The sequence below is a fragment of the Rhodopseudomonas rhenobacensis genome (assembly GCF_014203125.1).
GTDB classification, from domain to species: domain Bacteria; phylum Pseudomonadota; class Alphaproteobacteria; order Rhizobiales; family Xanthobacteraceae; genus Rhodopseudomonas_A; species Rhodopseudomonas_A rhenobacensis.
On the sequence record NZ_JACHIH010000006.1, the window covers coordinates 1 to 57,671 of the forward strand.

General features: G+C 66.1%; 46 protein-coding genes and 1 pseudogene (1 of these 47 running past the window's edge). 26 read left to right on the top strand and 21 right to left on the bottom strand.

Translation table 11 applies throughout. The features are described 5' to 3' along the window. Positions 1-190: 190 nt before the first annotated feature. Positions 191-997 carry an IclR family transcriptional regulator gene (locus HNR60_RS07065; protein WP_347339317.1) on the bottom strand — a complete coding sequence of 269 codons (807 nt, stop codon included), beginning with the start codon at positions 995-997 and terminating at the stop codon, positions 191-193. 198 nt (positions 998-1,195) lie between these two features. Between HNR60_RS07065 and HNR60_RS07070 the strand changes: the two genes are divergently transcribed. The 3 genes from HNR60_RS07070 to ilvD all read left to right on the top strand — a co-directional run bounded on the left by HNR60_RS07070 (position 1,196) and on the right by ilvD (position 5,305). Then, a complete protein-coding gene (locus tag HNR60_RS07070; protein ID WP_184255815.1) occupies positions 1,196-2,104 on the top strand; it encodes a dihydrodipicolinate synthase family protein in 909 nt (302 codons plus the stop codon). 165 nt (positions 2,105-2,269) lie between these two features. After that, positions 2,270-3,556 carry an MFS transporter gene (locus HNR60_RS07075; protein ID WP_184255817.1) on the top strand — a complete coding sequence of 429 codons (1,287 nt, stop codon included), beginning with the start codon at positions 2,270-2,272 and terminating at the stop codon, positions 3,554-3,556. A 27-nt stretch (positions 3,557-3,583) separates the two neighbouring features. Next, positions 3,584-5,305 carry a dihydroxy-acid dehydratase gene (ilvD, locus tag HNR60_RS07080; RefSeq protein WP_184255819.1) on the top strand — a complete coding sequence of 574 codons (1,722 nt, stop codon included), beginning with the start codon at positions 3,584-3,586 and terminating at the stop codon, positions 5,303-5,305. A 259-nt stretch (positions 5,306-5,564) separates the two neighbouring features. Here ilvD and HNR60_RS07085 read toward each other — a convergent pair whose 3' ends face one another. Together HNR60_RS07085 and HNR60_RS07090 are read right to left on the bottom strand one after the other, a co-directional pair. Next, on the bottom strand, positions 5,565-6,224 hold the full coding sequence (locus tag HNR60_RS07085) for a hypothetical protein (RefSeq protein WP_184255821.1): 660 nt from the start codon (positions 6,222-6,224) through the stop codon (positions 5,565-5,567). A 56-nt stretch (positions 6,225-6,280) separates the two neighbouring features. After that, complete coding sequence (locus HNR60_RS07090) at positions 6,281-7,069, bottom strand: P-loop NTPase family protein (RefSeq protein WP_184255823.1); 789 nt, start codon at positions 7,067-7,069, stop codon at positions 6,281-6,283. A gap of 550 nt (positions 7,070-7,619) precedes the next feature. Here HNR60_RS07090 and HNR60_RS07095 point away from each other — a divergent pair. Continuing rightward, the gene (locus HNR60_RS07095; RefSeq protein WP_246432854.1) at positions 7,620-10,481 is read left to right on the top strand and encodes an autotransporter family protein; all 2,862 of its coding nucleotides are present in this window, start codon (positions 7,620-7,622) and stop codon (positions 10,479-10,481) included. A 59-nt stretch (positions 10,482-10,540) separates the two neighbouring features. On the opposite strand, the gene HNR60_RS07100 is transcribed toward HNR60_RS07095, so the two are convergent. From HNR60_RS07100 to HNR60_RS07130, 7 genes are all read right to left on the bottom strand, one after another. Then, a complete protein-coding gene (locus HNR60_RS07100; protein WP_184255827.1) occupies positions 10,541-11,506 on the bottom strand; it encodes a small ribosomal subunit Rsm22 family protein in 966 nt (321 codons plus the stop codon). A gap of 62 nt (positions 11,507-11,568) precedes the next feature. Beyond that, the gene (gene smc, locus HNR60_RS07105) at positions 11,569-15,033 is read right to left on the bottom strand and encodes a chromosome segregation protein SMC (protein WP_184255835.1); all 3,465 of its coding nucleotides are present in this window, start codon (positions 15,031-15,033) and stop codon (positions 11,569-11,571) included. A 321-nt stretch (positions 15,034-15,354) separates the two neighbouring features. Beyond that, entirely contained in the window at positions 15,355-15,891 is a 537-nt protein-coding gene (locus HNR60_RS07110; protein WP_184255837.1) for an REP-associated tyrosine transposase, read from the bottom strand. Between the two features lie 962 nt (positions 15,892-16,853). Further along, positions 16,854-17,519 (bottom strand): thioredoxin domain-containing protein, encoded by a 666-nt coding sequence (locus HNR60_RS07115; protein WP_184255839.1) that lies wholly within the window; start codon positions 17,517-17,519, stop codon positions 16,854-16,856. 109 nt (positions 17,520-17,628) lie between these two features. Further along, on the bottom strand, positions 17,629-18,108 hold the full coding sequence (locus HNR60_RS07120) for a DUF721 domain-containing protein (RefSeq protein ID WP_184255841.1): 480 nt from the start codon (positions 18,106-18,108) through the stop codon (positions 17,629-17,631). A gap of 41 nt (positions 18,109-18,149) precedes the next feature. After that, complete coding sequence (locus HNR60_RS07125; protein ID WP_184255843.1) at positions 18,150-18,470, bottom strand: HigA family addiction module antitoxin; 321 nt, start codon at positions 18,468-18,470, stop codon at positions 18,150-18,152. Beyond that, positions 18,442-18,726 (bottom strand): type II toxin-antitoxin system RelE/ParE family toxin, encoded by a 285-nt coding sequence (locus HNR60_RS07130; protein ID WP_184255845.1) that lies wholly within the window; start codon positions 18,724-18,726, stop codon positions 18,442-18,444. The genes HNR60_RS07125 and HNR60_RS07130 overlap by 29 nt, the downstream gene beginning before the upstream one ends. Before the next feature lie 70 nt (positions 18,727-18,796). On the opposite strand from HNR60_RS07130, the gene mutY reads away from it, so the two are divergent. Next, positions 18,797-19,912 (top strand): A/G-specific adenine glycosylase, encoded by a 1,116-nt coding sequence (gene mutY, locus HNR60_RS07135; RefSeq protein ID WP_184255847.1) that lies wholly within the window; start codon positions 18,797-18,799, stop codon positions 19,910-19,912. Here the strand turns inward: mutY and HNR60_RS07140 are convergent. Beyond that, the gene (locus HNR60_RS07140; protein ID WP_184255849.1) at positions 19,902-20,228 is read right to left on the bottom strand and encodes a thiamine pyrophosphate-dependent enzyme; all 327 of its coding nucleotides are present in this window, start codon (positions 20,226-20,228) and stop codon (positions 19,902-19,904) included. The two genes, mutY and HNR60_RS07140, sit on opposite strands and share 11 nt — an antisense overlap. A 163-nt stretch (positions 20,229-20,391) precedes the next feature. After that, positions 20,392-21,525 (bottom strand): site-specific DNA-methyltransferase, encoded by a 1,134-nt coding sequence (locus HNR60_RS07145; RefSeq protein WP_184255851.1) that lies wholly within the window; start codon positions 21,523-21,525, stop codon positions 20,392-20,394. A 254-nt stretch (positions 21,526-21,779) separates the two neighbouring features. Between HNR60_RS07145 and ypfJ the strand changes: the two genes are divergently transcribed. The 5 genes from ypfJ to HNR60_RS07170 all read left to right on the top strand — a co-directional run bounded on the left by ypfJ (position 21,780) and on the right by HNR60_RS07170 (position 29,423). Further along, on the top strand, positions 21,780-22,706 hold the full coding sequence (gene ypfJ, locus HNR60_RS07150; RefSeq protein WP_184255853.1) for a KPN_02809 family neutral zinc metallopeptidase: 927 nt from the start codon (positions 21,780-21,782) through the stop codon (positions 22,704-22,706). A 411-nt stretch (positions 22,707-23,117) separates the two neighbouring features. Continuing rightward, a complete protein-coding gene (locus tag HNR60_RS07155) occupies positions 23,118-24,218 on the top strand; it encodes a hypothetical protein (RefSeq protein ID WP_184255855.1) in 1,101 nt (366 codons plus the stop codon). A 256-nt stretch (positions 24,219-24,474) separates the two neighbouring features. Then, positions 24,475-24,630, top strand: coding sequence for a DUF3096 domain-containing protein (locus HNR60_RS07160; RefSeq protein WP_184255857.1), 156 nt, complete (start codon positions 24,475-24,477; stop codon positions 24,628-24,630). Between the two features lie 90 nt (positions 24,631-24,720). Beyond that, on the top strand, positions 24,721-27,636 hold the full coding sequence (ppdK, locus tag HNR60_RS07165; protein WP_184255859.1) for a pyruvate, phosphate dikinase: 2,916 nt from the start codon (positions 24,721-24,723) through the stop codon (positions 27,634-27,636). 359 nt (positions 27,637-27,995) lie between these two features. Beyond that, on the top strand, positions 27,996-29,423 hold the full coding sequence (locus HNR60_RS07170; RefSeq protein ID WP_184255861.1) for a cell wall hydrolase: 1,428 nt from the start codon (positions 27,996-27,998) through the stop codon (positions 29,421-29,423). Positions 29,424-29,625: 202 nt separating this feature from the next. Here HNR60_RS07170 and HNR60_RS07175 read toward each other — a convergent pair. Both HNR60_RS07175 and HNR60_RS07180 read right to left on the bottom strand, forming a co-directional pair. Beyond that, positions 29,626-30,150, bottom strand: a pseudogene (locus tag HNR60_RS07175) (GNAT family N-acetyltransferase); the annotation flags it as partial. Positions 30,151-30,215: 65 nt separating this feature from the next. Then, positions 30,216-30,779 carry a glycosyltransferase family protein gene (locus HNR60_RS07180; protein ID WP_184255863.1) on the bottom strand — a complete coding sequence of 188 codons (564 nt, stop codon included), beginning with the start codon at positions 30,777-30,779 and terminating at the stop codon, positions 30,216-30,218. Positions 30,780-30,948: 169 nt separating this feature from the next. On the opposite strand from HNR60_RS07180, the gene HNR60_RS07185 reads away from it, so the two are divergent. The 3 genes from HNR60_RS07185 to HNR60_RS07195 all read left to right on the top strand — a co-directional run bounded on the left by HNR60_RS07185 (position 30,949) and on the right by HNR60_RS07195 (position 34,778). Next, positions 30,949-32,109: a PA0069 family radical SAM protein gene (locus HNR60_RS07185; RefSeq protein ID WP_184255865.1), complete on the top strand. Its 1,161-nt coding sequence runs from the start codon at positions 30,949-30,951 to the stop codon at positions 32,107-32,109. 289 nt (positions 32,110-32,398) lie between these two features. Beyond that, complete coding sequence (gene rnhB / locus HNR60_RS07190; RefSeq protein WP_246432852.1) at positions 32,399-33,139, top strand: ribonuclease HII; 741 nt, start codon at positions 32,399-32,401, stop codon at positions 33,137-33,139. A 127-nt stretch (positions 33,140-33,266) separates the two neighbouring features. Continuing rightward, on the top strand, positions 33,267-34,778 hold the full coding sequence (locus HNR60_RS07195) for a glycosyltransferase family 39 protein (protein WP_184255869.1): 1,512 nt from the start codon (positions 33,267-33,269) through the stop codon (positions 34,776-34,778). A gap of 156 nt (positions 34,779-34,934) precedes the next feature. Here the strand turns inward: HNR60_RS07195 and HNR60_RS07200 are convergent, their stop codons facing one another. Further along, positions 34,935-35,783, bottom strand: coding sequence for a uracil-DNA glycosylase (locus HNR60_RS07200; RefSeq protein ID WP_184255871.1), 849 nt, complete (start codon positions 35,781-35,783; stop codon positions 34,935-34,937). 272 nt (positions 35,784-36,055) lie between these two features. Between HNR60_RS07200 and HNR60_RS07205 the strand changes: the two genes are divergently transcribed. From HNR60_RS07205 to HNR60_RS07220, 4 genes are all read left to right on the top strand, one after another. Then, positions 36,056-37,714, top strand: coding sequence for an electron transfer flavoprotein-ubiquinone oxidoreductase (locus HNR60_RS07205; RefSeq protein WP_184255873.1), 1,659 nt, complete (start codon positions 36,056-36,058; stop codon positions 37,712-37,714). 214 nt (positions 37,715-37,928) lie between these two features. Next, positions 37,929-39,710, top strand: coding sequence for a tetratricopeptide repeat protein (locus HNR60_RS07210; protein WP_184255874.1), 1,782 nt, complete (start codon positions 37,929-37,931; stop codon positions 39,708-39,710). Continuing rightward, entirely contained in the window at positions 39,694-40,614 is a 921-nt protein-coding gene (locus tag HNR60_RS07215; protein ID WP_184255875.1) for a 4-(cytidine 5'-diphospho)-2-C-methyl-D-erythritol kinase, read from the top strand. The genes HNR60_RS07210 and HNR60_RS07215 overlap by 17 nt, the downstream gene beginning before the upstream one ends. A gap of 506 nt (positions 40,615-41,120) precedes the next feature. Further along, complete coding sequence (locus HNR60_RS07220; protein ID WP_184255876.1) at positions 41,121-41,402, top strand: hypothetical protein; 282 nt, start codon at positions 41,121-41,123, stop codon at positions 41,400-41,402. Between the two features lie 78 nt (positions 41,403-41,480). Here the strand turns inward: HNR60_RS07220 and HNR60_RS07225 are convergent, their stop codons facing one another. Further along, positions 41,481-42,491, bottom strand: coding sequence for a polyprenyl synthetase family protein (locus HNR60_RS07225; RefSeq protein ID WP_184255877.1), 1,011 nt, complete (start codon positions 42,489-42,491; stop codon positions 41,481-41,483). A 201-nt stretch (positions 42,492-42,692) separates the two neighbouring features. Between HNR60_RS07225 and HNR60_RS07230 the strand changes: the two genes are divergently transcribed. The 7 genes from HNR60_RS07230 (at position 42,693) to glyS (ending at position 50,471) form a co-directional block, all read left to right on the top strand. After that, the gene (locus tag HNR60_RS07230) at positions 42,693-42,920 is read left to right on the top strand and encodes a putative signal transducing protein (RefSeq protein ID WP_184255878.1); all 228 of its coding nucleotides are present in this window, start codon (positions 42,693-42,695) and stop codon (positions 42,918-42,920) included. Beyond that, complete coding sequence (locus tag HNR60_RS07235) at positions 42,913-43,674, top strand: tRNA1(Val) (adenine(37)-N6)-methyltransferase (protein WP_184255879.1); 762 nt, start codon at positions 42,913-42,915, stop codon at positions 43,672-43,674. The genes HNR60_RS07230 and HNR60_RS07235 overlap by 8 nt, the downstream gene beginning before the upstream one ends. Before the next feature lie 245 nt (positions 43,675-43,919). Then, positions 43,920-44,822, top strand: coding sequence for a S49 family peptidase (locus HNR60_RS07240; protein WP_184255880.1), 903 nt, complete (start codon positions 43,920-43,922; stop codon positions 44,820-44,822). A gap of 100 nt (positions 44,823-44,922) precedes the next feature. Next, complete coding sequence (locus HNR60_RS07245; RefSeq protein WP_184255881.1) at positions 44,923-45,117, top strand: hypothetical protein; 195 nt, start codon at positions 44,923-44,925, stop codon at positions 45,115-45,117. A 550-nt stretch (positions 45,118-45,667) separates the two neighbouring features. After that, a complete protein-coding gene (locus HNR60_RS07250; protein ID WP_184255882.1) occupies positions 45,668-46,630 on the top strand; it encodes a glycine--tRNA ligase subunit alpha in 963 nt (320 codons plus the stop codon). An 81-nt stretch (positions 46,631-46,711) separates the two neighbouring features. Continuing rightward, the gene (locus HNR60_RS07255; protein WP_184255883.1) at positions 46,712-47,884 is read left to right on the top strand and encodes a Fic family protein; all 1,173 of its coding nucleotides are present in this window, start codon (positions 46,712-46,714) and stop codon (positions 47,882-47,884) included. After that, complete coding sequence (gene glyS / locus HNR60_RS07260) at positions 47,877-50,471, top strand: glycine--tRNA ligase subunit beta (RefSeq protein ID WP_184255884.1); 2,595 nt, start codon at positions 47,877-47,879, stop codon at positions 50,469-50,471. Before HNR60_RS07255 ends, glyS begins: the two co-directional genes overlap by 8 nt. A gap of 99 nt (positions 50,472-50,570) precedes the next feature. On the opposite strand, the gene nadC is transcribed toward glyS, so the two are convergent. The 3 genes from nadC to nadA all read right to left on the bottom strand — a co-directional run bounded on the left by nadC (position 50,571) and on the right by nadA (position 54,315). Then, on the bottom strand, positions 50,571-51,449 hold the full coding sequence (gene nadC / locus HNR60_RS07265) for a carboxylating nicotinate-nucleotide diphosphorylase (protein ID WP_184255885.1): 879 nt from the start codon (positions 51,447-51,449) through the stop codon (positions 50,571-50,573). A gap of 16 nt (positions 51,450-51,465) precedes the next feature. After that, complete coding sequence (locus HNR60_RS07270; protein ID WP_184255886.1) at positions 51,466-53,076, bottom strand: L-aspartate oxidase; 1,611 nt, start codon at positions 53,074-53,076, stop codon at positions 51,466-51,468. 126 nt (positions 53,077-53,202) lie between these two features. Continuing rightward, complete coding sequence (gene nadA / locus HNR60_RS07275; RefSeq protein ID WP_184255887.1) at positions 53,203-54,315, bottom strand: quinolinate synthase NadA; 1,113 nt, start codon at positions 54,313-54,315, stop codon at positions 53,203-53,205. Between the two features lie 346 nt (positions 54,316-54,661). Here nadA and acuI point away from each other — a divergent pair, with 346 nt between their 5' ends. Then, positions 54,662-55,648 (top strand): acrylyl-CoA reductase (NADPH), encoded by a 987-nt coding sequence (gene acuI / locus HNR60_RS07280; RefSeq protein ID WP_184255888.1) that lies wholly within the window; start codon positions 54,662-54,664, stop codon positions 55,646-55,648. A 114-nt stretch (positions 55,649-55,762) separates the two neighbouring features. Further along, positions 55,763-56,350 carry a hypothetical protein gene (locus HNR60_RS07285; RefSeq protein ID WP_184255890.1) on the top strand — a complete coding sequence of 196 codons (588 nt, stop codon included), beginning with the start codon at positions 55,763-55,765 and terminating at the stop codon, positions 56,348-56,350. Between the two features lie 20 nt (positions 56,351-56,370). Here the strand turns inward: HNR60_RS07285 and HNR60_RS07290 are convergent, their stop codons facing one another. After that, positions 56,371-57,348: an NUDIX hydrolase gene (locus HNR60_RS07290; RefSeq protein WP_184255892.1), complete on the bottom strand. Its 978-nt coding sequence runs from the start codon at positions 57,346-57,348 to the stop codon at positions 56,371-56,373. Positions 57,349-57,364: 16 nt separating this feature from the next. Beyond that, positions 57,365-57,671 carry the 3' portion of a tyrosine phosphatase family protein gene (locus tag HNR60_RS07295; RefSeq protein ID WP_184255894.1) on the bottom strand. It continues 200 nt past the right edge of the window, so 307 of the gene's 507 nt are visible here — the last part of the coding sequence; its start codon lies off the right edge, out of view; it ends in the stop codon at positions 57,365-57,367.

The window sequence follows — 57,671 nt, forward strand, 5'->3', positions numbered from 1 at the left end:
GGCGTGGCAAAAACTCGTCGCACAACCCCACACAATCACATCAATCGGGATGCGAGACTGGGCACATGTCGGTCAATCTCAATGACCGTTGGTATGAGGTGCCCGGCGAAGCGCAGCGAAGTCGGGCGTCTCGAAGGATGGGCGGCAAGCGCGCCGGCCGCAGATTTCCAGCTTCAACCGATGCGGCGGCTCACACCCGTTCGACCTGGCCGTAGCCGAGATTGGCGGAGATTTCCGTCGCGGTGGCGCAGACCTTTTCGGCGAGCTCCGGGAAGCGATCCTGCTCGATATCCAGCACGGTGCCGACCGCGCTGATCGCCGCGATGATGCGGCCCTTCATGTCGAACACCGGGGCGGCGACGCAGCGAATGCTCGGCGCGTCCTCCTCGTCGTCGAACGCCCAGCCGCGGGCGCGCACCGATTTCAGCAGCGTCCGGAATTTCACCGGGTCGGTGATGGTCGACGGCGTCCGCGCCTCCCAGGTGGCGGTGCGCAGCTTGTCGTCGATCTCGGCGTCCGATAGCCAGGCCAGCAGCACCTTGCCGAGCGACGAGGAATGCATCGACAGCCGCTTGCCGATCCAGGTGTTGACCCGGATTTCGCGCTGACCCTCGACTTTCATCAGATAGATCGCCTCGGTGCCTTCCATGACGCCGAGGTGGCAGGTCAGTTCGACCTCCTGGGCCAGCCGCTTCAACGCCGGCAGTGCCGACTGTTCGATCTTGCGCTGGCTGGCGGCGATGGTGCCGAGTTCGAACAGCCGCAGCCCGAGCACGTAGCCGCGGTCGGCCTGCAATTGCAGCGCGCCGACCTTGCACAGCGTGCTGACCAGGTGATGGCAACTGCTGTTGGGAAGGCCAAGCCGGGTTCGGATCGCCGCGAAGCCGAGGCCCGGCTGCTCGGCGATCAGATCGAGGATCGCAAAGCCCTTGGTCAGCGCCGGCGCCGCTGATCGCTCCTCGGGCGCCTCGTTTGTCCGGCAATTCTCACTTTCCACGATCACCCTCCGTCGTCATCGGCCGTCGATCTTCGTTCGACCGCCGTCGTAGCTGTGTCCGCGGCCCGCTGCACGCAGCGGGAAACTCGACCAACTGCGTAGTTGTACGGAACTTGACGGTTCCAGCACACCGGCATAATAGCTATTCCACACACGGAAATCAAGTTCCATATACGGAATTATCTCGGAGACCCTCAAATGACCCTTTCCCTTCACGGCGTGATCCCGCCAGTCCCCACCATTCTGCATGACGACGGCACGTTCGATTCGGTTGGCATGGGGCGGGTGATCGATCGGCTGCTCGAGAGCGACGTCAACGGCTTCCTGTTCCTCGGCTCGGCCGGCGAGTTCGCCCATCTGACCACGGTGCAGCGCAAGGAGATCGCCGAGTTCTGCATCGCGCGGGTCGCCGGTCGCAAGCCGGTGATCGTCGGCACCGCCGCCTGCGGCACCCTCGAGGCGATCGAGCTCGGCCAGCACGCCGCCGCCGCCGGCGCCGATGCGGTGATCGTGGTCAATCCCTATTACGCGCGGCTGACCGAGGAGCGGATCTATCTGCACTACCGGCAGATCGCCGAGGCGGTGCCGGTGCCGGTGCTGTTGTACAATTTCCCGGGGCTGACCGGCGAGGATCTGTCGATCGAACTGGTCGGCCGGCTGGCGCGCGACTGCCCCAACATCGTCGGCATCAAGGACACCGTCGACTGCCTCAGCCACATCCGCCGGCTGATCATCGAGGTCAAGGGCGCGCGCCCGGACTTCCTGGTGTTCTGCGGCTTCGACGAATACGTGCTCGACACGCTGATGCTCGGCGGCGACGGCGTGATCCCGGCGACCTCGAACTTCGCGCCGGAACTGACCTGCGGCATCTACGCCGCCTTCAACCGCGGCGACTTTGCCGCGCTCGGCCCGCTGATGCGCCGCCTCGCGGTGCTGTGCCAGATCTACATCACCGACGTGCCCTTCACCGGCCTGGTCAAGGAGGCCCTCGTCAAGACCGGGCTGGACATCTCGACCGCGGTCGCGGCCCCCGCGACCCGCCCCGATGCTGCCACCTGCGCGCGCCTGGACGAGATCCTGATCTCGGCCGGCGTCATCGCCGCCTGACCCCCGGGGACGGCTCTCGGGCCGTCCCCGCCAAGATCCAAAACCAAGCCTCAAGCCAATATCCAAAACAATGCCGGCGCTTTGGTCCCGGCACGGTGAACCACAGCGGACCCGGGCGCCAACCGGGCCGGACCCTTCCAAGACAACTCAATGGGAGCCACAGTTATGACCGCCATAGCCATCGACAATGCACGTCCCATTCCCTCCGCACGCTGGTGGCGGATCATCCCGCCGGCGATCCTGGTCTACATCTTCTCCTTCATGGACCGCACCAATATCGGCTTCGCGATGGCCGGCGGCATGAACGAATCGCTGCAGATGACCGCCTCGCTGTCGGGCCTCGCCGCCGGCATCTTCTTCATCGGCTACGTCATGCTGCAGGCTCCGGCCGGGCACTGGGCCGAGCACCGCAGCGCCAAGAATTTCATCGGCTGGTCGATCCTGGTCTGGGGCGGGCTGTCGATCCTGTGCGGCTTTGTTCAGAACTCGACGCAGCTTTTGGTGATCCGCTTCCTGATCGGTGTCGCCGAGGGCGGCGTCTGGCCGGCGATGCTGGTGATCCTCAGTCACTGGTTCCCGAACGAAGAGCGTGGCCGCGCCAACGCTTACTTCATCATGAACATCGCCATCGCCTCGATCATCACCGGGCCGTTGTCCGGCTGGATCATCTCGTCGTTCGGCTGGCGCTGGGTGTTCATCGGTGAAGGCGTGTTGTCGCTGCTGCTGATCCTGGTGTGGTTTCCGCTGATTTCCGACAGTCCGGCGACCGCGAAGTGGATCTCGAAGGAAGAGCGCGACTACCTCACCACGCGTCTTGCCGCCGAACAGCTGGCGATGAAGAGCAAGGATCATGCGCCGATCTCCTACGGTGCGGTGATGCGCGATCCCAATATGTGGAAGCTGATCCTGCTGTATCTGTTCTATCAGATGGGCATCTACGGTTTCGCGATGTGGCTGCCGACGCTGCTCAAGGAACTGACCAACACCGGCATGACCGGCATCGGCTTCCTGTCGATGTTCCCCTACATCGCGATGATCTTCGGCCTGTACGGCTTCGCCCAGCTGTCCGACCGCTCCGGCAACCGCCGCCGCTACACCGCGCTGCCGATCCTCGGCTTCGCCATCTGCTTCCTGCTGTCGACGCTGCTCAAGGAGCACATCTGGGTGTCGTTCGGCTTCCTGGTCGCCTGCGGCCTGTTCATGCAGTCGGCGTCGTCGATCTTCTGGACCATCCCGCCGCTGTTGTTCCCGTCCGAAGTCGCCGGTGGCGTCCGCGGCATCATCAATGCGCTCGGCAATCTCGGCGGTTTCGTCGGCCCGTTCGCGGTCGGCTGGCTGCGCACCTCGTTCGATAGCTACGACGTCGGCGTGTACTTCCTGGTCGCCATGCTGGTGATCGGCTTCTTCATCGCCCTCAGCCTGCCCGCCAAGACCACCGGCCGCACCGCCTGACAGCACACGCACAAAGGAGCAATTCCAATGTCTGACCAGAAATGCGGCCATGTTCGCGATCTGTGGGCCCAGGTCGACGCCCTGATGATGGGGATGAACTGGACCGAGGAGGATCTCGAAAAGAAACAGATCCTGATCGACGACGTCCAGGGCGACAGCCACCCCGGCAGCTTCCACCTCGACGTGCTCGCCGACGAAGCCTCGATCGGCGTCTATGAGACCGGCGGCAAACCCGCCAAATTCCACGTCACCGACATCTGCGACGGCTGGGCGCAGGGTCACGAGGGCATGAACTACATTCTCGCCTCGCGCGGCATCATCGCCGACATGGTCGAGATCCATGCCTCGGTGATCCCCTGGGACGGCATGATCCTGTTATCGGGCTGCGACAAGTCGACCCCGGCGCATCTGATGGCGGCGGCGCGGATGGACATTCCGACCATCCACATCCCGTCCGGAGCGATGCGCTCGGGGCCCGGCAACTCGACCTCGGGCCTCGCCGGCCCGTTGTCGGCGCGCAACAAGAAGGGCGACGTCGGCAAGGCGGAGATGACCAACTACAAGCTGACCGGCTGTCCGTCCTGCGGCGCCTGCCAGTTCATGGGCACCGCCAGCACCATGCAGTGCATGTCGGAAGCGCTTGGTCTGGCGCTGCCCGGCACCGCCCTGATGCCGGCCACCATGACCGAGATCCGCCGCGCCTCGCGCGCGGCGGGCAAGCAGATCATGCGTCTCGCCGCGGCCGGGCTGACCGCGCGCAAGATCATGACCGAAGCCGCCTTCCGCAACGCGCTGATGGTTCATGCCGCGATCGGCGGTTCGACCAACGCCTTCATCCACATGCCGGCGATCGCCCATGAACTCGGGATCTCGGTCGATCCCCGTGAAATGGACGCCATCGGCCAGAAGGTGCGCTACCTGACCTCGATCCAGCCCAGCGGCAAATACACCGCCGAACTGTTCTGGTTCGCCGGCGGCGTGCCGATGGTGCAGTGGCTGATGCGCGAGCAGCTCGATCTCGACGTCATGACGGTGACCGGCCGCTCGCTCGGCGACAACCTCGAACTGCTGCAGAACGATGGCTTCTTCGAGCGCGGCCGCGGCCATCTGCGCAGCTACTCGATCCCCGCCGACGAGGTGATCCGGCCGTTGGCCAAGTCCGACAAGTTCGGCTCGATCGCCGTGCTCGAGGGCAACATCGCCCCCGACGGGGCGGTGGTGAAATACGCTGCGATCAAGCCGGCGATGCACAGCCACACCGGCCCGGCCGCGGTGTTCGACAGCGAGGACGAGGCCCAGGTCGCGATCGTCGCCGGCAAGATCGATCCCGGCGCCGTGGTGGTGATCCGCTATGAGGGGCCGAAAGGCTCCGGCATGCCGGAGATGTTCATGACCACCGACGCCATCGTCTACGACGCGCGGCTGAACGGCACGGTCGCGATCGTCACCGACGGGCGTTTCTCAGGCGCCACCAGCGGTCCGTGCATCGGTCACGTGTCGCCGGAAGCGGTCGATGGCGGCCCGATCGCGCTGATCGAGAATGGCGATCTGATCGAGATCGACATTCCCAGCCGCGCGTTGCGGGTGGTCGGCGTCGCCGGCGAGCCGCGCACGCCGGACGAGGTCGCGGCGATCCTGACCGCACGCCGCGCGGCCTGGACCCTGCCGGCGCGTCCGGCCAAGAAGGGCGTGCTGGCGCGCTATTCGAAGTCGGCGGTGTCGGCGATGGCCGGGGCGTATATGGCATAAGCACCAAAGCCATTGCGGCCGATAATGGCCGAACTGCAACAAGCCCTCGCGGTCACGCGGGGGCTTATTGCCGACAGCCCCCGATCCAACCGCGGCCGTCATTCCGGATTGCGAGTTCGAAGAACGAGCAAGTCCGGAATCTAGTATTCCAGGGCGGTGAGTACTGGATCCCGGGTTCACTCGCGGCTCACGCCGCTCCTGCCCCGGGATGACAGCCTGGGATGTTGAAGCGCTTCAAACCCAATTCGAAACGTCTCTCCTACCGCTGCCTCACCAGTTCGAGGTCGCGGAAGCTGAAATAGTTCTTCCGGATCCACTGGTGCAGCTCGGTCGAGGAATCCTTCTCGGTGCGCAGATAGCCGGTGAAGGAGAAATTCAGCCGGTCGATATAGGTCTTGAGAAACGTCGGCAGCGCGTCGATCGGCAGCACCCGGCCGCGCGCGTACACCTCAGGCAGTTCGCCGCGCAGCGCGTAGTCGTTGGCGACGGTGACCAGCGCCCGCGGCGGGATCTGCGCCTGCAGCATGTCGTAGCCGCGCAGCGAGCCGCGGTCGGTGTCGGCGACGAACAGGATCTGCGGCGACACCTGGCGGCGCGCCGCCTCCTTGAGATAGCCGATCTCCTCCGACATCTTGAAGAACTCGTCGAAGGCGTGAAAGCCGAGGTCCACCACCTTGGCGACGCCGTCCTCCATGATCAGCCGGTCCATCAGCGCCATCTTGCCGAAGGTGTCGTCGACATTGGCGGTTTCGGTCAGCCGCGGCAGGTAGTCGAGCAGCGACGGCTCTTTCAGGTTGACGTCGAATGCCGCCACGTCGCCGCGTTGCAGCGCCAGAAATTCGGTCAACAGCCGCGCGATCAGCGTCTTGCCGACGAACGGCCGCGGCGAGCAGATGATGTAAACCGGGGTGCGGGCCATGGCGGGATATCTGGCGACGGTGTCGCCTGATTCCACCAAATTCCGCGGCTTTGCAACTATTTCTCGCCGTCCTGCGCGCCGCTCGCCACGCCGTTGCCCGACGACCGCCCGGTCGGCTTCTCTTTGCCGACGATGTCGGTCAATTTGATGCGGTCGAACTCGCTCCAGACATTGGCGAGCCAGTGCCGGACATAGCCGCGCAGCACGAAGGAGTAATTCGCCGCCTCGTCCTGCGGGCCCTTGTTGGCGACGAATTTCAGGAACGGCACCTTGGAGACCTCGACCTGCTCGTAGGCCATTTCGTTGAGCTTCGGAATCGTCAGCTCGGTGGCGTCCTTGATGCGGTGGAAATACGAATTGTAGGTCGCCTGGTCCCACTCGAAGAAGCTGGTGTTGTTGATGAAGTTCTTCACCAGGAAATATTTGGCGCCCTGCATGAAGCCGGCGGTTTCGGCGATCTCGTCCAAGGAGGCGATCGAGGGTCCCAGTATATGGAACACCGCGAAGGTGATCTGGCCGGATTTCGCGGCGTCGAGAAAGCCGATGTCGCGCAGATTGGCCAGCGCGTTGGACATCAGCCCGGCGCGGACGTCGATCACCGTCACCGACGGCGACGCCGAATTCAGCGTATCGAAGATCTTCATCTGGTCCGAGGTCGTCGTCATGTCGACGATCTCGGTGATGTCGGGGTGGAAGCGCTTCAAGGTGCCGCGCGGCGATTCGGTGTCGAACGCCCGCGTCGGAATGTTGTTGGCGCTGAAATAGTCGAGCAGGGTGCGCGAAACGGTGGTCTTTCCGACGCCGCCCTTGTCGGCACCCACAACAATCACTGCTGGCTTCGCCATGAGAATCCCTAACTGAGGGCCGCCGGATTGCCGCCTGCACCTGAGCGAGACTCACGCGCGCGGATGGCCCCTGTCTGCTTTGGGCGCGAACATGGCAGAAACGAGGGATATTTCAATTGCCGAGGTGCGGGCACTCCGAATAGCTCACAAATTCCTGGCCGATCCGCGCCTTTCCCGCCGGATTCGGGAACGCCCCGGCGCAATCCCGGTCCCACCGGCCGGCGCTGTGCGCGGCAGAGGCGGGCCCGGGCGGGTGGCCGAGCCGATTCGCCGCCGAAGTGGGACCGCTCGCTGCGCCGATGACGTCTCGACCATCGGCCCAAGCCGTCGCTTGCCGCAGCTTTCCACCTCGGCGGGGGCGCGCCTGCGGGCGATGCGTTTCCGACTTGCATCACTCATCCGCGCTCTGTCGCAACGCGGCGCGGCCGTTGCGGATAACACCGCACCGTCATTTCGCCGTCATCTCGAAAACCTAAGTAATCGAGGCTTTAACGATAACTTGGGGGCTATCTCGATGTTGGAATGGCGTGGCGGCGTCAGCCGCTTGTCGATGCTTGTGGGTCTGGCGGCGTTGTCGGCCCCGCTGTCCGCCGCCGCTCAAACCTTCAGCGTCGCCGGCGGCAGTACCGACACCGTGGCCAAGACGCTGACCGGCACCCAGACCGGCACGGTGGCTGCGGGTGGCACCCTGTCGGCGACGACCGCCATTACCTGGACCGTCAACGGCTCAAATCCGTCGCCGGCGCCCGGCGTCAGCATCGACAATGCCGGCAGCATCAGCGGAACCACCCGCGGCATCGATACCTCGGGCTCCAGCGTGCCGCGCAACATCACCGTGATCAACCGCGCCGGGGCCACCATCTTCGGTTCCGCCAACGATGCCTTTCGCATCAACGGCGATATCGGCAGCGGCACGGTCAACGTCTACAATTACGGCACCATCCTGTCGAACGGCGGCCAGGCGCTGGATTTCGATGCGATCACCTCGACCACCGGCACCGTGAACATCGTCAATTACGCCACCGGCGTCGTCAAATCCACCGCGGCCGACGCCGTCCGCCCTGGCGAGGGCGGCGTGGTGACCAATTACGGCCTGATCTATTCCGACGGCGCGGTCGGCGCCAGCAATGACGGCGTCGACTTCCAGGCGCATTCCGGCACGGTGATCAACAAGACCGGCGGCATCATCTCCGGCTTTCGCCATGGCATCACCAGCGACGGCAATGTCAACGTCAGCAACGAAGCCGGCGCCACCATCATCGGCCGTAACGGCTCAGGGGTCGGCTCCGACGGCACCGGCACCGTGGTCAATTACGGGCGGATCACCGGCGCCGCCAACGGCAGCGGCACCAGCGATGGCGACGGCGTCGATATCGATTTCGCCGCGACCATCACCAATTACGGCATCATCGAAGGCATCGGCGCCGCCGGCTACAAGGACCATCTCGCCAATGCCAGCGAAGGCATCTCGATCGGCGGCGGCAGCATCCTGAATTACGGCACGATCTCCGGCGCCGACGCCGGCATCGTCGTCAACAACGACAGCAATCTCGATCGCAGCGGCACCGCCGCCACCACTGTCACCAACTACGGCAGCATCGTCGGGCTGAACGGCTACGCGATCCGGATGGAGAACAAGACCGGCTCCGCGGCCGACAACGACAGTATCACCAATTACGGCACCATCATCGGCAACGGGACGATTCCAGATCCGAACGCCACGGTGCTGACCGACACCGGCACCGCGGATCCGGCCAACGGCACGTTGAACGGCGTGACCTATGCCGCCGGCTCGGTGCGGTTCATCAAGGGCGACGGCTCGGCGATCCAGATGGGCGAGGGCGCCGACGTGCTGACCAACTACGGCATCATCATCGGCAACAACGGCCGCGCGGTGAATCTGGAAGGCGGCGATGACACCGCCAACATCATGGCCGGCTCGCGCATCACCGGGCTGGTCGACGGCGGTGCGGGCAGCGATACGCTGAACTACAACAAGGTCGGCCTCACCGAAGCCAAGCGCGCCGCGCTGCAGGCCGGGCAGAGCGTCAACATCGGCGGCACGCTCTATACCTCGTTCGAAGTGATCACCGGCACGGCGCTGCCGTTTGCGTCCTTCGCAAGCGCCGACAAGCCGGGCAGCGCCGCCGTCGGCGTCTTGTACGACAATCTCTCGGCCTCGGTGGCGGGCAGCAACGCGGTGGTCGGGCTGATCGACAACGTGGCGGGCGCCGCCGACGTCGGCGCCGCCTTGGCACAGTTGTCGCCGGCGGCCTATCAGGGTGCCAGCCGGATGACGCTGGAATCGGCGCAGCAGACCGCGGCGTTGGTCGGCCAGCACCTCACCCAGAGCCGGTTCGGCGCAACCGGCATCGACCTCAGCGGCGCCGGCGGCGCGCTGGCGATGGCCGACAGCGGGCTGTTCGACAGGCGCGCGGCAATGTTCGATCGTTCGCTGAGTTCGATCGTCGAGGCGCCGGGGCTCGGCCGCAATGCGCTGAGCGAGCTCGCCTCCTGGGGCGGCGGCAGCGACGCGCTGGCCTATGCGGCGCCGACCAAGGCGCCGATCCGGGCCATCGTCCCCGACGCCGATCGCGGTCTGTTCGTCAGTTCGAGCCTGAACTATTCGCGCGAAGGCGCGCGCGCCGATGCCCCGGCGATCAAGGCCACCACCGGAACGATCGTCGCCGGCGCCGACTGGCGGGTGTCGGATCGGGCGCTGGCCGGCGTGTTCGGCGGTTTCGCCCAGACCAAGGGCGACCTCGACACGCTAGGCAGTACCACCGACATCTCGACCAAGACGGTGGGCGGCTATGGCGCCTATCAGGCACCGAGCTGGTTCGCCACCGCGATCGGGCTGTATGGCTGGAGCGACTACGACAGTTCGCGTGTCGCGCTGGGCGCCGCCAACCGGGCCGATTACAGCGGCACGCATTACGCGCTGCGCGGCAGCCTCGGCACCGACCTGCGGTTCGGCGCGGTGACGGTCACGCCGGAAGCCGGGCTGCAATACACCAAGGTGAAGGTCGACGGCTTCGCCGAGACCGGCGGCGTCACCGCCCTGAACGTGGCTGCCGACGAGTCCGACTCGCTGCGCAGCAGCCTCGGCGCGCGCTTCGCCCAAGACTATCGCTGGGAGCAGAACGTGCTGACGCCGGAACTGCGGCTGGCCTGGCTGCATGAATTCCGCGACGGCGTTCGCGGCATCAGCGCCAGCTTCGCCGACGTGACCTTGCCCGGCAGCTTCGCCACCAGCACCGCGCAGGGCATCCGCGATCGCGGCGTGGTCGGCGTCGGCGTCTCCGGCAAACTCGGCGCGCTGACCACGCTGTCGGTCGGCTACGACGCCATTGTCGGCAGTGACGACGCCGTCGCGCATCAGGTCACCGGCCGGTTCCGGCATCTGTTCTAGGCAGGCTCGGGCCGTCGCACGGCGTCATTCCGGTTTCCCGGAGTGACGCCGGCTGTCGATCACACCGTATCGCCCCAGTCGAGCTTGCGAAACCGCGCGTAGTCCGGCTTGTTGCGCCGGGGCGCCACCGCGATGTCGAGGCCGGCCGCGGTGCAGAGCTTGGCGGTGACGGCGATCTTGGTGGTCACCGGCTGCGCCAATACGCGGGCCGGGCGCGGCGCAACGGCCGCGCGGGTCAGCGCCACGTAGCTGAATTTCTCGTCCTCGTAAGCAAGCTCCGCGCCCTTGAGATGCTGATGCGCGCGCGAGCGCGGCAGCCGCTGCGTGAAGTGGCACCAGTCGGGTGCCGACAGCGGACAGCCGTTGTCGTGCGGGCAGGGCGCTGCAACCTGCGCGCCCTGCGTGATCAGCCGCGCCCGCAGCGCCAGGATGCGCGCATAGCCCGCCGGCGTGCCGGGCTCGACGATCAGCAGCGTATCGGTGGTCTTCGCCCACGCCAGATCGGCAAACACATTGCGCTGCGTCTCGGAGAGTTCGTTGATCATGTAGCTGGCGATCACCAGCTCGGCGGGGTCGGCCTTGGCCAGCAGCGCGAGCGCGTCGCCGTGGCCGTAGGCGGGCGCGGCCAGCCGGGCGCTGCCCTGCATCAGATCCAGCGCCAGCGCGCGCAACGCGGCGTTGGCGTCGAGCAGCGCGAAGGAGAGGAGCGTGTCGAAGCGTTCCGCCGCCGCCCAGCTCGCGGTGCCGGGGCCGGCGCCGCAATCCAGCAGGGTTTGCGGCGCGAAGCCCGGGCGTTGCGCAGCGAGCGCGTCGAGGCAGGCGGCAACCGCCGCATAGGTCGCCGGCATCCGCGCCAGCGCATAGGCGAGCGCGTCGGCCTCGCTGCGGATCGCGGTCGAGCCGCCGCCTGAGCGATAGGTCTGCGACATCGCGCCGGCGCGGGACGCAGCGTCGGAGAGCGACAGCCCGTGCGATTTGCGGGTCAGCGCGGCGGCGAGTTCGGCGGGCAGCGCGGCGCAGGTCATGGCAAAGCTCTCGCGAGGCGCATTCTTCCCTCTCCCACAAGGGGAGAGGGAAGAAAGCGCTGCTACGCCACGTTCTGATCGAGGATCTTCACTGCGGCCTCGAGCCCGACCGAGACCAGCTGCGAGACGCCGCGCTCCGCCATGGTGACGCCGAACAGCCGGTTCATCCGCGCCATGGTGATCGGGTTATGGGTGATGACGATGAAGCGGGTCTCGGTGGTCGCGGTCATTTCGTTCAACAGGTCGCAGAACCGTTCGACGTTGTGGTCGTCGAGCGGCGCGTCGACTTCGTCGAGCACGCAGATCGGCGACGGGTTGGTCAGGAACACCGCGAAGATCAGCGACAGCGCGGTCAAGGCCTGCTCGCCGCCGGACAACAGCGACAGCGTCTGCGGCTTCTTGCCGGGCGGCTTGGCGACGATCTCGAGCCCGGCTTCCAAGGGATCGTCGCTCTCGACCAGCTTCAATTCGGCCTCGCCGCCGCCGAACAGCACCACGAACAATCGCTTGAAATGGCTGTTGACGGTCTCGAACGAGGCCAGCAGCCGCTCGCGGGCCTCCTTGTTGAGGCTCTGGATGCCGGTGCGCAATTTCTTGATCGCTTCGACCAGGTCGTCGCGCTCGGTGGCGAGCGAGCCGTGCTGGGTCTCGACCTCGCGCAATTCCTCGTCGGCGCGCAGGTTGACCGCGCCGAGCCGCTCGCGGTCGCGGCGCAGCTTGTCGAGTTCGGCCTCGACCTCGTGCTGCGGCGGCAGCTGGGTGTCCGGCGTGATCTCGGCGAGGCCGCCGACGGCGTGGGGCTCGACCTCCAGCATGTCGCGGATTTCGCGCTCGATGTCGTCGAGCCTTCGCCGCGCGCCCTCCATGCGCTCCTCGGCGCGCGCCACCGCTTCGCGGGCGCTGGACAGCGCTTCGAGCGACGACTTCGCGTCGCGGTCGGTCTCGGCCATCGCGCTCTCGGCGGTGGCGAGCGCGTCGGCGGCGACGCGGCGGTCGGTCTCGGCGAATTCGATCTCGCTGATCAGCGCGCTGCGCTGCTGCGCGAACGCCGCCGGCGCGTCGTCGAGCTGGGCGCGCTCCTCGGTGAGTTCGGTGAGCCGGGATTCGATGGTGGCGATCTGCGAGGCGGCGCCTTCGGCGCGGCGCTGCCATTCGGCGCGCTCGGCGACGATCGCCTGCAGCCGCTTGTCGGCGAGTTCGGCTTCGCGCGCCAGCGCCTGCGCCTCGGCGCGGACTTGCGCGGCCAAGCGGCGATGGCCCTCGATCTCGGTGCGCACCGCGGCGAGCCGTTCCTCGGCCTCCTGGCTCGGCGGCAGTTCGGCGAGCGTCTCCTCCGCGGTGTACATCGCGGCTTCGGCCTCGCTGCGGTCGGCGGCGAGCCGCGACTGCGCCTCGGTCAAGGCCGAGCGCCGCGCGGCGTGGCGGTTGATCTCGCGTTCGGTGGCGGCATGGCGCTCGCGCGCGCCGTCGACCTCGCGCCTTGTGGCGCGCAGCGCCTCGCGGGATTCGCTTTCCATTGCGGCCGCGGCCTTCAGCGTCGCCTCGGCGATCTCCAGCGCCTCGCGCTTGGCGGCGGCCTCAACCCGCGCCTGTTCGAGGTCGGCTTCGATCTCGGTCAGCCGCGCCCGCTCGGCGAGCCGCCGCGCCGCGCCGGTCGGCGCGTGGGCTGCTGCGACGAAGCCGTCCCAGCGCCAAACGTCGCCGTCGCGCGACACCAGCCGCTGCCCGGTCTTCAGCTGCGATACCAGCTCGGCGCCGCGCTCCTTGCTGACGACGCCGATCTGCTTCAGCCGGCGCGCCAGTTCGGGCGGCGCGGTGACCAAGGCGGCCAGCGATTCGACGCCTTCCGGCAATTCCGGATCGCCGTCCTGCACGCCGATATCGCTCCAGCGCATCGGCGCCGAGGCATCGACCGGCGCGTCGAGATCGTCGCCGAGCACAGCGCCCAGCGCCTTCTCATAGCCCTTGGCGACGTGGACGCCGTCGATGATCGGCGGCCACAGATTCTTGGATTCGCCGTTGAGGATCTTGGAAATGGTGCGGGCTTCGGTCTCCAGCCGCTGCACCTTCTTCTCGGCCTCACTGAGCGGGCCGCGCGAAGCCTCCAGCGCCTGCCGGGCGGCGACATGGCCGGATTCCGAGGCCTGCGCCAGCGCTTCGGACTCCGCCAGCGCCTCCAGCGTCGCCTCGACCGCGCCCTGCAGCGCTTCCAGATCGCCGAGGCTGCCGGTCAACTGCGTCAGCTTGGAAATCTCGGCCTCGACATTGCCGATTTCATTGTCGAGCCGGGCGAGGCGCTCGCGATGGGTGCGCACGCCGGATTCGAACTGCCGGCGCCGCGCGGTGAGATCCGCCAGCGCGGTGGTGAGTTCGGCGAACACCCGCTCGGCCGCAGCCAGCGTCGCTTCGGCCTCGGCGACGCGCTCGTCGACGCCGCTGCGCTGTTCGACCCGCGACTTGATCTCGTCTTTCAGCTCGACGTCTTCGGTGGCGAGCCGCTCCAGCGCCACCACGGCGTCGGAGGCCTGCTGCTGCTCGCGGGCGACGTCGGAGGAAAACTGCGACAGCCGGCGGTCGAGTTCGGCGGCGCGCTCCTTGGCGCGGACCTCTTCGCGGTCGAGCTGTTCGCGGGCATTGGTCAGCCGCTGCAGCCCGGCGGCGGCGCGCGCCTCGGCGTCGCGCAGTGCCGGCAATTCAGAGGCGCGGATCGCCTGGATGCGCGCCGATTCGGCCTGCTCGCGGGTGCGCTCGGCGTGCTCGCGGACGTTGAGATCGTGGGTATGCGCCGCGGCGGCGACTTCCGCATGGGCGTCGAGCCAGCGCAGATGAAACAGCGTCGCCTCGGCCTTGCGGACTTTCGCCGCGACGTCCTTGAAGCGGATCGCCTGCCGGGCCTGCTTCTTCAGGCCTTCGACCTGCGAGGACAATTGCCCGATCACGTCCTCGACGCGGGTGAGGTTGGTTTCCGCCGCCTTCAAGCGCAACTCGGCCTCGTGGCGGCGGGCGTGCAGGCCCGCGACGCCGGCGGCGTCTTCCAGCACGCGACGGCGCTGCTCCGGCTTGGCCTGGATGATTTCGCCGATTTTTCCTTGGTGGACCAGGGCCGGCGAACGCGCGCCGGTGGCGGCATCGGCAAACAGGATCTGCACGTCGCGGGCGCGGACATCGCGGCCGTTGATACGATACACCGAGCCGGCCTCGCGCTCGATGCGGCGCGACACTTCGAGGATTTCCTGATCGTTCATCGCCGCCGGCGCGGTGCGGTCGGTGTTGTCGATCGTCATCACCACTTCGGCGTGGTTGCGCGACGGCCGGTTGCCGCTGCCTGCGAAGATCACCGCGTCCATGTCGGCCGCGCGCAGCGACTTGTGAGACGTTTCGCCCATCGCCCAGCGCAGCGCTTCGACCAGGTTCGACTTGCCGCAGCCGTTCGGGCCGACCACGCCGGTCAATCCCGGCTCGATCAGGAAATCGGTGGGCTCGACGAACGACTTGAAACCGTGAAGGCGAAGGCGCGTGAGTTTCATGGACACGTTGCTCTGTTGACGAAAGCGGCTGCCGCGAATCTCTGTGGCCGAACAATACCATAGAAGGGTACCGCCGTGATGCCACCGACTCGCAATCCACAGCTCTCAAGCGGCCGACAATGGCGAGCCGAAGGGGGCAGGGCAACCGCGGAACCCGGCTTTTCCAGAGGTGATTTTGCGGCATATCGCGGAAAAAACAGGGGATTTCGTGGTTTTACGGGGCGGTCATGCTGTAGCCCGGATGAAGCGAAGCGAAATCCGGGATCAAACGTTTGGTTCGCCGAAGATCCGTAGCCTGGATGCAGCGAAGCGAAATCCAGGTCAGTCGTTGGGTTCGCCGAAACCCTCAGGGTCGATCTTGCCGTCGCCGCCCCAGTTGCGAGGGAGGATGCCGGCTTGGATGTATCGGTGCAGCGAGGAATATGGCCAGGCGTTTGGAGCAGCGACCAACCCGTGTTTAACCGGATTGATGTGAATGTAGTCGGCACAGCGTTCGAAGTCGCGATCGTCGCGGATCGTGTGCTCCCAGTATCGTCGCTGCCACAGCGCATATTCGCCACGGTGATCGCAGGGGATCGATACTCCGGCGGCGACCACGCCGCGCGTGAAGGCGGCCTTCACTGCCTTCCAACGTCCCGGAAAATCGGAATCGTCGGGTGGTAGCGTGAAGATGGCGTGCAAGTGATCGGGAAGGATCACGATGGCGTCGATGGCAAAAGGTTTTTGATGCCTGGCTTTGCGAAAGGCATTCCGCAGCAGGTCGATATGGGTGACGAGTGCGGACGAGCGACGGTCGGCCAGCGTCACCGTGAAAAAGAACGTCCCGCCGGGAACGAAATTACGCCGATAGAGGACCATCGCGGAAAGCCTGTCGCCAGCGATCCATGACTGATTGTGATCAGCAGCCTATCTCTGTAGCCCGGATGAAGCGAAGCGAAATCCGGGAGCAAATAGCGCTCACCTCTCGACAAGATATCACGCCGGCGACCCCGGCGTGGAGATGCTGTCCCGGATTTCGCTTCGCTTCATCCGGGCTACAGCGCTCCGGCGGAGAGACGCTGCCCCGGATTTCGCTGCGCTTCATCCGGGCTACAGGGCTAGGTCGTGGACTCCTAAGCTCTGAGCGAGCGTAGCCCGGATGAAGCGAAGCGAAATCCGGGAAAAGTATCGTGCGTCCTCTCGGCAAGATATCACCCCGATATAACTCCGCCGGAGAGAGCCTGCTCCCGGATTTCGCTACGCTTCATCCGGGCTACAGCGTCGACCTCATTGACAATTCTCGCGACTTGATTATATTCCTATCGTCCTGTCCGTGAGGGGCGCTTCTCGAGGGCGCTTTTGAAGCGGGACAGAGCGAGCGGCGGGGCAACCCACTGCTCGCTGCCGAGGTGGAAGCAATTCCTACTCGGTCGATGCGGCGTCCCGCGCTGGTGCCTCGCAAGCATCACCCGGGAGGCCCCAGGCCACCGTCCGGGCCCACTACGAGGCTCTGCCACTTGCTGGTTGGCTGGACGCGGGACAGGTGAAGGCGGGGAAAGCCCGCTGGATCGGCGGTGCGGAGTGCATCGCGCCTGTCCCCGGAAGCACGGTCCCGGGGCCCATAATCGCCGCAGGTGGCGCGCCGCAAGGCGACGCGGTTGGCTTCTCGCCGTTCGCAGCGGCCGGGAAACAACCGCGAAAACGCTACCCCCGCGCCGTGCGGCGCGCCATCCCCCTCATCTTCGAGGGGGCACATTGCAAAGCTCGGGCGCTGCGCGTCGCGAGATCGCTGGCGGCTATCCGGAATTCGGAATAGCGCCGCTGTGGTGATGACGTCCCGCTCAGCTCTTCAACAGCGCCTTGATGCGCTTGTCGAACTCTTCGAACGAGGTTTCGCCCTTCACCATCTCGCCGTTGATGAAGAAGGTCGGAGTCGAGTTGACCTTCAACACCTCGTTGGCGAATTTCTGGTCGGCGGCGATCTTGTCCAACAGCGCCTGGTCCTTCAGGCAGGCTTCCACGGCCTCGCCGCTCATGCCGGCCTGTTTTCCGATCCGCTTCAAGGTCTCGGTGGTGTTCTTCAGCACCCAGTCGGTCTGCTGCTTGAACAGCATGTCGTTGACGGCGAAGTATTTGCCGGCGTCGTCCTTGGCGATGCAGCGCGCCAGCATCGAGCCCGCGGCGGCCTTGATGTCGAGCGGGAATTCGCGGAACACGTATTTGATCTTGTTGGTGTCGATGTATTCCGACTTCAGTTTCGGAAACACCGTCTCGTTGAAATTGGCGCAGTGCGAGCAGGTCATCGAGGCGTATTCGATGATGGTGACGCTGGCGTCGGGCTTGCCGAGCGCCATGTCGGGCAGCGAGCCCGGCTTGGCGACGTCGGCGGGAGACGGCGCGTCCTGCGCGAAGGCGTCGCCGATCAGGCGCAGCGGCGAAAAACCGGCGACGGCGGCAAGCCCGGTCAGCGACAGGGCGGCGGTGAAGGCGCGGCGGGTGATGATCACGTCAAAACACTCCCAATTCGGCGGGGCACGCCGCAACAGAACCGATGTTGGCTAGCTTGAAACGGCAATTGTGGCAATGGTGGGCTGGGCGGCGATCCCCAGGCCGAACTCACCTTCGCTTGATCGAGGCGCCGAGCCGGGCCAGCGCGCTGCGCAGCTCGTCGTCCTCCACGGAGGTCAAGGTCTGCGCCACCGCGGCGACCGCTTCGGGATCGGGGCCGGGCGGCGGCTTCGGCTTGCGCCGCCGCGACAACGGCGCCTGCCGCAGCGCCAGTTTGGCGACCGCATTCCAGCCGAAGAAGCGGTTGACCCGCTGCAGGATGACGTCGGAGGCGTGCTGGATTTCCAGCGCCATCGGGCCCTCGACCCGCAGGATCAGCGTCGCCGGCTGGGTCTGTTGGCCCTCGACCGGGCGCGGCCATTGGATCCGGATCGGCTCGGCGAACTCGGCGACCTCAGGCCCGGCGATCTCGGCCCAGCGCGCCACCAATTCGCGCGAGGCAAAACCCTGCCGCGCGAAGGCGTCGGAAAACACCCCGCCGAGCAGGACGGACAACGGCTTGGCGGAACTTCGGCCGGGCTTGAACATGGCGCGTTATAGCATTTGTCGGGGCAGAGCGGCAGCGGCGATCACGCCGCGCGCGGCTGGATCGCTTTCAGGTCGCGGCCGATCTGGCGGCGGCGCTGCATCAGGTCGTAATCCGTTTGCAGGCCGAGAAAAAACCCCTCGGACAGCCCGAAATAGCGCGCCAGCCGCAGATCGGTATCGGCGGTGATGTCGCGCTTGCCGAGCACGATCTCGTTGATTCGGCGGGGCGCCACATGGACCGCACGGGCCAGCGCGTTCTGGCTCAGCGCCATCGGTTTGAGAAACTCTTCCAGCAAGATCTCGCCGGGGTGGGGATTTGGCAGAAGCCCGCGCCTAGTCGTGGTAGTCGACGATTTCGACATCGCTCGGCCCCCTTTCGTCCCAGACGAAACAAATCCGCCATTGGTCGTTGATGCGGATCGAATGCTGACCTTGCCGGTCGGCCCGCAGCGCCTCGAGCCGATTGCCCGGCGGCACACGCAGATCGCCCAACACGCGGGCCTGATTGAGAAGACGGAGTTTTCTCAAGGCAACGCTCTGGATCTCCGACGGCAGCTTGCGGCTGCGTTGGCCTGACCAGATCAGTTCGGTTTCCGGATCGGCGAAACTTACAATCATATATAACGCGTCGCGTTACGGCCGGCAATCTGGCACTGGCGCCGGCGTAATTCCGATCCTAGATTGCGGTGTGCCCGCATCGCCAGCCAGACAAAAAGCCCGCCGCCAGGCCGTCCCGGACTCAGCTTATCCCCGGCTGCTGCTGGCCTGGTATGATCGGCATCGCCGCGCGCTGCCGTGGCGGGCGCTACCGGGGCAGGCCGCCGACCCCTACCGGGTCTGGCTCAGCGAAATCATGCTGCAGCAGACCACGGTGAAAGCGGTCGGGCCGTATTTCGAGAAATTTTTGGCGCGTTGGCCGAGCGTCGCGGCGCTCGGCCGCGCCAGCCAGGACGACGTGCTGCGGATGTGGGCCGGGCTCGGCTATTATTCGCGGGCGCGCAATCTTTTCGCCTGCGCGGTGGCGGTTTCGCGCGACCATGGCGGCGCCTTCCCCGACACCGAGGTGGGCTTGCGGGCGCTGCCGGGGATCGGGCCCTATACCGCGGCGGCGATCGCGGCGATCGCGTTCGGCCGTCATTGCATGCCGGTCGACGGCAATATCGAACGCGTGGTGTCGCGGCTGTTTGCGACCGAAGACGCGCTGCCGCAGGCCAAGCCGAAGATTTCGCAGTTAGCGCTGACGCTGGCCGGCGAGGCCCGCGCCGGCGATTCAGCACAGGCCTTGATGGATCTCGGCGCCACCATCTGCACGCCGAAAAAGCCGGCCTGTGCGCTGTGCCCATTGAATGAGGACTGCGCAGCACGCGCGCGCGGCGATCAGGAGACGTTTCCGCGCAAAGCGCCGAAGGTCACCGGAAAGCTACGCCGCGGCGCCGCCTTCGTGGTGACGCGTGGCGATGAACTTTTGGTACGAACCCGCGCGGAAAAAGGCCTGCTCGGCGGCATGACCGAAGTGCCGGGCTCGGACTGGATCGCCGGACAAGACGACACGATCGCGCGACAACAGGCGCCGGCGTTGCCGGGCGTGGCGCGTTGGCAGCGCAAGCCGGGCTTAGTCAATCACGTGTTCACGCATTTCCCGCTCGAACTCGTGGTCTACACCGCGGCCGTGCCGGCGCGGAGCCGGGCGCCCGACGGCATGCGCTTCGTCAAGATCGCGACCTTGCAGCACGAGGCATTGCCGAACCTGATGCGCAAGGTGATCGCGCACGGGCTCGGCGACGGCAAACCGATCAGGCGCTGATGTCGGTGATGAAGCCGGTCTTCTTGTCGGTCTGGTTCTCGGCGGCTTCCTTGATCTTTTCTTTGATCTTGTTCTCGATCGCCTCGCGCTCCTTCGGCGACATGTTCTTCAGCTCTTCTTCGGTGACGCCGATGCTCTTCAGGATCGCATCCCGCAGCTTCTCCGCCGGCGTCATCTTGGCGTAGGCGAGGAATTTTTCTTCCGGGGTTTGCGGGGTGGGTTTCGATTTGGTGAGGCTGCCGTCGTCCTTGGTGAGCCGTGTGCTCGCCGGCGACGACGCGGTCATGAAGCTGGTAGGACTGATGAAGCCGGACATCGGACTGTTCTCGTGACAAGTTGCGTCACGAAGGCCCCGCAAGAAACGGACCAATTCAAAATGTCATAGATAGCAATGATTTGAAACGCTGCGCCGGCACCCAACGCAAAACTGCCGGCAAAACTTGCCGGCAGTTTTGACCCTCTGCTAACAGATTTGCCGCTCAGCTCGCGGCCATCTCGCTGCGGATTTCGGCGCGCAATTCGTCGATCAGCCGTAGCCCGTTATGGGTCTCGACGTGCCAGAAGGTCCAGCCGTTGCAGGCTTCGGAGCCTTGCGCCACCGCGCCGATGCGGTGGATCGATCCGACCTTGTCGCCGAGCATGATGGCGCCGTCGGCGCGTACCAAGGCGCCGTGGCGCTTCTTGGAATCCACCAGCTTGGTGCCCGGCGAAATGATGCCGCGTTCGATCAGTTCGGAGAACGCTACGCGGGGCGCGCTGCGTGCGGTCATGAACGGCGCCAGCGTGGCGTCGGGCAACGGCTCGATCGCGTCGATCCGCGCGCGGGCGGCTGCGGCATAGTCGTGATCGCGTTCGAAGCCGATATAGTGGCGGCCCAATCGCTTGGCGACAGCACCTGTGGTGCCGGTGCCGTTGAACGGATCGAGCACCAGGTCGCCCGGCTTCGACGACGACAGCAGCACGCGGGCGAGCAGGCCTTCCGGCTTCTGCGTCGGGTGAATCTTCTTGCCGTCGGCGCCCTTCAGCCGCTCGTCGCCGGTGCACAGCGGGATCAGCCAATCGGAGCGCGCCTGGACGTCCTCATTGGCGGCCTTCAGCGCTTCGTAGTTGAAGGTGTAGCCCTTGGAATTTTCGTCGCGCGCGGCCCAGATCATGGTCTCGTGCGCGTTGGTGAACCGGCGGCCGCGGAAATTCGGCATCGGATTGGTCTTGCGCCAGACGATGTCGTTGAGCACCCAGAAGCCTAAGTCCTGCATGATGGTGCCGACGCGGAAGATGTTGTGGTAGGAGCCGATCACCCACAGCGTCGCCGTCGGCTTCATGATCCGGCGGCAGGCCAGCAGCCAGGCGCGGGTGAAGTTGTCGTAGGCGGCGAAGGAATCGAATTTGTCCCAGTCGTCGGTAACGGCGTCGACATGGGATTCGTCGGGGCGCTTGAGATCGCCCTTCAATTGCAGATTGTACGGCGGATCGGCGAACACCAGATCGACCGAACCGGCTGCCATCTTCGACATCTCGGCGACGCAATCGCCGATGACGATTTGCGAACTCGGATGCGATTCGAATTTAGTGCGGGGCGCCCTTGCAGACGCCCCGCGACGCGACTCAACCATGACTCAATTACTCTGACTCAGGCGACGCTGTCGGCGACGCGGGACTAAACAACCGACTGACCGTACATTGCCGCGACGAGGTAAACACGGGGTTAGCGAACTGCCGAAGATGATCGCTTCTTGCTAGGCAATATTTGCCCGGCGGGTTATTGCTAATGGAATGGAAATATTGCCGGCGCGGCGCGTTACGCTTGCGCGCCAAAGCCTAGCGAAGACACACCCGACCACACCGACTGCCATGAGGGAAAAGCCAGATGCGTTACGATGATTTCCGTCGCAGCGACAATATCGACGACCGCCGCGACGACGAGGGCGGTGGTGGCGGCGGCGGTGGTTTTCCGATGGGCGGCGGCGGCCTCGGCATCGGCGCCGTCGTGGTGCTCGGCCTGATCGGCTGGGCCACCGGGATTGACCCGCGCATCCTGATCGGCGGCGCCGAGGTCTTGACCGGCGGGCGCGACCAGGGCGGCTATGAAAGCGACCGTCGTCCGGGGCCGAAAAAGGAGGGGGCGCCGACCGACGAGATGGGCAGCATGATTTCCGGCGTGCTCGGCGAGATCGACGACCGCTGGACCGAAATCTTTAAGGACAGCAACCAGAAATATGTCGGCCCGCGCATCGTGCTGTTCAGGGGCCGCACCAATGGCGGGCGCTGCGGCATGGCGCAGGCGGCGATGGGACCGTTCTATTGTCCGCCGGACAAGCAGATCTATCTCGACACCAGCTTCTTCAAGCAGGTCGAGACCCGATTCCGCGGCTGCTCCGGCAGCGCCTGCAAATTCACCGCGGCCTACATCATCGCCCACGAGGCCGGCCATCACGTGCAGAACCTGCTCGGCATCCTGCCGCGGGTGACGCGGCTGCAGCAGCAGTCCGGCGACAGGGCCGAGTCGAATGCGCTGCAGGTCAAGGTCGAGTTGCAGGCGGATTGCCTGTCCGGCGTCTGGGTCAATCGCGAGGTCAAGAAGCGACCGAATTTCTTGGAGGACGGCGACATCGACGCCGCGCTGAAGACCGCCACCGCGATCGGCGACGACACGTTGCAACGCAATGCCGGCCGCGAAGTGGTGCCGGATTCTTTCACCCACGGCTCGGCCGAGCAGCGCAAGCGCTGGTTCATGACCGGCTATCAGCAGGGCACGGTCGCGGCCTGCAACACGTTCGGCGCGGAGCGGCTGTAAGGCCGCGCGCGCTGCCGTCATCCTGAGCGGCAAGTCTTGTCATCGTCCCGACGATGCACGAAGCCGAGTGCCCCGATCATTAGGCACCGCGCCCAACACGTCATGGCCGGGCTTGTCCAGGCTTGTCCAGGCTTGTCCCGGCCATCCACGGAAACCGGCGCGGCGTCGCTTGTGGGCGTGAATGGCCGGGCCGAGCCGGCCATGACGCGGAGAGGGCGACGATTGCCGATACCTGCGGGCGTGGAGCCCGATCCAGTCAGGCTCTCAGCATGGCGCGGTCCTCGCTGAGCAGCTTCGCGCCGCAGAAATATTCCGACACACAGCGAAATCTTTACCCGCTATTAACCATCGCCTGAAAAAGTCGCCCCTGCTAACGGTTTGTTAACCGCTGCGCTTTCGGAGGCGGCGACCATGACGTCGGTCTATACCGGCTACAACAATCCCTATTCCGCCGGCTCGGCCTATTCGCGGGCGGTGGCGACCCAGCCGTCGCTGGCCAATGTGCTGGCGACCATCGACGACTCCTCGACGGCCGGCGGCGGCTCGGCCACCAATCTGACGCTGTCGGATGCCGCCCGCGCGCAGCTCGCCAACACCGCGTCGCAGCCGGATTTCGCCACCGTCACCACCGCGGCGCGCGCCGCGCTCGACAAGCTCTACGCCGCTGCGAAAGCCACCGGGCCGCTCGATGCCGACGGCAAGCTGACCATCGATCTCACCACGCTGGATCGCCGCGCGCTGTTTGCGGTCGCCACCAACAATGGCGGCAAATTCACCCCCGACGAACAGAGCGTCGCCGCGGCCGCGCTCGACAGCCGCTTCAACGCCGCGCTGGCACCGGCGGCGCAGACCAGCAAGCTCACCGGCGACTACGGCGCGATCTACAAGGCGGCGCTGGATTATCTCGACGCCGCGAGCCCGGAGGAAAAGGCCACCACCATCTGGGCGGCGCAGCGCAACGCCGTCGCCAAGGGCGTGCAGGCGACGCAAACCGATCCGTCGAAGCCGCCGTCCGGCATCAGCAACGATCCGGTCGCAGCGTATCTGACGCAATATCCCGGCGGCAGCCCGACCGCGACGCAGGATTTCTCCAGCGTGGCGAAGACCGTGCGCGCCACGCTCGATGCCCAGGCCAAAGCCGCAGCCGCGCTCGGTCGCGAATTGGTGTTCGATCCCGGCCGCAAGACCGGGCAGCTCGCCGACCTGTCGTCGATCGATAATCGCTCGCTGTCGGCGATCGCGCTCAACAAGGATCAGCTGTTCTCCAGTCAGGAAAGTTTCGCCGCCAAGAAGGAGCTGGATTCGCGCGGCCGCGCCAGCATCCTCACGGCGCTGAAGCAGAGCCAGAAGTCCGGCGATCCGACCCAGCTCAGCCTCGGCATCCTCAACGCCTATTCGGCGATGAGCAGCGAAGAGCGGCAGGCCACGCATTGGACCACCAGCCTGCGCGACACCGCGGTGCAGAACTACAAATCGACCCACACGCTGCTGTCGATGCTGAAGGGCGGCTAAGCTCGGTTTGGGATCGACGTATCCAACCAAATGCCATGTCATTCCGGATTGCGAGTTCGAAGAACGAGCAAGTCCGGAATCCATACTCCCGGAATAATCCGCGATCTCGGGGCCAGTTCCCGGGTCATCGCGGCGCCTCGGGCCGCACAGCCAATCCATGCGACCGCGCGCCGCCGCCGGGTTGCTAGGCGGGCGCCGCGGGTCCGGATAAGTTTGCTGCCGACCGATTCGACATCACGGTTTGAAGGAGACCATCATGGTGATTACCAGCGCCCACATCCCGGCCATCGTCGCGCTCATCGCTGGCGTGCTGATTCTGGTGATGCCCCGCCTGCTCAATCTGGTGGTCGCGATCTATTTGATTTGCATAGGTCTTATCGGCCTGGGCGTGCTGCGCTGGTTTCATCTTTAGTCTGGAGCCGCGGCGGTCCGGCTTGCGCGGACTCGCCAAAACGTGGTGTATGGCGCCACCCATTCCCCTTATTGCGGACTGTTGAACGCTATGGCCAAAGCAGCTTCCAAGACCAAAAAAGTCGCCGCGAAATCAAAACCTTCCGCTAGCGCCCGGGGCAAGGCCCCGGTTCGCAAGGGGGTGGCCAAAGCGGCGCCGAAAGCCGCCGCCAAGACGGTCGCAAAGGCGGTCGCAAAGCCTGCCAAGAAGTTCGCCGTCAAGCCGGTGAAAACAGCGGCGAAGGCAGCTGCGAAAGCGCCGGCGAAAAAGCCTGCCGCCGACGCCTTCGCCAACAAGTGGGTGTTCAGCTTCGGCGACGGCAAGGCCGAAGGCAACGCCAGCCTGCGCAACCTGCTCGGCGGCAAGGGCGCCAATCTGGCGGAAATGGCCAATCTCGGCCTGCCGGTGCCCCCGGGCTTCACCATTCCGACCACGGTCTGCACCTATTTCTACGCCCACGACAAATCCTACCCGAAGGAGCTCGAGGGCCTGGTCGACAAGGCGCTCGCCACCGTCGGCAAGATCACCGGCAAGGGTTTTGGCGACGCCAAAAATCCGCTGTTGGTGTCGGTGCGCTCCGGCGGCCGCGCCTCGATGCCCGGCATGATGGACACCGTGCTCAATCTCGGGCTCAACGACGTCACCGTGGAAGCGCTCGCCACCCTGTCGGGCGATCGTCGCTTCGCCTATGACAGCTATCGCCGCTTCATCACCATGTATTCAGACGTGGTGCTCGGCTTCGACCATCATCACTTCGAGGAAATCCTCGACACCTACAAGGACGGCAAGGGCTACACGCTCGACACCGACCTCGACGGCGACGACTGGATCGAGCTGGTCGGCCGCTACAAGGAAGCCGTCGCGCGCGAGACCGGCAACGATTTCCCGCAGGACCCGCACGCGCAATTGTGGGGCGCGATCGGCGCGGTGTTCTCCTCCTGGATGAACGCCCGCGCGGTGACATACCGCAAGCTGCACGACATTCCGGAATCCTGGGGCACCGCGGTCAACGTCCAGGCGATGGTGTTCGGCAATATGGGCGAGACCTCGGCGACCGGCGTGGCGTTCACCCGCAACCCGTCGACCGGCGAAAGCAGCCTGTACGGCGAATTCCTGATCAACGCCCAGGGCGAAGACGTGGTGGCGGGCATCCGCACCCCGCAGGACATCACCGAATATGCGCGCAAGGCCTCGGGCTCCGACAAGCCGTCGATGGAAGTCGCGATGCCGGACGCGTTCAACGAGCTGACGCGGATCTATACCCTGCTGGAAAAGCACTACCGCGACATGCAGGACATGGAGTTCACGGTCGAGCAGGGCAAGCTGTGGATGCTGCAGACCCGCGGCGGCAAGCGCACCGCCAAGGCCGCGCTGCGGATCGCCGTCGAGCTCGCCAGCGAAGGCGTGATCAGCCAGACCGAAGCGGTGTCGCGGATCGAGCCCGCCTCGCTCGATCAGCTGCTGCATCCGACCATCGATCCCAACGCCAAGCGCGACGTGATCGCCACCGGGCTGCCGGCGTCGCCCGGTGCCGCCTCCGGCGAGATCGTGTTCTCCTCGGATGAAGCCGCCAAGCTGCAGGCCGACGGCCGCAAGGTCATTCTGGTCCGCATCGAGACCAGCCCGGAGGACATCCACGGCATGCACGCCGCGGAAGGCATCCTCACCACCCGCGGCGGCATGACCTCGCACGCCGCCGTGGTGGCGCGCGGCATGGGCAAGCCCTGCGTGTCCGGCTGCGGCGCGATCCGCGTCGATTACGGCCGCGGCACCATGAGCATCGGCACGCGCACCTTCAAGACCGGCGACGTCATCACCATCGACGGCGCGGTCGGCCAGGTCTTGGCCGGGCGGATGCCGATGATCGAGCCGGAACTGTCCGGCGAGTTCAACACGCTGATGGGCTGGGCCGATCAGGTGCGCAAGCTCGGCGTCCGCGTCAACGCCGACACCCCGGTCGACGCCCGCACCGCGATCAAGTTCGGCGCCGAAGGCATCGGCCTGTGCCGCACCGAGCACATGTTCTTCGAGGAAACGAGAATCCGCACCGTGCGCGAGATGATCCTCTCCGAGGACGAACAGTCCCGCCGTCAGGCGCTCGCCAAGCTGCTGCCGATGCAGCGCGCGGATTTCGTCGAATTGTTCGAGATCATGAAGGGCCTGCCGGTGACGGTGCGGCTGCTCGATCCGCCGCTGCACGAGTTCCTGCCGCACAGCCAGGCCGAGATCGAGGAAGTCGCGCGTGCGATGAACACCGATCCGCGCCGGCTCGCCGATCGCGCCCGCGAGTTGGCCGAGTTCAACCCGATGCTCGGCTTCCGCGGTTGCCGCCTTGCCATTGCGTATCCGGAAATCGCCGAGATGCAGGCCCGCGCCATCTTCGAGGCCGCGGTCGAGGCGCAGAAGCGCACCGGGGTCGCGGTCGGGCTCGAAGTGATGGTGCCGCTGATCGCCACCAAGATGGAGTTCGATCTGGTCAAGGCCCGGATCGACGCCACCGCGCATTCGGTGTTCCGCGAGACCGGCGGCAAGATCGCCTACACGGTCGGCACCATGATCGAACTGCCGCGCGCCTGCCTGAAGGCCGGGCAGATCGCCGAGACCGCCGAGTTCTTCTCGTTCGGCACCAACGACCTGACCCAGACCACCTTCGGCATCAGCCGCGACGATGCCGCGAGCTTCCTCGGCACCTACATCGCGCGCGGCATCCTGGAGATCGATCCGTTCGTCAGCCTGGATCGCGCCGGCGTCGGCGAACTGGTCAAGATCGGCGTCGAGCGCGGCCGCAACACCCGGCCCGACCTCAAGGTCGGGATCTGCGGCGAACACGGCGGCGATCCGGCGTCGGTGGCGTTCTGCCACGAGATCGGGCTCAACTACGTGTCGTGCTCGCCGTATCGCGTGCCGATCGCGCGGCTCGCCGCCGCGCAAGCCGCGCTCGGCAAGGTGGCCGCCGGCCAGGCCTGAGACCGCTGCGATCACGACGATCGCGGGAAACAATCATCATTCGTCGAAACGGCCGGGATCATCCCGGCCGTTTCTCGTTGTGCCGTATTGTTACATCGACCAGCTCAAACGCTCTCGTCTATTTCATCCCTATCGATGTTGCGCAGGCCTCGCATTCGTTGACGCGTTGTTTACCACCTTGCTGAAGCCGCGGTTTACCAAGGCTTTTGAAAGCTTCGTCGCGTTCCAGCTGGTACTTGCCTGTGGCCGCGGCGCATCGCCGATTAACTCCCCGGCAACTTTAATTGGCTAACAACGAAATAGATCGAATTCGACGTAAATGTGCTTTCGATCAGTGTAAGCGTTGCGTGAGCGTATCGATGTCAGTCATGCGTAACCGGCCGAAGGGCGTGAAATTTGCGTCCTTCGGTCTTGGTCTTTGCGTCTTCGCATTGATCCCCACAGAGGTCGGCTATCAGGATATCGCCTCGCTGCTGGCGCGGCAGCCCGGCGTCGCCGAGCGCTGGCAGAAGCGCGTGTTCGCGTCCTCCGTCGCCACCATCCAGCTCGCCACGTTTTCGTTCGGCCGCCCGATCGGCACCTCGCTGCCGCAGAGCGCCAACATCCGGCTCGCCAGCCTCGACAATCAGACCGGCGACGTCACCGGCTCGCTGAGCCGCAATCCGCTGGCGCAGCCGCCGAGCCGCTTCGAGGCGTCGGACTTTCCCAAGGTCGATCGCACCCTGAAGGGCGACCGCCTCGCCACGGTGAATCCAGAGACGCCGTCACAGGACGCGTCGCCGTCGTCGCAGAACGATTCCACGGCACCCAACGTCGCCGGCGCCAAGACCGCGGAGCAATTGCCCGCCGGCCCGGCTGCACCACTCGATCCGGAACTCGCCGAAGCGCTGCAGGCGCCGCCGCTATCGCAATACGACGCGTCGCTGTCGCTCGACGCGCAGCCGCTCGGCGACGCCAGCATCGGCGCGCCGACGGTGCCGGCACATGACGGCTTCGCGGTGAAGACCTCCAGCCTGTTCTTCGGCAGTTCGTCGCTCGGCGCGCCCGGTGAGAGCATGGAGCAATGGCAGCCCGGCGAGGAGCCGATGATCGTGCTGCCGGTCGGCATCGATCCCGACATGAAGGTCACCGCGTCGCTGCCGGAGACGGTGGCGCCAAGCGAGCCCGCCAAGGCCGGCGAGAGCATCGCCACCAAGGGCGAGGTCAACGCCGACAATCAGCGGGTTAAGACCCCGGCCGAACGGCTCGGTCTGTTCGACGAGAAGCTGCGCGCCAAGCACGAGAAGTGCCTGACCGACGCGATCTATTTCGAGTCCCGCGGCGAAGCGGTGCGCGGCCAGATCGCGGTGGCGCAGGTGGTTTTGAACCGCGCCTTCTCGGGCTTCTATCCGAACAACGTCTGCGGCGTGGTGTACCAGAACAAGCATCGCCATCTGGCCTGCCAGTTCACTTTCGCCTGCGACAAGGTCGCGGACGTGGTGAGAGAGCCCGAGATGTGGGACCGCGCCAAGAAGATCGCCAAGGCCTCGCTCGACGGCCAGCTGTGGCTGCCGGAAGTCGGCAAGTCGACGCACTATCACGCCTATTGGGTGCGGCCGTCCTGGGTGCACGAGATGAAGAAGATGTACAAATTCGGCGTGCACACCTTCTATCGGCCGCGCAATTGGGGCGACGGCAGCGATGCGCCGAGCTGGGGCACGCCGGGCGAAACCGCGGCGATCTCCGCGAAACTCGCCGAAGCCGGCAAGAGCTCGGCGGAAATTTCGGGCACCTCGGTGCGGCGCTGAGGCTCGGCCGAATCTCGCTGCTACGCAGGGGCGGCCTGATCGTTCGCTGTCCCCTCCGCGTCATGGCCGGGACAAGCGCGGCATGACGCGGACGGGGCGGCGCTCGCCGAAACACCCCGTGCGCAGCAGCCTGAAGAACTCCACCGAGTGAGGGCGCGCGCCTGAGGCGGCGGTCCGGCGGGACGCTGCGCGCGCACCGCGCCTAAAGCCGCAGCTCCCAGGTCTCGCCGATCAGATCCTGGCCGAAGCTGCGGTGCGGCTTGCTCTCGATCAATCCGAAGCCGGCGCGCTGATAGATTTGTCGCGCGGCGGTGAGATTGCTCTGGGTCCACAGCGTGATCGTGCGATAGCCGCACGAGCGCGCAAAGCCGATCGCCTCGTCGACCAGCCGCTGGCCGAGACCTTGGCCGCGGCCTTGCGGGGTCACCAGCAGCAATCGAAGCTTGGCGACCGCGTCGCTGGCGCGCACCAGGAACACCGAGCCGACCGGCTCGCCGTCGATCTCGGCAATCCAGCAGCGCTCGCGTGCTTCATCGTTCGATGCCAGAAATTTTCCGGCGATCTCGGCGACCAGCGCTTCGAACGAGGCGTCGAAGCCGTAGTCGGCGGCATACAGCGCGGCGTGGCTCTGCACCACGAAGCCGATGTCGCCGGGCCGCGGGCCGCGCAACGTTGCGGGCGAGGCCGCGGCGTCGGGCGTCGGTAACCGTTCGCTGGTTTGCATCGCACGCCTCCCTCGTGCCTATCGTCAAAGCGGCATTCGACTTTGGCAAATCATTTTGGCGGGAGGTTTTAGACCAGCACGATGCGGCTGCGCAGCTGGGTGCGCGAGGAGCGGCCGAGCTGGCGTAACAACTTGGCCTCGGAGCGGCGGACGTCGTAGCCGCCGAGCCGGTCGTAATGGTCGCGGGCAATCAGCAGTCCCTGATCGGCGAGCGGGCCGCGGATTGCGCGGACCAGCCCGTCGAGCGCGTCGCGCCAGCTCGGTTCGGCATAGGGCGAGCGGGCGTAGCGGAAGATCCCGGCGCGCGGCCGGCCGCTGTCCGAGACGCGTTGAATGAATTGCGCGGTTTCGTCGATCCAGCCGGCGTCGAGCACCGCGCCGGCGTGCAGGAACATCAGCCAGGGTGAGCGCGTTTGTCGGGCGCCGGCGGCGAGCGCCGCGGCGCGCGAGCCTTCGAACGCCAGGAAATGACAGCCGGCGACGTCGGCGACCCGTTCGATGACGTCGGTGCCGCCGCGGTCGACCAGCGTCACCTCACTCACCACGCCGGCGGCGGCGCCCGGCACCAGCGCGGCCAGCGTCGCGACCGCGGTGCGCTCGATGCCCTCGGTGGGAATGATGACGCTCAGCATGTGGGCGGGTGTGACCTTTCGATGAAACGCCGCATCGTTAGCACCTCGCCCCGGCGAAATCAGCCGGAATCCCTGCCCATTTTGCCAGCACAAGGTCGGATGCAGCAGCCCCGGGCGGTCGATGCGAATATGTTCTTGATTTGTTCTTATCAGATGCTATCTTGAACGCATGAGAAGCACAGCAACTGCCCTCAAGCACCCGCCGGTCACGGCGCCCTCCGAGCCGGTGGGTGCGACCTCTCCGTTTCCGCCAATCGAGGCCGCGATCGACCGGCAGCGGCGGCGCGGCCGCGGCGCGCAATCCAACGACAGCGGCCGCTTCGAGGCCGAGGCCCGGGTGGCGTTCGACGACGGCTGGCAGTCGCTCGACGAACTGCCGCCGTTCAAGACCACGGTCGGGCTCGACACCGCCCGCAAGGTGATCACCCGCAACGATTCGCCGGATATCGGCTTCGACCGCTCGATCAATCCGTATCGCGGCTGCGAGCACGGCTGCGTCTATTGCTTCGCGCGGCCGACCCACGCTTTTCTCGGGCTGTCGCCGGGGCTGGATTTCGAATCCAAGCTGTTCGCCAAGCCGGACGCCCCGGCGCTGCTGGAGAAGGAATTGGCGGCTTCGGACTACGAGCCGAAGATGATCGCGATCGGCACCAACACCGATCCGTATCAACCGATCGAGCGCGACAGCAAGATCATGCGCGGTATTCTGGAAGTGCTGGAGCGCGCCTCGCATCCGGTCGGCATCGTCACCAAATCCGCGCTGGTCACCCGCGACATCGATATTCTTTCGCGGATGGCCAAGCGCAACCTCGCCAAGGTGGCGCTGTCGGTGACCACGCTCGACCCCAAGCTCGCGCGCTCGATGGAGCCGCGCGCCTCGACGCCGGCGAAACGGCTGGAGGCGCTGCGGCAATTGTCCGACGCCGGCATCCCCACCACCGTGATGGTGGCGCCGGTGATCCCGGCCTTGAACGACATGGAAATCGAGCGGATTCTCGACGCCGCCGCGCATGCCGGCGTCAAGGAGGCGAGCTACGTGCTGCTGCGGCTGCCGCTGGAAGTGCGCGACCTGTTCCGGGAATGGCTGATGGCGAATTACCCCGACCGCTATCGCCACGTTTTCACCCTGATCCGCGACATGCGCGGCGGTCGCGACTACGATTCGCAATGGGGCACACGGATGAAGGGCACCGGCCCGATCGCCTGGATGATCGGCCGCAGATTCGAGATCACCTGCGCCAAGCTCGGGCTCAACAAGAAGCGGGTGAAACTGACGACGGACCACTTCGCCCGACCGAACCGCGCCGGCCAGCAGCTGAGTTTGTTTTGAGATGACTGCGTGCCCCGGACGCAGCGCAATACGGCGCACTTGCGGCGTGGTGCGCTGCAGATCCGGGGCCGTGACGACGTCTGCGTTTGAGACGGTCCCGGCTCGGGGTGCAGCGCCAAGAGCGCTGCACCACGTCCGGGACACGTGCTTCGCACGACGGGGCGAGCGGCTGGCCGACGGCTGACTCGACGCCTGAATCTAAACGGATCAATGGCCGGCCCCCTTGAATCTCGGGCACGGCCGCGAGTTCCGGGTTGCGCGCGCCGCGCTCAGCCCGCAGCATCCCGGCATGATTCGGGACAAGGACAAGACTGCGCCGAGCAAGCCCAAGCTCGGCAAGGGCGTCATCGCCATTGCGCCGCCGAGCTTCCGGCGCGAGCGCGCGCTGTTGAAGCGCGGCGTCTGGCCGGTCGCCGGCTGCGACGAGGCTGGCCGCGGTCCGCTGGCCGGGCCGGTGGTGGCGGCCGCGGTGGTGCTCGACCCCAAGCGGATCCCCAAAGGCCTCGACGATTCCAAGCGGCTGACGGCGCAGAAACGCGAGGAACTGTTCGAGGAAATTTGCGCCACCGCCGCCTTCGCGGTGGCCTATGCGTCGCCGGCGCGGATCGATCGCGACAACATCCTGCGCGCCTCGCTGTGGGCGCTGGCCAAGGCGGTGCATGCCTTGCCGGTGATGCCGCAGCACGTCCTGGTCGACGGCCGCGACAAGATCGCCGCGCGCTGCGACTGCGACGCGGTGATCGGCGGCGACGGCCTGGTGCTGTCGATCGCCGCCGCCTCGATCATCGCCAAGGTGTCGCGCGACCGGCTGATGCGCCGGCTGGCGGAGGATTGCCCGGGCTACGGCTTCGAGAACCACAAGGGCTACGGCGTGCCGGAGCATCTGGCGGCGCTCGACCGGCTCGGTCCGAGCCGGCACCATCGTCGTTTCTTCGCGCCGGTGGTGGCGGCGCGGGAAAAACATCATCCGGAAACCGCGACGCTGCCCGCCGCGGCACCGGACCTGTTCGACGGCGCTTCGCCGGGCTGAGCCCGCCGGCTTCCCAAATCTGCGCATAAGCCGCGGTCCCCGCGGCGCTTTCCGCTGGTCCTTGCCGGCCGACCTTCGCTATGGGTAGAACTGAAGTGGAATTCGACCAAGGGACGTCAGCCGGTCCATGCGTTTCACCTCCCTGATCGTCGAATTGATCCGCGCCCGGCCCGGACTGGTGTTCTGGCTGGTGGTGACGATCCAGGCCACGATGTGGTTCGTGGTGCCGCTGCTGCTGTATTCGGCGCCGCCGTCCGGCCTCGCGCTCACGCTGGCCTATGGCCGGGAATATCAGGTCGGCACCGAGCTCGGCCCGCCGCTGGCATTCTGGCTCGCCGATCTCGCCTACCGGCTCGCCGGCAATCACATCTTCGGCGTCTATCTGTTGGCGCAGCTCTGCGCCGTGGTGACGTTCTGGGCGCTTTATGCGCTGGGACGCGCCGTGGTCGGGCCGCAGCACGCCGTGATCGCGGTGCTGCTGACGCTGACCGTCACGGCGTTTGCCGGGCAGGGCGTGGACTTCGGGCCATTGGTTTTGGCGCGGCCGCTGTGGGCGCTGGTGCTGCTGCACACTTGGCGACTGATCGGCCAGCGCCGCCGCAACGCCTGGTTCGCGCTGTCGATCGAGGTCGGGCTGCTGCTGCTGACCACCACTTCGGCGCCGCTGTTGTTGCTGCTGCCGATCGGCTTCGCGCTGGCCAATCCGCGCAGCCGCAGCGTGCTGGCCTCGTTCGATCCGCTGTACGCGCTCGTGGTGATCGTGGTGCTGGCGCTGCCCTATCTGGTCTGGCTGGCGCGCGCCGAGCTGTTCGCGCTGCCGCCGCTGCCGACCGCCGATGACGCCATCCCGCGGCTGCTGCTCGGCGGCGAATTGGCCCTCGACCTGGTGGTGGCGCTGGCCGGCGTGGCGCTGTTGATCGTGCTCAATCTGCGCCGCCTCCATCGCCGGCCGGAAGATCCGCCGGTGATCGTGCGGCCGCCGGTGGCACCGCTGGCGCGGCAGTTCGTGTATTTCTTCGCGCTGGCGTCGGCGCTGGTCGGGGTGCTGCTGGGGGCGGTGTTCGGGCTTCCGCACGTGGTCGGCGGCGCCGGCATCGCGCTGTTGATGCCCGGCCTGGCGGTCGTGGTCTTGACCGGCGACGCCATCGCGCTGCGCCGGCAACGCATCCTGCGCGCCGCCTGGGCGGCGGCGGTGGTGGCGCCGGCCTTTGCGCTGCTGGCTGCGACGCTGCTGCAGCCCTGGATCGGCGGCGCCGAGCGCGCCACCTCGCTGCCGGCTGGTGACATTGCGAAATTCTTCGGCGACAGTTTCGAGCGCCGCACCAACCGGCCGCTGCAGGCGGTGGCGGGCGACCCGCAGCTCGCAGCATTGATCGGCATGGGCGCGTCGCGGCCGCATTTGTGGCTCGACGCCGCGCCACACAGGACGCCGTGGATCAATGCGGCGAAGTTCGGCGAGCAGGGCGGCGTGGTGGTGTGGCGCGCGGCCGACACCATCGGCCAGCCGCCGGCCGACATCGCCCACCGCTTCCCCGGCCTGGTGCCGGAAATCCCCCGCGCCTTCGCGCGGCTGATCGACGGACGGCAGCCGCTGTTGCGGATCGGCTGGGCGATCGTGCGGCCGAAACCGGCACCGTAGCCAAGGATCCGCTGTGTCCCGGGCGCGGTGCAGCGCGAGTGCGCCTGCCAAATTCTCAGCTGTCATTCCGGGTTCGCTCGGCCTGCGGCCTCGCGCCCCGGAATGACGGCTTGGTTGATCGAGCGCGCAGCACGGGCCGCCGCCGGCGCTTCGGCCTCAGTCCGATCGCGGCGGCAATTCCTCCAGCGCCTTGGCGATGGCGCGCAGGTCCTGCCAGGCCAGCCGCTTGTAGGACGGCGAGCGCAGCAGATAGGCCGGATGGAACGTCGGCAGCGCGTGGATGCGGCGCGAGCCGGTGTCGTAATCGATCCAGCGGCCGCGGGTTTTCATGATGCCCTCGCGGGTCGACAGCAGCGTCTGGGTCGACGGATTGCCGAGCGTCACCAGAATCTCCGGATCGACCAGTTCGATCTGGCGCTGGATGAACGGCAGGCAGGTCTGGGTCTCCTGCGGCGTTGGCGTGCGATTGCCCGGCGGCCGCCACGGAATCACATTGGCGATATAGACCTTGCTGCGGTCGAGCCCGATCGCCGCCAGCATGCGGTCGAGCAGCTTGCCGGAGCGGCCGACGAACGGCAGGCCTTCGATGTCCTCCTCGCGGCCGGGCGCTTCGCCGACCAGCATGATGCGGGCCTGCGGATTGCCGTCGGCGAACACCAATTGCGTCGCGGTCGACTTCAGCGCGCAGCCGTCGAACGCCGCCAACAGATCGCGCAAGGCCTGCAGCGACGGCGCGGTGCGCGCCGCCTCGCGCGCCGAGACGATCGCCGCATCCGGTGCGAGCGCAGGCGCGGGCGTTGACCGGGACGGCGGCGCGTCGCGCTGCGGCGCCGGTGCAAGCTGTGACACTGCCGTCCGTGGTTCTGCGGCGCGCGCCGGTTGCGGCGCCGGCGCCGGCTCGTCGACCAGACGGTTGACCGGCTCGTCCATCATCGCGCAGTCGACGCCGGCTTCGAGATAAAACGCCAACAGCTCGCGCGCGCTGAGATGTGGCTCAGGCATCATCGCGACGGCTCGCAGGTTGGCGCGGCAAATTGGGTCATGGTCTCTCGTAACACGCCGCTTGGCGCCAGCGTAGTTTGGATTCGCCGCCGCGCTGTGGCGAGCGGTTCCGAGCGCCGCGTGCGGCCGCTGTTCGGGGGGCGGAATATTGCGCAGGCTAGCGCGAATGGCCTCACCGCGAAACCTTGAAGGTAGATTCGGGAGGGTTGTTCTTCCCCGAAAAATCGGAAACAACACCCGTAGGAAACGTCCCAAGTGTGTCTGTGAGATCACGCATGAATGCTGAACCGCTGCCGCCCCGCGAGGCGATGGAATTCGATGTGGTTATCGTCGGCGCGGGGCCGTCGGGTCTGGCCGCAGCGATCCGGCTCAAGGAACTCAACGCCGAACTCTCGGTCGTGGTCGTTGAGAAGGGGTCCGAGGTCGGCGCCCACATCCTGTCCGGCGCGGTGATCGATCCGACCCCGCTCGATCAATTGATTCCGGGCTGGCGCGACGATCCGGACTGTCCGCTGAAAACCCATGTCAGCGACGACCATTTCTTCGTCATGACCGGCAAGACGTCGTTCAAGGTACCGAGCTTTCTGGTGCCGCCGATGCTCAACAATCACAAGAACTTCATCGGCTCGCTCGGCGATCTGTGCCGCTGGCTGGCGCCGAAGGCCGAGGCACTCGGCGTCGAGATCTATCCGGGTTTCGCCGCCACCGAAGTGCTGTACGGCGACAACGGCGAGGTCCGCGGCATCGCCACCGGCGACATGGGCATTGGCCGCGACGGCGAGCCGAAAGCCTCGTTCACCCGCGGCATGGACCTGCACGGCAAGTACACGCTGTTCGCCGAAGGCGCCCGCGGCAGCCTGGCGAAGCAGCTGATCGCCAAATACCAGCTCGACAAGTCCTCCGAGCCGCCGAAATTCGGCCTCGGCCTCAAGGAGGTCTGGCAGATCGATCCCAAGAAGCACAAAAAGGGCCTGGTCGCGCATTCGTTCGGCTGGCCGCTCAGCGACAATATCGGCGGCGGTTCGTTCCTGTATCACTACGACGACAACCTGGTGGCGGTCGGCTTCGTGGTGCATCTGAACTACGAAGATCCCTATCTGTCGCCGTTCGACAGCTTCCAGCGCTTCAAGACCCACCCCTCGATCAGCAAGATCTTCGAAGGCGGCAAGCGGCTGTCCTACGGCGCGCGCGCCATCACCGAAGGCGGCTATCAGTCGGTACCGCGGTTGAGTTTCCCGGGCGGCGCGCTGATCGGCTGCGCGGCGGGCTTCGTCAACGTGCCGCGCATCAAGGGCGTGCACAATGCGATCGGCTCCGGCATGATCGCCGCCGAACACGTCGCGACCGCGCTCGGCGCCGGCCGCAGCAACGACGAACTGGCCAGCTACGAGGATGCCTGGCGGGCATCGCCGGTCGGCAAGGATCTGTTCCGGGTCCGCAACATCAAGCCGTTGTGGTCGAAATTCGGCACCCGGGTCGGCGTGGTGCTGGCCGGTTTCGAAATGTGGTGCTCGACGCTCGGCTTCTCGCTGTTCGGCACGCTGTCGCATTCCAAGCCGGATCGCGCCACGCTCAATCCGGCGAAGGACCATGCGCCGCTGCCGCTCGCCAAGCCCGACGGCAAGCTGACCTTCGACCGGCTGTCCTCGGTGTTCCTGTCGAATACCAACCACGAGGAGGACCAGCCGGTTCACCTCAAGGTCGCCGACATGGCGCTGCAGAAGTCCTCCGAGCACGACGTCTATGGCGGCCCGTCGGGGCGCTATTGCCCGGCGGCGGTGTACGAATGGGTCGAAGGACCGGACGGCCCGCGCTTCGTCATCAACGCGCAGAACTGCGTGCACTGTAAGACCTGCGACATCAAGGACCCCAACGGCAACATCACCTGGGTGCCTCCGGAGGGCGGCGGCGGGCCGAATTATCAGGGCATGTGACCACGATTGCGTGTGGCCGCGTGCGCGGTCACGATCCCGCCATACTGCGGGCGCTTTCAATTTGCTGCGTGGAACGGGCGTACGGTGCCGGCTGGCCGCCGCCCGGGGTCCATCCTTGCGGTGGAACGCCAAACGCGGCATGTTGTGTGGCTTGATGCTGCCGGTTCGGTTGCGCATCCGATCTCATCCGTAAATCTGGAGCTGGGCAACCTTGATGCTTGCAAATCGATTTCGTCGCTCGATGATCGCTGCCGTCGCGCTGGCTGCGCTGCCGCTGTCCAGCCCGGTGCTGGCGCAGACGCCGGATCACCAGAACGACAGCTCGGTGCCGTTTCCATCCAGCCGCGATTTGAAATCGCTGACCACCGCGGGCAGCTACCTGGCGGCGCGCCACGCCAGCGTGCAGCGCGACGCCAATGCCGCCGCAACTTTCTATCGCTCCGCGTTGCGCTCCGATCCGAAGAACAACGAACTGTTGGACCGCGCCTTCATCTCGTCGCTGGCCGACGGCGACATCGACGAGGCGGTGAAGCTCGCCGATCGCATCCTGTCGATCGACAAGACCAACCGCGTGGCGCGGCTGGTGGTCGGCGTGCGCGACCTCAAGCAGAAGAAATACGCCGCTGCCCAGCAGAACATCAATCAGTCGGTGCGCGGCCCGATCACCGATCTGGTCGCGACGCTGATTTCCGGATGGGCCAGCTTTGGTGCCGGCGACGTCAAGACCGCGGTGGCCAATATCGACAAGCTCGCCGGTCCGGAATGGTATCCGATCTTCAAGGACCTGCATTCGGGCATGATGCTGGATCTCGCGGGCAAGCAGAAGGACGCCGGCGTCCGGCTGGAGCGCGCCTACAAGCTCGACGACTCCGCGCTGCGGGTGGTCGACGCCTATGGCCGCTGGCTGTCGCGCAACAAGGACGACGCCGCAGCGACCGCGGTCTACGAGACGTTCGACAAGAAGCTGGCGCGCCATCCGTTGGTGCTGGAAGGCATCCGCGAGACCAAGGCCGGCAAGAAGCTGCCGCCGCTGGTCGATTCCGCGCAGGCCGGCGCCGCCGAAGCGCTGTACGGCATCGGCGCCTCGCTGACCCGGCGCGGCGGCGAGGATCTGGCGCTGGTCTATCTGCAGCTCGCGCTGTATCTGCAGCCGCAGCATTCGCTGGCGCTGTTGTCGCTCGGCGATCTCTACGAGTCGGTGAAGAAGCCGCAGATGGCGATCCAGGCCTATGAGCGGGTGCCGGCGAGTTCGCCGTTGAAGCGCAACGCCCAGATCCAGCTCGCCACCGATCTCGACGCCGCCGACCGCAGCGAAGAGGCGATCAAGATTCTCAAGGAAGTCACCGCCGAAGATCCGAAGGATCTCGAGGCGATCATGGCGCTCGGCAATATCGAGCGCGGCCGCAAGAAATTCGCCGATTGCGCGGTGACCTATTCGCAGGGCATCGACGTGTTGTCCGGCGCCGAGAAGAACAACTGGGTGTATTACTACTTCCGCGGCATCTGCGAGGAGCGCTCCAAGCAATGGAGCAAGGCCGAGACCGACATGAAGAAGGCGCTCGAGCTGCAGCCCGAGCAACCGCACGTCTTGAACTATCTCGGCTATTCCTGGATCGACCAGGGCATCAATCTCGACGACGCCATGAAGATGATCAAGCGCGCGGTCGATCAGCGCCCGGATGACGGCTACATCGTCGATTCGCTCGGCTGGGCGTATTTCCGCATCGGCAATTACGAAGAGGCGGTGAAGAACCTCGAGCGCGCCATCGACCTGAAGCCGGAAGATCCGACCATCAACGACCATCTCGGCGACGCCTATTGGCGGGTGGGTCGGACCTTGGAGGCTAAGTTCCAGTGGGTGCATGCCCGCGACCTGAAGCCCGAGGCCGACGAACTGCCGAAGATCGAGGCGAAGATCGAGAACGGCTTGCCGGAGGACGCCGGCGCGGCCGCGGCCTCTGCGGACAAGAAGAAAGAAGATGGCAAGGGCGGCTGAGGTGAGTGACGTGGTGTCAGTGCCGGTGCTGCAGGATCAAGCGCGCGCCAAGGTCAATCTCACGCTGCGCGTGGTGAGCCGCCGCGTCGACGGCTATCACGAGCTGGAAAGCGTGGTGGCGTTCGCCGACTGCGCCGACCGCCTGACGCTGCAGCCCGGAGTGCCGCTCGGCCTCAGCGCCACCGGGCCGCGCGTGGCCGAATGCGGCGCGACCTCGGACAACCTGGTGATCAAGGCGGCGCGGCTGCTCGGCGAACGCGTGCCCGATCTGCGCGGCGGCGAGTTTGCGCTCGACAAGCAATTGCCGATCGCGGCCGGCATCGGCGGCGGCTCGGCTGATGCCGCAGCCGCGTTGCGGCTGCTCGCGCAGACCAACGATCTGGCGCTGGACGATCCCCGCTTGATTGACGCCGCGCGAAAAACCGGCGCCGACGTGCCGGTGTGCCTGGCGTCGCAATCCTGCATCATGACCGGGATCGGCGAAAATCTGCTGCCGCTGGCGCTGCCGGCGATGCCGGTGGTGATGGTCAATCCGCGCGTCGCGGTCGCCACCAAGGACGTGTTTGCGGCGCTCGGGCTGCGCAACGGTCAATTGCGGGTCGGCGTCACCGACGTGGTCACCGCGCCGAAATGGCCGGACAAATCCGCGCCGCTCGACGCCTGGATCGCGGTGCTCCGCGCGGGCACCAACGATCTGGAAGCGCCGGCGAAGAAGCTGCAGCCGGTGATCGGCGAGGTGCTGGCGCTGCTCGGCAAGGCAGCGGGCGTGCGTCTGGCCCGGATGTCGGGCTCCGGCGCCACCTGCTTTGCGATCTTTGCCGACGCCGCCGCAGCCAAGGCCGCAGCGCAAGCCATCGCCGCCGCGCATCCCGACTGGTGGGTGCACGCCGGGACGCTGGGCTGACCGCAGTTTTTCATTGAGGAGAGGCGCATTCCTTCGGGTTGATGCGCTCGCTACCAATCACGCCGTCAATCCGGGGCGCGAGGGCATCAGCCCGAGTGAACCCGGAATCTCGCGGCTGGTGCGAGGGCCGACCCTGCCGCAAGATTCCGGGTTCACTCGCAGCTTCGCTGCTCGTGCCCCGGAATGACGCTGTTCGGTTTGCAGCCGGCACAAGGCCGATCGGCACGCCGGCTGATCTTCGCACCCGCGCAATGCAACCATCATTGGAAACGCTTTAGTCATATTTGCTCGCCAAGGTGAGGCAGAGGAAACTGCGGCGCATTTGCAAGGCCTGCCCCACAAGGCGGCTGCGCGCCGACGACAGGCACCCGGACACTTCGCAACGTCAGCATCCCAAGATCTGGGATGGCGCGCGTGGATCTCCGATCTGAGCTGAGACCAGGCGACTGCGGGCGCCGCTTAAGACATCCGCAGCATACCCCGCTCAACCCCATGGAAGGCTTGTCATGACCTATCGCATTCTCTCTCCGCGCGTTGCTGTCGCTGCCCTGGCGCTGTCGCTGCTCGGCCTCGTCGCCGTCGATAGCCGGCCGGCCGAAGCCGTGGTCTGCGGCCCGCGCGGCTGTGTCGCTGGCGCACCGCTTGCCCGCGCTGCCGTTGCCGGGCCGGTCGGTGTCGGTCGCGTCGGTGTCGGTCGTCCGGGCTACGGCGTCGGTCGTCCCGGCGTCGGCGTCGGTGGCGTCGGCCGCAACATGGGCGGCCCGGTCAATCGCGTCGGCCGCCGCTGAGGCGTTTGACGCGTCCCCTGCGATCCGCAACATTGTTGAGCGCCGGGCTGCCGGCGCTCGACACGCTAAGTCATCAGTTCAGTGCGACCGCGCCAGGCAGAACGCCACCACCTGCTCCAGCGCCGTCTTCATCGGCGAGGGCGGGAACAGCGCCAGCGCGTCGACCGCCATCGCGCCGTAATGATGCGCGCGCTGGATGGTGTCTTCGAGCGCGCGATGCTTGGTCATCAGCCCGATCGCCTGGTCGAGGTCGGCGTCGGCGATCTCGCCGCGCTCCAGCGCCTTGATCCAGAACGAGCGCTCGGCGTCGTTGCCGCGGCGGAACGCCAGCACCACCGGCAGCGTGATCTTGCCCTCGCGGAAATCGTCGCCGACATTCTTGCCGAGCTTGGCGGCCTTGCCGCCGTAGTCCAGCACGTCGTCGACCAGCTGGAAGGCGATGCCGAGATTCATGCCGAACGAGCGGCAGGCCGATTGCTCGGCCTTCGGCCGGCCGGCGATCGCGGGGCCCACTTCGCAGGCGGCGGCGAACAGTTCGGCGGTCTTGCCGCGGATCACCGCGAGATACTCGTCTTCCGTCGTGGCGGTATTCTTGGCCGCCGCGAGTTGCATCACCTCGCCCTCGGCAATCGTCGCCGCGGCGGAGGACAGGATGTCGAGCGCGCGCAGCGAACCGACCTCGACCATCATCCGGAACGCCTGGCCGAGCAGGAAGTCGCCGACCAGCACGCTGGCCTCGTTGCCCCACAGCATCCGCGCCGACTTCTTGCCGCGGCGCATTTCGCTCTCGTCGACCACGTCGTCGTGCAGCAAGGTCGCGGTGTGCATGAACTCGACCGCGGCGGCGAGCTTGATATGGCCTTCGCCCGAATAGCCGGTGAGCTGCGCCATCGCCAGCGTCAGGTTCGGCCGCAGCCGCTTGCCGCCCGAGGAAATCAGGTGGTTGGCGACCTCGGGAATCATCGTCACTTCGGAGCCGGTGCGCGACAGGATGACGGCGTTGACGCGCTCCATATCGGCGGCGACAAGCGCGACGAGTTGATCTATCGAAGCGGTCGAGGGGCCCTCGAAAGGTACGATAACGGCCACGCTGGTCTCCAAAGTCCGAGGAGCGTCTCGTGTCCACCGAGCCGGCGGGCACGAAAGGCTCTGATTCCAAAGCTTGGTGCGCTATCGCCCCAAGGTCGAAGGTCACACTATAACATTTGGTTTGCCGTGCAACGCGGCAACGCGGCAGGCGCCGCGCGGCTGGCCGGCAGCTATAATGCAGGGATCACGGGAGACGCAAGCGTGCGGGAACTGGTGCGAACCAATGACGTGGTGCTGGTATCGGCGATCGGGGCGCTGCTCGACGGCGCCGGGATCCACCATCTGGTGCTGGACCAGAACATGAGCGTGATCGAGGGCTCGGTCGGCGTGATCCCGCGCCGTATCCTGGTGCATGAGGACGACAATCGCGAGGCCCGGCAGGTGCTGACCGATGCCGGGCTGGCGCACGAGCTGCGCTCCGATGCCTGAGCCAACGGATCTGACCGAGGATGGCTTTCTCGGCGGCCGGCTGCGCTTGCGGCAGCCGAAATCCGGCCATCGCGCCGGTCACGACGCCATGCTGCTGGCGGCGGCGACCGCGGCGCGACCGGGCGACCGGGTGGTCGACTTCGGTGCCGGCGTCGGCGCCGCGGGGCTGGCGCTGGCGCGTCGCGTTCGCGGCCTCGAATTGATGCTCGTCGAAATCGATCCCGCGCTGGCCGAGCTCGCGCGCGGCAATGCGGCGTTGAATGCGCTCTCAGCCGAAGTGTTGAGGCTCGACGTCACCGCCGGCGCCAATGCCTTCGCGGAGGCCGGGCTGTTTCCCGACAGCGTTGACGCCGTGCTGATGAACCCGCCGTTCAACGACGCCGCGCGGCACCGCGGCTCGCCCGACGCCGCCCGGCAGCGCGCTCATGTCGCGGCGCCGACCACGCTCGAGAGCTGGGTGCATGCGGCGCGGCGGGTTTTGAAATCCGGCGGCGACTTGACGCTGATCTGGCGCGCCGACGCGCTCGCCGAGGTGCTGGCCACACTCGATCGCGGCTTCGGCAGCCTGCTGATCCTGCCGGTACATGCCGAGCCCGAACGCCCGGCGATCCGGGTCTTGGTGCGGGCCACCAAAGGCGGACGCGCGCCGTTGGCGCTGCTGCAAGGCTTGATGCTGAAAGACGAGGAGGGGGCGGAAACTCTCAGGGCCGCGGCGGTCCTGCGAGGAGAGGCGCTCCCTCTAGGGGCGGCTTGATGCCGCAATGGTCTGCGCGGTTTTTGAGCAACCGGATTATTGCCGCAGCGTTTTGGACTCCGGCTCGGCGGTCGCGGTGAAACGCACCGCGGTCAGAAGTGCGCCGAACAACGTCACCAGCAGATAGATTTTCATGTTCTTCTCCACCGCCAATTGCCGCTTATATAACGATTGCAATGCAAAATGCGTTCCAGGGATGTTGGTAAGTGCAAAGTAAACGGCATTGATTAATTTTGAGGTAACTTATGAGCGATCCGACGGCACAACAGGCGGCACCGGGCACTTTGGAGAAACTACTTGGCTGGCTGCCGGAGCGCTGGCGGCCGGGGAAAGTGGTGGTGCCGGTGGTGCGGCTGTCCGGCGTGATCGGCGCGGTAACGCCGTTGCGGCCGGGGCTTTCGCTCGCCGGCACCGCGAAAATGCTGGACCGTGCGTTCGCCACCCGAGGCGCCAAGGCGGTGGCGCTGGTGATCAATTCGCCCGGCGGCTCGCCGGTGCAGTCACGACAGATTTACCTGCGGATCCGCCAGCTCGCCTTGGAGAAGAAACTGCCGGTGCTGGCCTTCGTCGAGGACGTCGCGGCGTCCGGCGGCTACATGCTGGCCTGCGCGGCGGATGAGATCTACGTCGACCCGTCGTCGATCGTCGGCTCGATCGGCGTGGTCGGCGGCACCTTCGGTTTTCCGGAGCTGTTGAAGAAGATCGGCGTCGAGCGACGGCTGTACACCGCCGGCGAACACAAGGCGCAGCTCGATCCGTTCCTGCCCGAGGACCCCGACGACGTCGCCCGCGTCAAGGCGCTGCAGCGGGAGATCCACGCGCTGTTCATCTCATTGGTCAAGGACAGCCGCGGCGCTAAGCTGAAAGGCGCCGAGGACGTGCTGTTCTCCGGCGAATATTGGGCCGGCGGCACCTCGGTGACGCTGGGCTTGACCGACGGCATCGGCGATCTGCGCAGCGCGTTGCGGGCGCGGTACGGCGACAAGGTCCGCATGCCGGTGATCGCGCCGCCGTCCGGCATGCTGTCCGGACTGTTCGGCCGCCGTTCGGCGTCGACGCTCGGGTCGTTCGACGCGGTGGCCGACTTGCCGGATCAGCTGATTTCGGCATTGGAAACCCGCGCCATATGGGCAAAATATGGCTTTTGAGGGTCGCCGCGCCGCGCCATTTGGTCCCGCCGCCGCCGATTGAAGGCGGCGGGCGGTTGCGCAATGATGCGGTGGTGAATCGCAAATTGAGGATCGACCGATGCCGCCGCTGATCGCCGTCGCTGCCGCCCTGGGCGGCCTTGCCGTGGTGCGCTGGGCTTACCGGACCGCGCAGCGCATCAACCAGGAGCTCGAAGAGGTGCGCCATGCGGTGCTGAACGAGCAGCAGCCGCAGCCCGCCAAGATTCCGACGCTGCGCCGCGATCCCGTCACCGGCGCCTATCGGCCCGGCTAGAGACTCTTCGAGTTAGATTGATGCGCTAAGATTCCCCGGCTGTCATTCCGAGGCGCGAGCAGCGTCAGCTGCGAGCGAGCCCGGAATCCATAACCCCTGCAGGGAGTATGGATTGCGGACCTGCTCGTTCTTCGAACTCGCAATCCGGAATGACGGCTGTCATGGGTCAGATGCTGCCATCTCAACCGAAAATGCTCGGGTGGCCGTTGCGGCCACACTTGCGCCGGCCTCCGGGCGAGGCACCACCCTGGAGACCGGCTAGCAAGCTTGGAGGTTTTCGAAATGCCTCAGCAGGCTGAGGCGTTTCCGCACGGCTGGCTTGGCCTTGCGCCGGCCGATCGCTGTAGGCACGCAGCGTCGAACGGACCCAAGATTTGGGCCGGATTCCCTAACAATCGGAAAATGCCCGATCTGCCCGCTCCGGCATGGTGAATGCCGGGTTAATGCGGCCGGCATCGGGGGCCATCGGCGGGGCACATTGCCTTGATTCCGCAGGGCTGCGCCGATACGGTCCGCGCGCTTTCCATCCCTCGCGAATCCAAAGCCGATCATGGACATTCTTCCCCCGCATATGCGCCCGGAACGCTCGTTCCAGGGACTGATCCTGGCGTTGCAGCGCTATTGGGCGGACTACGGCTGCGTCATCCTGCAGCCCTACGACATGGAGGTCGGCGCCGGCACCTTCCATCCCGCCACCACGCTGCGCGCGCTCGGCCCGAAGCCGTGGCGCGCCGCCTATGTGCAGCCGTCGCGGCGGCCGAAGGACGGCCGCTACGGCGAGAACCCGAACCGGCTGCAGCATTACTACCAGTTTCAGGCGATCCTGAAGCCGTCGCCGCCGGACATCCAGGAGCTTTATCTGAAGTCGCTGGCCGCCATCGGCGTCGACTCGCATCTGCACGACATCCGCTTCGTCGAGGACGATTGGGAGAGCCCGACGCTGGGCGCCTGGGGGCTCGGCTGGGAGTGCTGGTGCGACGGCATGGAAGTCTCGCAGTTCACCTATTTCCAGCAGGTTGCGGGCGTCGAATGCGCGCCGGTGGCCGGCGAACTGACCTACGGCCTCGAGCGCCTCGCCATGTATGTGCAGGGCGTCGACCGGGTCTATGACCTCAACTTCAACGGTCGCGACGGCGCCGACAAGGTGACCTATGGCGACGTGTTCCTGCAGGCCGAGAAGGAATATTCCCGGCACAATTTCGAGCACTCCGACGCCGCCATGCTGTTCGAGCAGTTCAAGATGGCGGAGACCGCCTGCCAGAACTATCTCGCCGCCGGCTGGGAGAACGACAAGCACGAGGCGCATCTGATGGCGCTGCCGGCCTACGACCAGTGCATCAAGGCCAGCCACGCTTTCAATTTGCTCGACGCCCGCGGCGTGATCTCGGTGACCGAGCGGCAGAGCTACATTTTGCGCGTCCGCGAACTGGCGAAAGCCTGCGGCCAAGCCTGGCTGCACACCGAGGCGGGTGGGGCGGGGGTGGGGGCGGCTGCTCCAAGTGGCGCCTGTTAGATCATACTTGCTTCCTACAGTCGGCTGGCAGATTATACAAAATGCCAATTTGGTATAATCTGTCCTGGTGGGTGCTACCAAATGAAAAAGGCGGATTTTGACGGTTCCCCCAGCGGGCGACTGGTCCCGACGGAACGGAGCCAATGGGCATTCGTGCCCAATCCGTTGCCTCCGACCGACATTGATCTGGCTGCATTAGCCGACCCTATCGCCCGCGCAGCACAGGCCCTTGGCGAACTCAATGGCATAGGTCGCACCTTGCCTGATCCATATCTTCTTATTCGGCCTCTCCAGGCCCAAGAGGCGCTGACCTCGTCGAGCATGGAGGGGACATACACGACCCTCAGTGACTTGCTTCTGGTGGAAGCGGGCGCGGGTGAACAAAACCGCGCTCCAGATACCCGAGAAGTCCTCAATTATCGGCGGGCCCTTGCTGCGGCGATCGAAAGCCTCGGTGAATTTCCGCTGTCTCTACGAACGTTATGCGAAGCCCATCGGCAATTGCTTGGCGGAGTCGTCAGGCAACGTGGCGCAACCGTCCGTGCGGGCGAGTTCAAGCAGCATCAGAATTTCATAGGCGCATATGAAATTGAGAACGCACGCTTTGTGCCCCCGCCTCGCGATCAAACTATCATTTGCATGAGCGATCTTGAAAAATTCATTCACCGCGACGATCGAAACGGATTGCCGCTGCTCGTGGATGCCGCATTGATCCACTATCAATTCGAGACAATTCACCCTTTTGCGGATGGCAATGGGCGAGTTGGCCGTATGCTGATCACCTTGCACTTGTTTGCAGCCAAGATCATCAGGCAACCGATCCTATATCTCAGCCCTATGCTCGAGCGAAGAAAAGATGAGTACATCGATCGGATGTACGAAGTATCCAGGAACGGAAATTGGCTTGGGTGGATTCGCTTCTTTTTGGAAATGGTGACATTGTCTTGCCACGCGGCGATTTCAACGGCAGACAGATTGCTTTCCGTTCAGCGCGGCTATCGCGAGCGACTGCAGAGGGCGGGGCGTTCGGCCAACTTGCTGGGCATCGTTGATCTGCTTTTTCGTTCGCCAGTCTTGAGCATCCCGCAAATTGCGGAACATCTGGGAGTGACGTATCGAGCCGCGCAACTCAACGTCGACACGCTCCTTTCTGCTAATGTTCTTCAGGAGTTCGTAGGGACGAGCAATCCGAAGTTCTTTGCAGCTCGCGAAATTCTTAACGTTATATCCGGTGTAGACAACAACGATGCCTGATCTTCTGCTCGAACTGTTCTCCGAAGAAATCCCCGCCCGGATGCAGGCGAAGGCCGCCGAGGATTTGCGCCGCATGGTGACCGACAAGCTGGTCGCCGAGGGGCTGGTCTATGACGGCGCCAAGGCGTTTGCGACGCCGCGCAGGCTCGCGCTCACCGTGCAGGGCATTCCGGCGCGGCAGTCGGATCTCAAAGAAGAGCGCAAGGGGCCGCGGGTCGGCGGCCCGGACGCCGCGATCCAGGGCTTTCTGAAGGCGACGGGGCTGGCCTCGCTCGACGAAGCCAAGATCCAGCGCGATCCGAAGAAGGGCGATTTCTACATCGCGCTGATCGAGAAGCCCGGCCGCGCCACGCTCGACGTGCTCGCCGATATCCTGCCGGTGATCGTCCGCACCTTCCCGTGGCCGAAGGCGATGCGCTGGGGCGAACGCTCGGCGAAACCCGGCGCGCTGCAATGGGTGCGGCCGCTGCATTCGATCGTCGCCACCTTCGGCATCGATACCGAAGATCCCGACGTGGTCGCGTTCGACGTCAGCGGCATCCAGGCCGGGCAGGTCACGCGCGGCCATCGCTTCATGGCGCCGGACGAGATCGGCGTGCGCCGCTTCGAGGATTACGACGCGAAACTGTTCGACGCCCGGGTGGTGCTCGATCCGGCGCGCCGCAAAGACATCATTCTGCACGACGCCCGCACGCTGGCGCAGGCGCAGAATTTCGAGCTGGTCGAGGATCAGGTGTTGCTCGACGAAGTGTCGGGTCTGGTCGAATGGCCGGTGGCGCTGATGGGCTCGTTCGACCCGGCGTTCCTGGCGATCCCCGGCGAAGTGATCCGCGCCACCATCCGCAACAACCAGAAGTGCTTTGTGGTCGCCGACCCCGCGACCGGCAAGCTGACCAACAAATTCATCCTCACCGCCAACATCGAAGCCAGCGACGGCGGTGCGGCGATCGTCGCCGGCAACGAGCGGGTGATCCGCGCGCGCTTGAGCGACGCGAAATTCTTCTACGAGACGGACCTCAAGACCAAGCTGGAAGACCGGCTGCCGAAATTTTCGCAGATCGTGTTTCACGAAAAGCTCGGCACGCAAGCCGAGCGCATCGCGCGGATCGAACGGCTGGCCGCCGAGATCGCGCCGCTGGTGGGCGCCGATGTCGAGAAGGCGCGCCGCGCCGCGCATCTGTGCAAGGCGGATCTGCTGACCGAAGTGGTCGGCGAATTCCCCGAGCTGCAAGGCCTGATGGGCAAGTACTACGCACAGGCCGCGGGCGAGGACGCCTCCGTCGCCGCCGCCTGCGAGGAGCACTACAAGCCGCAGGGCCCCGCCGATCGCGTGCCGAGCGATCCGGTGAGTATCGCCGTGGCGCTGGCGGACAAGATCGATACGCTGGTTGGCTTCTGGGCGATCGACGAGAAGCCGACGGGCTCGAAGGACCCCTACGCGCTGCGACGCGCGGCGCTGGGGGTGATTAGGTTGATTTTGGCCTCTGATAGCCGGATTGGCATTCGTCGCCTTCTTGCATCGTCAATCGCACTGTTCATGGTCAAGGGATTTAAACCCGAACCCAGATACATATCGCTGGCCGCAACTCGTGGTCCTGAAGAGTCCTCGCCCAATGTGTCCTGGATGGATCAGCCGTATCGGAACCTCCTCGATGGCGACGATTTCATAAAGCTGCGTGCTGGTGACGCAAGTATGCACCAGATGAGTGATCCAGATCTGAGTAGGCACGATCCGGACGATCAAGAAGAAATGCTTGGACGGGTTCAGGCGTATGGAGAGTTGACGAAAAGGCTCGGAGCGTTAGATGAATTTTATACCCATTGGATGTTCGATAATCTTGACAACATCAAAGTAAAGTATGTTGACGCCGCTCTCGACCGCATTGAGAGATCGGATTGGCTGTCCGCGGCTATTGATAAGCTGTCAGATTCTCTCCTCTCCTTCTTCGCCGATCGCCTAAAAGTGCAGCTGCGCGAGCAGGGCGCGCGGCACGATCTGGTTGACGCTGTGTTCGCGCTCGGCGCGCTCCCCTCCCCCTTGCGGGGAGGGGGCGGGGGTGGGGGGCCGCAAGGCACGGACTCGCTGACCCCCACCCCGGCGCTACGCGGCGACCCTCCCCGCAAGGGGGAGGGTGAAGACAGTGCGCGCGGCGAAGGCCTGCAGGACGATCTGTTACTTGTCGTCCGCCGCGTCGAGGCGCTGGCGGCTTTCCTCGCGACCGACGACGGCAAGAATTTGCTGGCCGGCGTCAAGCGCGCCGCCAACATCCTGCGCATCGAGGAGAAGAAAGACGCCCGCGCCTTCGACGGCGCGCCGGATGCATCGCTCTACGTTGCTGATGAAGAAAAGTCGCTCGCCACCGCGATCGATCAGGTGAAGGGCGAGGCGTCGAGCGCCGTCGCCCGGGAAGACTTCGCCGCTGCGATGAGCGCGATGGCCAAGCTGCGCCCGGCGGTCGATGCGTTCTTTGACAAAGTGAAGGTCAACGACGACGACGCCAAGGTTCGCGAGAATCGCCTGAAGCTGTTGAACGAGATCCGCGAAGCCACCCGCGCGGTGGCGGATTTCTCCAAGATTCAGGATTGATCTTCACCCTCTCCTGGGGGGCAGGGCCGTCGCATATGGCATTGGGGAGCGTGCAGAACGCGCCTCAGCGATCACTTCTACGGCACTCGTCGCCCGGCACTACGCGTCGATATCCAGCGCGACGTCGAAGTTCGGCGCCGAATGGGTCAGCGCGCCGGCGGAAGCGTAGTCGACGCCGGTCGCGGCGATCGCCGCGATGGTGTCCTGGGTGACGCCGCCGGAAGCCTCCAGCACGACCCGGCCCTCCGCCAGCCGCACCGCCTCTTTCAGCGTCGCGATGTCCATGTTGTCGAGCAGCACCACGTCGGCGAGCCCGGTGGCGAGCACCTCTTTCAACTGATCGAGCGTATCGACCTCGATCTCGACCTTGACCAGATGGCCGATCCGTTCCCGCGCCCGCTCCAGCACCGGGCGCACGCCGCCGGCCACCGCGATGTGGTTGTCCTTGATCAGGATCGCGTCGTCGAGCCCGAAGCGGTGGTTGAAGCCGCCGCCGCAGCGAACCGCGTATTTCTCCAGCGCGCGCAAGCCAGGCGTGGTCTTGCGGGTGCAGCAGATCCGCAGCTTGCTGCCGGCGGTGTGGCGGACATAATCGGCGGTCAGCGTGGCGATGCCGCTCAAGCGACCAACGAAATTCAGCGCGGTGCGCTCGCCCGCCAGCACCGCGCGGGCCGGGCCGGAGATCGTCAGCACCGGAACGCCGCGCGCCACCGCGGCGCCGTCATGGGCGTGCGGATGGATGATGATGTCGGTGGACAGCGCCTGGAATGCGGCGACCGCCAGCGGCAGTCCGGCGATGGTGCCGGCCTGCCGCGCCACCAGCACCGCATGGGCCTGCGCCTCGGCCGGAATGGTGGCGATCGAGGTGACGTCGCCGGCGCGGCCGAGGTCCTCGTCGAGCGCGCGGCGCACCGCCTCCTCGATCGCGAACGGCGAGAGAAATGCATCGGGATGCAGCAGCGACGTCGGTGCGGTCATGGCAGTTCCGGATTTTTCAGACCAGCGCCTGGCGCGCGGTCGGGGCAGGGGCGGCGTCGGCGAGCGACGCAGCGATGGCGCGGGCGTCGGCCAGCGTGGTCATGGTGCGTTCGGCTGAGGTCGGATTTTCCGACGGATAGTCCGAACGATAATGCGCGCCGCGGCTTTCCAGCCGGGCCCAGGCCGCGGTCGACACCAGCAACGCGGTGGTCGCCATGTTGAGCATCGCCGTGCTGGTGGCGGAGGCTTCCATCGCGGCGAAGCGGCGCACCGCGGCGGCAAGCCCGTCGCCGTTGCGGATCACCCCGACATTGCCGCTCATCAGCTGCCGCAGCTCGGCTTCCTGCGCGGCGCCGAGGGCGGCGTTGCGCGCCATCGGCAGCGCATCGATCTTGCCGCTGGGGGCGGCAAATTCCCGCCCGCCGATGTCTTCGGCGATCCGCCCGGCATAGACCACGGCTTCGAGCAGCGAGTTCGAAGCGAGGCGATTGGCGCCGTGCGCGCCGGTGCAGGACACTTCGCCGGCGGCCCACAGCCCGCGGAGCGAACTGCGGCCGTGCATGTCCACCGCGATGCCGCCCATGTGGTAGTGCGCCGCCGGCGCGATCGGGATCGGCTGAGTCGCCGGATCGACGCCCTCGGCGATGCAGCTTTCATAGACGGTTGGAAATTCGGCGGCGAAATGCGCGCCGAGCGCGGTGCGCGCGTCGAGGAAGGCGCCGCGGCCGGCGGCGATTTCGGCGAACACGCCGCGGGCGACGATGTCGCGCGGCGCCAGTTCGGCCAAGGGATGCCGCGCCAGCATGAAGCGTTCGCCGTCGCCATTGATCAGCGTGGCGCCTTCGCCGCGCAGCGCTTCGGTTGCGAGCGGCGCCGGGTCGCGGCCGACCATGATGGCGGTCGGATGAAACTGCACGAATTCCGGATCGGCGATCAGCGCGCCCGCGCGGGCCGCAATGGCGAGGCCGAGCCCCGAGGCTTCCACCGGATTGGTGGTCACCGCATAGAGATGGCCGATGCCGCCGGTCGCCAGCACCACCGCGCGCGCCGGCATGGTCACCGGCCGGGTGATCGCCAGGCCTGCCTTGCGCAACTGCAGGCCGACCACGGTGTCGCCGTCGGTGAGCAGCGCTTCGGCGAAATAGCCTTCGATCACCTTGATCGACGGCGTGTTACGCACTGCTTCGATCAGCGCGGTGATGATCGCCTTGCCGGCCATGTCGCCGCGCACATGCACGATGCGGCGCGCCGAATGCGCGGCCTCGCGCGACACCGCGAGCCGGCCTTCGAGGTCGCGGTCGAACGGCACGCCATATTGCAACAGGTCGTGGATCCGCGGCCCGGCTTCCCGCGCCAGCTCCAGCGCCACAGCTTCGTCGACGAGACCGGCGCCGACCGCGATGGTGTCGGCGGCATGCGACTCCGCGCTGTCGCCCTCGGCCACCGCCGCGGCGATGCCGCCCTGCGCCCAGGCGGTCGATGCGCCTTCGCCGAGCGGGGCTGCGGTGATCACGGTGACCGGCCGCGGCGCCAGCTTCAGCGCGCAGAACAGTCCGGCCAATCCGCCGCCGACGATCACCACGTCGGTGCCATTATGGGCGAAATCGAGGTCCGACGGCGTACTCATGACTTGGTCCAACTCTGCCGCGTGGCGGCGCTGCGCGCCGATGTGGCCGGCGCGCGGTCGATCGGGGACGATACGACAAAGCGACAAAGCGACGGCGCAAGGTCCCGATTGCGCCGTCGCTTACGATTAGTTCTTCAGGTTGATCATCCGCTCCACCGAGCGGCGGGCGCGGTCGATGATCATCGGGTCGACGATCACTTCCTCACGCAGATAGATCAGGCTGTCGAGAATCTTCGGCAGCGTGATCCGCTTCATGTGCGGGCACAGGTTGCACGGCCGCACGATCTCCAGATCGGGCAGTTCGGCCTGCACGTTGTCGGCCATCGAGCATTCGGTGACCATCACCACGCGCGCCGGATTGTTGTTGCGCACCCAGTTGATCATATGCGCGGTCGAGCCGGTGAAGTCGGCTTCGGCGAGCACGTCGGGCGGGCATTCCGGATGCGCGATGATGCTGACCGAGGGGTCAGCCTCGCGATAGCTGCGCAATTCGTCGCCGGTGAAGCGCTCGTGCACCTCGCAGGCGCCCTTCCAGGCGATGATCTTGACGTCGGTCTTGGAGGCGACGTAGCGCGCCAGATACTGATCCGGCAGCAAGATCACGGTGTCGGCGTTGAGGCTCTCGACCACGTTGACCGCGTTCGACGAGGTGCAGCAGATGTCGACCTCGGCCTTCACCTCGGCCGAGGTGTTGACATAGGCGACCACCGGCACGCCGGGGAAACGCTCGCGCAACAGCCGCACGTCGGCGCCGGTGATGCTGGACGCCAGCGAGCAGCCGGCGCGGGAGTCCGGGATCAGCACGGTCTTCTCCGGGCTCAAGATCTTCGAGGTCTCGGCCATGAAATGCACGCCGCACTGTACGATGACGTCGGCCTTCACCTTGGTGGCCTCGATCGCAAGCTGCAGCGAGTCGCCGACGATGTCGGAGACGCAATGGAAGATCTCGGGCGTCTGGTAGTTGTGCGCCAGGATCACGGCGTTGCGCTCCCGCTTGGCCTCATTGATCGCCTTGATGTAGGGCGCCATGAACGGCCACTCGACCGGCGAGATCACCTTCTTGACGCGCTCGTAGAGGTGCGCGGTGGCGCGCTCGACCTCGGGCGTCCATTGAAGATCCGGCATCGGCAGCGCGCGGCTGCGCTCCAACGCGCTGAGCGGCGCGCGGGGGCGCGACTCGGGCCGGCCATGCAGCGGGTGGCCGAAATTGTCCGGGCCGTAAATGCCAGCAAGCGCCATGGTACTCTCTCCGTCTCGGCCTATATGCTCAACATGAGCATATTCTGGTTTTGAGAAATCCGGCCACGACGGGCCGGCAGTCAAAACGCTGCAAATCGATCTGAACTTTCGCGCAGCGCCGCGGTGACTTCAGAGCCCCGCGAGGAAGTTATCCTCATTAGGAGCAAATCAAATATAGCATGTCACACTCGGTTCCGCCAGAGCCGCGTACGGTTAAATCGTCACAGCAGCCGCCAGGATTTGCATTGCTGCAAAGCGGCACGCGGGCGCCTCAACATCGCGGTTGGGATTTTGCCGCCGACGCTTTACGTTGCCGCGCATTCAACGAGCCGTCAGGGAGCAGATTGTGGGAACGTTCAAGGCGATCAGGATCGACAAGGCGGAAAAGGGCACCGTCGCGGCGCTCACCCAGTTCGACGAAGCCGAGCTGATGGACGGCGACGTCACCGTCGGCGTCGAATGGTCGACGGTGAACTACAAGGACGGTCTCGCGGTCACCGGCAAGGCGCCGGTGGTGCGGCGGTTTCCGATGATTGCCGGGATCGATCTCGCCGGCACGGTGCTGAAGTCGGAGAACCCGGACTGGCAGGTCGGCGACAAGGTGATCTGCAACGGCTGGGGCATGGGCGAGACCCATCTCGGCGCCTATGCGGAAAAGGCCCGGGTCAAGGGCGACTGGCTGGTGCGGCTGCCCGACGGGCTGTCGACCCGCGACGCGATGGCGATCGGCACCGCCGGCTACACCGCGATGCTCAGCGTGCTGGCGCTGGAAAATCATGGCCTCACGCCGGCCGCGGGCCCGGTCGTGGTCACCGGCGCCGCCGGCGGCGTCGGCTCGGTGGCGATCGCGGTGCTGTCGAAGCTCGGCTACCACGTCATCGCCTCGACCGGCCGGATCGCCGAGGTGCCGTATCTGCGCGAGCTCGGCGCCGCCGAAGTGATCGAGCGCAGCGAGTTGTCAGGCCCGGGCAAGCCGCTCGCCAAGGAGCGCTGGGCCGGCGGCATCGACAGCGTCGGCTCCACCACGCTGGCCAATGTGCTGTCGATGACCAAGTATCGCGGCGCCATCGCGGCCTGCGGACTCGCCGCCGGCATGGACCTGCCGACCTCGGTAGCGCCGTTCATTTTGCGCGGTGTGTGTCTTCTCGGCATCGATTCGGTGATGTGCCCGATCGAATTGCGGCAGCTCGCCTGGCTGCGTCTGGCGAGCGATCTCGACAAGGGAAAACTTGCTGAAATCACTCACGAAATCAACCTGGACGAGGTGATCGCCGCGGGCGCCAAAGTGCTGGCTGGCGAGGTGCGCGGTCGAATCGTGGTAAAAATATGCTGACTCGTTCAGACTTTACCAACCAACCTGCTCCAATGTTGCCACGGTGATATGGTGAGTGCCGAGTTAAAGACCTAACCATTGGCGGCAGCCGCGCCCAGTCAGTCGGAGTTCATGATGTACGTGCGTTTTGTGGTGGGGGCCCTCGCAGCCGGCGCGATGGTTGCGCCGGCTCTGGCCGGCTCGATGAATGCCGATGAGGCCCGCAAATTCGTCGCGGGCAAGGTATTCGCCTTCACATGCTTCGACGGCACGCGCGGCGCCGGCCGGGTGTTCGACGACGGCGGCGCGGCGGGGGCGGTGCAGTTCTCCGGCTCCGGGCCGAGCCGCAACATGCGGCTGCCGGGCAATACGCTGCAGGTCCGCGGCCAGGCGATCTGCGCCTCGATCAAGGGCATTCCGTTCGAGCCCTGCTTCAACCTGACCAAGATGGACGACCGCAGCTTTCGCGGCGCGGTGTCCGGCATGGGCTTCGCCTATTGCGATTTCCGCCACCAGGGCGCCGGCCAGATGCTGATGGCGCGGGCGACGATGCCGCGGGCGCACGGACCGCGGACCACGGGGTCGACCCGCTCCGCCGACGCCTCGCGCGTCGAGGTGTCATCGCGCGTCGAAACCCCGCGCGTCGAGTCCGCCAAGATCGAGCCGGTGAAAGCCGCGCCCGCCGCCGAAGGCGCCTCCGACCTGCGCCGCTCGACCGAGTAGCCGAAATCACCACATCAATTTCACCGCCGTCCGCGCACCCGCAATCCGGGCGCCGGGCGTTCCTGCAGCACCTCGCGGCGGAAACGGAACAGCGCCGCCGGCCGCCCGCCGGTGTGGGTGGACATCTCGCCGGTCGGCTCGACCAGCGCGCCAGCCTCGACCAACCTGCGAAAATTCTGCTTGTGCAGATGCCGGCCGGAAATCGCCTCCACGGTGCGCTGCAATTCGGTCAGGGTGAATTCCGGCGGCAGCAGTTCGAACACCACCGGGCGATATTTCAATTTGGCGCGCAGCCGCGCGATCGCGGTGGCGAGAATCCGGCGGTGGTCGAACCGCATCGGCACGCCGAGCGACGGGATCGTCTTGCGCGCCAACGCCGCCGGGCGGCCGTCGCGGCGGGCCTCCTCGATTAATCCGGCTTCGTACAACAGCTCGTAGCGGTCGAGCACGCGCTCCTCGTCCCACTGTGCGCCGTCGACGCCGAAGAACAGCCGCACCCGGTCTTTGCGGCCGAGCGCGCGCGCGGTGTCGGGGGTTTCGGCCTGCGCCGCCCAGGCGGTGAGTTCGGGGATGATGGCGCGGGCGATGATGTCGGGCTGCGCGGCGCGCCAGTCCTCCCAGGGAAAATAGCGGTACCACGGCTCGAAGCTGGCGCCCGGCGCGCGCGACACGTTGTCGGCGGCCCGCGTCAGCGCCAGATAGCCGATCGAGGCGACATGGACGTCGGTATCGCCGATCCGGGCGTGGCGGCCGCGGTCGCCGAAAGTGTAGAGCTGCTCGACATAGCCGAGCCGCAGCCCGGTCTGTTCTTCGACCCAGGCGCGCAGCCCGATCTCGAAGGTGCGGTGGGTCACCGCCTCGAACGGCCCGTAGGGCAGCCCGGCGAGATTTTCGCCGTCGCCGCCCGACGCGGTGAGGATCAGCGGCTCGTTGTCCTCGATCGCGACGATCGCGGCGGTGAGGCCAATTTCGATCGGCGTCGGCAGCTTATCGCTCATCGGGCGATCATCGGCGTCATTCGAGGTCGACGCGAAACGGCCGTCCCTCGACCACCAGGCTGCCCGGTCCGATGGCGTCGAGCGCGCGCAGCATCCGCCCCTCGCGGCGGAGCGCCTGATCGGCCAAAGCCACGATCAGCCGGTTCGGCGAGGCGCTCGGCGACGCCTTGCGGATCTGCTGGGCGATCGAGGCTTCGTCGCGATGCGGATTGAGCGCGCAGGCCGCCGCAAAAGCGCTGGCGGTGGAGCGGCTGATCCCGGCGTAACAATGCACCACCAGCGGCGCGCTGCGGTCCCAGCCGCGGACAAAATCCAGCACCCGC

Bases quoted from the DNA above. Each gene is read 5' to 3' on its own strand.
- HNR60_RS07070 (WP_184255815.1), top strand. From the start codon at position 1,196: ATGACCCTTTCCCTTCACGGCGTGATCCCGCCAGTCCCCACCATTCTG.
- HNR60_RS07075 (WP_184255817.1), top strand. From the start codon at position 2,270: ATGACCGCCATAGCCATCGACAATGCACGTCCCATTCCCTCCGCACGC.
- ilvD (WP_184255819.1), top strand. From the start codon at position 3,584: ATGTCTGACCAGAAATGCGGCCATGTTCGCGATCTGTGGGCCCAGGTC.
- HNR60_RS07085 (WP_184255821.1), bottom strand. From the start codon at position 6,224: ATGGCCCGCACCCCGGTTTACATCATCTGCTCGCCGCGGCCGTTCGTC.
- HNR60_RS07090 (WP_184255823.1), bottom strand. From the start codon at position 7,069: ATGGCGAAGCCAGCAGTGATTGTTGTGGGTGCCGACAAGGGCGGCGTC.
- HNR60_RS07095 (WP_246432854.1), top strand. From the start codon at position 7,620: ATGCTTGTGGGTCTGGCGGCGTTGTCGGCCCCGCTGTCCGCCGCCGCT.
- HNR60_RS07100 (WP_184255827.1), bottom strand. From the start codon at position 11,506: ATGACCTGCGCCGCGCTGCCCGCCGAACTCGCCGCCGCGCTGACCCGC.
- smc (WP_184255835.1), bottom strand. From the start codon at position 15,033: ATGAAACTCACGCGCCTTCGCCTTCACGGTTTCAAGTCGTTCGTCGAG.
- HNR60_RS07110 (WP_184255837.1), bottom strand. From the start codon at position 15,891: ATGGTCCTCTATCGGCGTAATTTCGTTCCCGGCGGGACGTTCTTTTTC.
- HNR60_RS07120 (WP_184255841.1), bottom strand. From the start codon at position 18,108: ATGTTCAAGCCCGGCCGAAGTTCCGCCAAGCCGTTGTCCGTCCTGCTC.
- HNR60_RS07125 (WP_184255843.1), bottom strand. From the start codon at position 18,470: ATGTCGAAATCGTCGACTACCACGACTAGGCGCGGGCTTCTGCCAAAT.
- HNR60_RS07130 (WP_184255845.1), bottom strand. From the start codon at position 18,726: ATGATTGTAAGTTTCGCCGATCCGGAAACCGAACTGATCTGGTCAGGC.
- HNR60_RS07140 (WP_184255849.1), bottom strand. From the start codon at position 20,228: ATGTCCGGCTTCATCAGTCCTACCAGCTTCATGACCGCGTCGTCGCCG.
- HNR60_RS07145 (WP_184255851.1), bottom strand. From the start codon at position 21,525: ATGGTTGAGTCGCGTCGCGGGGCGTCTGCAAGGGCGCCCCGCACTAAA.
- ypfJ (WP_184255853.1), top strand. From the start codon at position 21,780: ATGCGTTACGATGATTTCCGTCGCAGCGACAATATCGACGACCGCCGC.
- HNR60_RS07155 (WP_184255855.1), top strand. From the start codon at position 23,118: ATGACGTCGGTCTATACCGGCTACAACAATCCCTATTCCGCCGGCTCG.
- HNR60_RS07160 (WP_184255857.1), top strand. From the start codon at position 24,475: ATGGTGATTACCAGCGCCCACATCCCGGCCATCGTCGCGCTCATCGCT.
- ppdK (WP_184255859.1), top strand. From the start codon at position 24,721: ATGGCCAAAGCAGCTTCCAAGACCAAAAAAGTCGCCGCGAAATCAAAA.
- HNR60_RS07170 (WP_184255861.1), top strand. From the start codon at position 27,996: ATGTCAGTCATGCGTAACCGGCCGAAGGGCGTGAAATTTGCGTCCTTC.
- HNR60_RS07180 (WP_184255863.1), bottom strand. From the start codon at position 30,779: ATGCTGAGCGTCATCATTCCCACCGAGGGCATCGAGCGCACCGCGGTC.
- HNR60_RS07185 (WP_184255865.1), top strand. From the start codon at position 30,949: ATGAGAAGCACAGCAACTGCCCTCAAGCACCCGCCGGTCACGGCGCCC.
- rnhB (WP_246432852.1), top strand. From the start codon at position 32,399: ATGATTCGGGACAAGGACAAGACTGCGCCGAGCAAGCCCAAGCTCGGC.
- HNR60_RS07195 (WP_184255869.1), top strand. From the start codon at position 33,267: ATGCGTTTCACCTCCCTGATCGTCGAATTGATCCGCGCCCGGCCCGGA.
- HNR60_RS07200 (WP_184255871.1), bottom strand. From the start codon at position 35,783: ATGATGCCTGAGCCACATCTCAGCGCGCGCGAGCTGTTGGCGTTTTAT.
- HNR60_RS07205 (WP_184255873.1), top strand. From the start codon at position 36,056: ATGAATGCTGAACCGCTGCCGCCCCGCGAGGCGATGGAATTCGATGTG.
- HNR60_RS07210 (WP_184255874.1), top strand. From the start codon at position 37,929: ATGCTTGCAAATCGATTTCGTCGCTCGATGATCGCTGCCGTCGCGCTG.
- HNR60_RS07215 (WP_184255875.1), top strand. From the start codon at position 39,694: ATGGCAAGGGCGGCTGAGGTGAGTGACGTGGTGTCAGTGCCGGTGCTG.
- HNR60_RS07220 (WP_184255876.1), top strand. From the start codon at position 41,121: ATGACCTATCGCATTCTCTCTCCGCGCGTTGCTGTCGCTGCCCTGGCG.
- HNR60_RS07235 (WP_184255879.1), top strand. From the start codon at position 42,913: ATGCCTGAGCCAACGGATCTGACCGAGGATGGCTTTCTCGGCGGCCGG.
- HNR60_RS07240 (WP_184255880.1), top strand. From the start codon at position 43,920: ATGAGCGATCCGACGGCACAACAGGCGGCACCGGGCACTTTGGAGAAA.
- HNR60_RS07245 (WP_184255881.1), top strand. From the start codon at position 44,923: ATGCCGCCGCTGATCGCCGTCGCTGCCGCCCTGGGCGGCCTTGCCGTG.
- HNR60_RS07250 (WP_184255882.1), top strand. From the start codon at position 45,668: ATGGACATTCTTCCCCCGCATATGCGCCCGGAACGCTCGTTCCAGGGA.
- HNR60_RS07255 (WP_184255883.1), top strand. From the start codon at position 46,712: ATGAAAAAGGCGGATTTTGACGGTTCCCCCAGCGGGCGACTGGTCCCG.
- glyS (WP_184255884.1), top strand. From the start codon at position 47,877: ATGCCTGATCTTCTGCTCGAACTGTTCTCCGAAGAAATCCCCGCCCGG.
- nadC (WP_184255885.1), bottom strand. From the start codon at position 51,449: ATGACCGCACCGACGTCGCTGCTGCATCCCGATGCATTTCTCTCGCCG.
- HNR60_RS07270 (WP_184255886.1), bottom strand. From the start codon at position 53,076: ATGAGTACGCCGTCGGACCTCGATTTCGCCCATAATGGCACCGACGTG.
- nadA (WP_184255887.1), bottom strand. From the start codon at position 54,315: ATGGCGCTTGCTGGCATTTACGGCCCGGACAATTTCGGCCACCCGCTG.
- HNR60_RS07285 (WP_184255890.1), top strand. From the start codon at position 55,763: ATGTACGTGCGTTTTGTGGTGGGGGCCCTCGCAGCCGGCGCGATGGTT.
- HNR60_RS07290 (WP_184255892.1), bottom strand. From the start codon at position 57,348: ATGAGCGATAAGCTGCCGACGCCGATCGAAATTGGCCTCACCGCCGCG.